Raw genomic sequence first — 57671 nt, 5'->3', positions numbered from 1 at the left:
TTGCTTGTTTAGAAAATACCCACCCAGCACCAGCCAAAAGAGTGGTTATAATTAAAATAAGCTCTGCACGGAATTTAGTTAGCATAAAAGGGCTTAATAGTAATGATGAGGAAAATAAAAAAAGAGCATATTGTGATTACAACCAACATGCTCTTTTATGCTAAATAGTTTATAGATATTAAGATGCCGAACTTCGTAAAGTTATAACCTCTTTAAAACATGACTATTTAGTATTAATTACATCGCCAATAAGCAGACGTTTAGGGTTATCGATTTGAGGATTCAATTGAAGTAAATCTTCTAATGCAATACCTTGCTCTCTTGCAATGCTGTATAACGTATCATCTTGCTTGATTGTGTAATACATAACCGCTTCATCAACTTGCTTTTGCGCTTGAGCTTTAAGCTCATTTTGCTCAGCATCTAATTTGCGAACCGTTTGGTAAATTTCACTGTCAGTGTCTTTTTGTGATTGTAATTCAGTTTCTAGTGTATTCACTTTAGACTCTAACGTACCTACTTTTGATTCTAGGGCGCTTATTTGTTCTGTCTGATTTTTTTGCTGAGCAATAAGTTCATCATTTGATGCACAGCCAGTAAGAACTAATGTAGACATTAGCGACGCGACTAGAATAATATTTTTTGTCTGTTTCATACTTTTCTCACAACTTCATCTGTTTGCCAAATAACTTCGACCATTGTCATAAAAATAAGATGTATGCACAAGTAATAAATAGCTTTATCAGCGGATTTTGCTTGTTTGGTGCCAGTTATTTATAAATAAAAGTTTAGTTTAGAAAAACATCCATTAACGATTTAAACCGTTTAAAGAAGGAGATGACGTTACTTTTACCTGCACCGCTTCTACCTCGTCATTATCTAATACTATGTCACTCTTAAGCAGATTGTTAGTTGCGACTACTTAATAATGTGCTAACATTTGTGTGTACGCATTCTTAAGGATTAAATTATGGATACTAGAATTCAATTCCGAGTTAATGATGAAGTTAAACTATTAGCACAACAATTTGCTGAGAGCCAAGGGCGTACTCTAAGTGATGCTTGCCGAGAACTGACAGAGGAAATGGCAGAGCAACAGCGCAAAGCCTTATCACACGATCAATGGTTAACTGAGCAAGTAAATTTAGCTTTCAATAAATTCGACTCAGGAAAAGCTAACTTTATTAATCATAATGAAGCAAAAGAAACAATGGCTGAGCGTAAAGCTCGAATTCGAGGCCAAAGATAAATGATTTTTTGGGAAGAAGACTCTTTAAATGATCGTGAGAAAATATTTGAATTTCTTTATGACTTTAATCCAGATGTCGCAGAAAGAACAGATAACACCATTGAGCAGAAGGTTGAGACTTTGTTAGAGCAACCTTTAATGGGTGTGCAACGTGAGAATGTTAGAGGGCGATTACTCATTATTCCTGAAATATCAATGATTGTTTCATACATGATTGATGGAGAAAGTATTAAAATAATGCGCGTCCTCCACCAAAAGCAAAAGTTTCCGATTGATTAACCTTATTCGATTGGGCTAATCAATATAAAGTACCTACCTAGCCTAGTTAGCACAATCAATCCGATGTAATGATTGCCCTTACTTTAAAAAGAAACGTCACACTTATCAGAATCTAAATCATACGTCACAGCTTTAACCGTCAACTTATCACTAAATTTAAATGGTTCTAACAAATCATTAAACTGAGAATGCTTAGGGTAAATTAAATACAACACACCCTCTCCTTCTAAGTATTTATGGCCATAAGCAAACATTTGATACATATCGGCTTGGCTTATTCCATATTTCTCTTTAGCAGTTCCTTGATTCTCGTATATTCGCTTCCACTTAGTATCAGCAACACAAACCGCTTTATTGGTTTGCTTTTCACTAATCACAATATCAGGTTTTAATTTAAACCATCCCTGCTCTTTCTCTGCATTAGGTGGAGTATGAGAAACTAAAGATTGGCTACTTGCTTGTGTTTTTAACTTCAAATGTGGCGGCAGATCTTTTTGTAGTTTTATCGCCACATATCGCTCAAACAGAGTTTCCATTGGGAACAGAAAAGAAATACCTTTATGTACACCAGATAAAGCAATTGGCGATTGATAACTCAAAATTAACTCACACCATGGTTTTACATTTAGATAATGCACTAACGAACGATCAACAGACCACTTTCTGAAATCTAAAGAATAGTTCGATGATAATGGAATTTCATCAAAAACAAATAATAACTCTTTACCTAAACGATGGTTCTCATTGCTCTTCGTCCATTTCAACACTTGCTTCAATGATGAATGTATTAATCTATTTTCTGATCGGTCAGAAGAAAATTGATCATAAGATACGTTAAAACGATTTTGGCACCCCGGACGCTCACGAAGCTGCTTTGATGTTTGAAGTTGCCCTTTCAAATACGGTGTTTTTGCTTCTACACGTTTATACTCACTACGAATACCACGTTTAACAACATCAGCGACCTCTTTTAAAAAATACCCTATCAGAACCTCAAACAATGGCAGTTTTACTGTCTTTAAAGAAGATTGTTCAAATTGCTGCATAGACAGTTTATTTACCGTTGAAAGCATTTTTAATAATACTTTCTTCGCAGCCTCTGAATCATTTTGATCTGATATCTTAGGTAGAATCTCAATACGCGTACCACATGGCATTTCTAGCACTCCAACATAGTTAACAACTTGAAGTGCTATCTCTTTACCGTACTTTTTGACTCTAACTAATTCAACTGATTTGTCATTAGCACTTTGTCCGTTCACTAATAACCATTCAAATGCTTTTTTCGTTATTGAATGGCAATCAATGTCTGATTTGTCGCCGCCATTGAGCAACAAACCAAACTCACGCACCTTAATAATAAGATTGCTCTTTTTACTTATCATCGAGTATAAACACCGATATACGCTTGAGGGTTTTTAAATGCTTTTTGATTACGGCAATAAGGCTGTATTCCTTGAACTTCCCAATCATCGCCCATTAACTCAGCGATCTCACTATTACCAAATTGTTCAATAACAAAACGTAACTCATGGTTATCTTTTAAATGATCACCAAGTACTTGCCCTACACGCTCCCAATCTTCAAAGAAGTACTCTTCTAATAACGGTAAGATCTGTAGCTCAAAGATCTCTGCTAATAATTGTAGACTTGGATTATCAAATAACGGTAAAAAGAAACTATGACCAATCGTATGCTCTCGGTCATACAATAATTCAATACGTTGATTCATGGTTCTAACAAGCTTAGCAACGTTAATGCCTTCGATATCTGGAATTCCTTTAAGTAACTCGTAATTTGTCATCATTTCAACAAATTCAAAGCGGCGACGAAGTGCGATATCGAGCTGTGCCAGTGATTTATCTGCGGTATTCATCGTACCTATGATGTGCAAGTTTGATGGTACAGAAAACGTCTCTTTTGAATACGGTAACTTCACAGACAAAGACTCCGCGCCACCACTACGCTTACTTGGTTCAATCAATGTAATTAACTCACCAAAGATATTCGAGATATTACCTCGGTTAATTTCATCGATGATAAGTACACGATCATTGTTTATTTCTGTTTTTTCTTCTATCGAAGGGACTGAAAAGATACCCTGTAACTTATCTAAATCAATAGTTGCGCCATAAAGGCGATATAATGTCATTTGAGATAAATTCTTTTTGAATAACTCATCTACAGGTAATGACGGCTCATACACTCGATGCCAAGTTACTTTTCTTACTTGAGAATATCCATTATCACTCACTAAAGTTTCATCAAAGATATAATCACTCGTAATTTCAGCAATCGCCCTAAACTTACGGTTACCATCAGAAATGACAACTAAATCACCAATACTCATTTCGTTCTTAAAGTTATTTACCGATGTGACTCTGTAATCACTGCTTTCTTTTTCAATAATAACTTCATTAGTACGATAGGCTTCAATTACCTCTTTTCGATTAGCTGTATTAGAGAAATCAATGTCATAACCATAGCCTAAAAGAACATAATTATTTTCAATACATTGTTGATAAATGAAAGCATCTTCTCCAGATGTATCTCCTAATGACATCTTCCAGATTTTTCTATTGGATATATCTAACGCTTGTTGTTCAGTATTAACTGTTGCTTTTACACTTGCAGAATTACACATACTTTTGAAGATACCATCTTCGACATCATAGCTAATCTGCTTATCTTCTGTCGTTGATGCTTTAAGACCTTCAACAAAATCTTCGTAACTAAAGCTCTGGTGGAAAGTCACAAATCCAATTCGATTATTATTCAAGAGTTCGTCAAAGCGATCTTTTAGCTTTTCACGGTTGTCTTTATTTTCAAGATAAAAATCAGGAGCTACAATCTGCAATGCTTTATTGATTGTGGTGTATGTTTTCCCCGTACCTGGAGGACCATATAAGATTGTATTAAGCGTTTGGTTTACGTCATTAGTCTTCACGTCATACTCCTGTTCTGGTTCTTTTATGTCACCAGTTAAAGCAGCTTTAGGCTGTTTCCATTTTGAGCGTAATGGCTCGACATAGTAGTCAAGCTCTTGAGTACCGTACTCAGCTTCAAATGATTGCCTTAGCGCCAACAGTTTAGCGTCAGCTTCCTTAGTATCCATTCGGTTATATTGAGCACTCGTGATATCTGATAAAGTCGTTAAAATAGACTTTCTATCCGTGCTACCGAAGATGCGCTCATGGGCATCTGGAAACAACAGGTACAAAAACATATGACGAAACTGCCTAGAACCATTTTCGGGAATAGACTCCAACCATCGAGGCAACCGTTCAACATCACTCAAAAGCTCTTTTCTCTCCAGTTCAGAGAGCTTTAGCAAAGCTTCAACCAAGCGGATAACATAAACAAGCTCGCGCCAACGGCCTGTATTGTAAGCAGTTCCAGCACTGCCAATGCCCGTTAGAGCCTCATCAGATAGGTATTTCTGTCTAGGTTCAAGATCAATTTCAAACCCACTCCACGAAAAAACACGTTCAATGCTTTTTCTCTTAGATTCAGCCCCTGTGTTACTTGGACAAAGAAACATTAACCACAGCATTTCAGACGCAAGTACTTTCGCTTTTGGAGAAGAGTTTGCCAGTTGAGTTTCTAACTTTTCAAAAAAGTCACCATCGCCTTCATCTAAGTTTTCAACAAAATAATCAATGAGCTCTTGGCACGTTGGTGAATCCCAAACTGTGAGTTCCGTGAAAAGAGAACGACCTTGAATTAAACAACGCTCTTTGAATTCCGACATGTTGTTAAGTAAATGAGTAGAATTCTTGTCACCACAATATATAGCCATTTAAATGCGTCTCCTAGCATACGATTGATTAATCGTTTCGATAAACGAAGAAATATCACTATCTGGCTTATTCGCTATAACCTGAAAACAAAGCGCTTTAAAATCGATTTGTATCTACCAACTAACTTAAGTCTATTTAATCTCATCTTTATTCTTATTTGTAATTATGAAAATATCTATTCGATTGGCCTACCCAACATACGTCCTAGTACTTCTTTCATCGACTCTTGAAAATCAGTCATCGACTTCATATCTGCGATTTGAGCAAGATCGATTTCGCCATCATCGACAAGCTCATTGAGTTTTACTCGGGTTGCGGGTTCACCTAAATGCATTTCCAACTCACCTTTTAGAGAATGTGGTGAATCGTCATTGCCCGAACGCCCTTCAAATGCCGTGCAGTTTTGATAGCCGTTTTTTAACGCACATAATAACCATGCTTCTGATTTAGGCTGAGCAACAAAAGGAACACCATTATCAAAACCTTGAGCTTCAAAGCCAGTAATCATAGATTGACGTTTTGATTGATAGTCGGGCCATTTATTACTATCAGAGTCATGAAATAACACAGCTAGACTAGGTTGTCTTTCAGGGTTCGATGCAACATGAGCTAATGCTCTTGCCGCACGATAAAATTCTCTAGTTTCTTTGCCTTGCTTTTTACCGCTTCTCGAAAGAGGTTTAATAATAGTTTTATCTTTAGAAATACGAGTAATTTCAGTTTCATGCACCACTTCAAGCATTTCTGCTTCTAGCAATGAAAAACCAGAATGTGGCTCAATATACTTATCTATCAGTTTACTGAGCGGCCCAATCGCTTCATTGCTCTTACCGATATCGGTTTCACCTTCACCACTGACAACTAAATACATGCTTTAATGCCCTCTTTAGCTATCAAATGATTGTTAATGTGGCAATTTCAGATGCCAGATTCTCAAGCATAGTATCTTCGTAGGCTTCACCAGGTCCCATGAATTTCAACTTGCGTTGCATCGATGGTATATCAAATAAACGAATGGCTTGAGTTGCGCCTGCTTTATTCTTATATAAATAAACAACGCCAGTTTTAGCCACTTCATCTTCCATGTAGTTAAGGATCATTGGGCTATGGGTGGTAACAATAACTTGGGTATTTGCTGCAACTAAGCTGTCCACCAGTTTTTCGATAAGCTCAGGGTTAACACCGTTTTCTATCTCATCAAGCAATAGCGCACTTTGCTTTTTAGTCAGTTGGGCAAAAATTGCCATAAAGCGAAGTAAACCATCGTTAATGTGCCTTGCTTCGGTTTTAATGGTTTTCTCACCAAACTTTTCTTCTATCTCAAGCCTTACTGTACCCGCAGACTTTTGGACAGTAGCGTCAACCTTAACCAAGTTTGGGTACAAGCCTTTAAGGGTTGCAACTAAGCTCGATTTCTCGTCTTTGTCCATATTGCTAATAAAGCTCGATAGCATCTTGCCACCCGCACCCAATGTTTTACCGCTGATGTGTTGGTCACGAAGCATATCGGGTGAAAGCATGTCTAATGCATTTAGCTCTTTGAAGAAATTTTTAAACTCTTCTAATTCAAACGGTAGCTGATTTTTTCTTAGTTGAGACAGAATCGAACCTTGATAATCAAAGGTAATAGGCGCTTGAATACCTTCTGTTGGTAGCGAGAACTTCCCATCAGCAACATTAAGCAGCGTTTTACCATTCCAAGTGATTTTCTCAGCCGTACAGTACAGATCTGTTCGGTTAAAACTGCCTTCCCAAATAACAGGCTTGCCTGCGAAATTAAGATCTACTGTAAAAGTAATATTGGATTGTTTAGTAAGCGTTGAATTAAGGTCTCGCGCACTCCACTGACGGCTTTCAAGCCATTCATCAATATCTCCACTCACCTGCTGAGAGAGAAAATCAATAAACTGCAATACCGTCGATTTACCTGAACCATTTAGGCCAACTAAACAGTTAAACTTGCTAAACGGCAGTGAAAAATCCACCAACGACTTAAAGTTGTTGGCTTTGATATTGACTAGTGAGAGTGATTGATTCATATCCGTCTTACCCTTTGTCTGCGACTTTGGCTTTGATTGCGCGTTTTTTAGTTGTCTTCTTTAGTTTATCTGCTTTTTGTTGCTGGGAAAGTCGTTCTTTCAAGATACGATCTAACAGTTGTTCCGCAGGTTCATCGTTTGGATCTTGTGGTACTAACTCACCTCGAAACGCTTTGGCTAGAATAGACTGAGTTAGGCGATCTAAACGAGCTTTCGCGTCTAGGTATTGTTTTTCGACTTTATCGGCTTTATGAAAGAGCTGGTTGATTTTTTCAACAACGGCTGATTGCTCTTCTGAGCTAGGTAAAGATATTTCAAATGACTTTAAATACCTTAAATTGACTCGCGGCCTCGTTGCACCATGCACCTGTTTTTTGATTTTTTCGTAAGTATGTTTACAGGCTAGCGAGTACATCAAATATTCAGGAGATACCATTTCTTTATTTGGTCGAATACAAAAACAATCGGCTTTGTTTATATACGTACCAAAACGTTCATCGAACAAACAAGTTCTTATCTCTTCATCTACGAATGACGAAAATAAAACATCATTATGTTCAATTGTATTCTTAATAAGGTCCTGATACTTAACTTCGCTAATAAACGTTTCTTTTGCTGAGTTAAATACTAAATGCCCAATATTTTCAAGCCTAGCGACTTTGATACCATTATCTGTATAGTCAGCTGTTTTTAGTTTTGAACCAAATGGACCATCAAACGCTCTATTGGACAAATCATCAATGGATACTGGTTGCCACGTATCCTTACTTAGCCCTTCTACCTCACGCCACTCTTTCGTCAACTCCCCAGACGTTGCAGCAGCCAATACCGATTGGCGGAAACGTTTTAGGATTGCTGGAATTTTATTTAAACGAGCTTGAGCTTTATCGACCTTGGCAAGAATAGAATCTAACTTGTTGGTAATGCGGATTTGTTCGTTTAGTGGCGGTAGCCAAATCGGGTACTCTTTAATTATTGTTTGAGAAATATTAGGCTGAGCACCACCTTTACCTCGCGCAATGAAACCTTCTTTTTCATTTTTTAAAAGGTAATACAAAAATATAGACGATAGAGAAGCGTTTGGAATAGCAACCCCGCATGCTTGATTAGTTGCTGCTTCAATATTCAATATTGAAGTTTTGCCAATCGTAGCTCCATACATAGCAATTGCAACTGAGTTTTTAGGGAACAGCTTAGCGCTGGAGTTTTTCAAACCTTCATTTGAAATATTCTCGCTAGCTTCTTCTAAATATCGTACTCCCAAATCTCCGGTTTTAATCCACGGAACATCCCCATTGTAATATGCTGTATTCTTGCGGCTTGGTGTACCACCAGAAGACCATTTTGCTACATTTCCAAGTGTCGTTTCAACCCACCCTTTCGGTAACTCACTCACAGATTCACCTCATCACTTTCCGCTGAATCTAAATCCACCAAAATCGCTTTTAGCTCTTCCATTGCGCCTGCCATTTCTAGCAACGCTTCATTGATCAATACATCTGGAGCAGGTAGTTTTGAGGCGTCTTCATTGTTTTCGTCACGGATCCAACTTAGATCTAGAGATTCATCTTTAGTTTTTATCTCATCGCGGCTAAAACAACGTAAACGACAAGCATCTGCATCGTCCTTGTGGTTGCTAACGAAGGCTTGACGAGCCGTTTCATCAACTTGAGTTAAGTCACTGCCTACCGCTTGGTAAAACTCTTCAAAGTGCTGTTTAGTCAGTACGGTACGCTTACCAAATTTTGGCATGTTTGAACGTAAGTCATACACCCACACATTCTTGGTTTGGCCTTTATCTTGTTTTACATCTTCTGATTTAGAGAAGAACAACACATTGGTTTTTACCCCTGCGGCGTAGAAAATCCCCGTAGGTAAACGCAGAATAGTGTGTAGGTTACACTTCTCCATTAAGTCTTTACGAATGGTTTGCCCTGTAGAGCCTTCAAATAACACATTATCTGGCAATACCACCGCTGCTCTGCCACCCGGTTTAAGCATTTTGTGGTACATCAAATGCAAAAATGCCAGCTGTTTGTTACTGGTGTAATGAACCAAGTCATCACGAGTTGGCACGCCACCACCTTGTTTAGTTCCAAATGGCGGGTTGGCTAAAATTAGACTCGCTGCTGGTAACGCTTTACCTTCGTTAGATAAAGTATCACCGTACAGAATGCCTGAGTTTTCATCATCAACCGCTAGGTCATGCAGCATTAAGTTCATCATCGCTAGGCGGCGCGTGTCTGGCACCAATTCCATACCAAAGAAAGTCTCGTGTTGATATTTGTCGTATGGCAGAGTATCTAACCCGTCAATATCATTGTGTTCTTTTAGATAGTTATGAGCACTGATCAAGAAACCACCGGTACCTGCGGTTGGGTCAACAATCACATCATCAAGGTTTGGCTTCATTAGCTCGACCATCACATCGATAAGTACTCGTGGTGTGAAATACTGTCCTGCGCCTGATTTTTTCTCACCTGCGTTGATTTCTAACAAGCCTTCGTACATGTCACCTAACCCTTCGGCTTTGGCGTTGTACCAATCAAGCTTATCAATTTCCACCACCAATTTATTCAATGTGGCAGGTTTGCGAATAACGGTATTAGCACCTTTAAAAATGGCTTTGGTGATCAGTGAGCCATTAGTGCCTAAATGAAGAAGTAACTGTTGGTACGCTTCTAAGCGAGTGGCTGAGTTATACGCTTCTAGGTTTTCCCAACGGTAGCCTTCTGGCAACAGTTCATCTTGGCCCGTTTCATCGACCATTTTTAGGAAAACCAAATACGTTAACTCATTAAGGTATTCGTGATAAGTCACGCCGTCATCTCGGAGTAAGTTACATAGATTCCACAATTTAGCGACGAGATCTTGAGTGCTCATTTATTACGTACCTTGTTATTAATGCAATGGCTTTTAATACAACAATCTAGCACTGTGTTTATGACAGAACTAGATTGATGATTAAGCCGTTTTTGCTTGCTGCTGCGACGCTGATTGTTGAGGCGCTAACCACAGTGCTTTATTAAATTGGAGTAGAACATCCTCAATAGGTTGTTCAAAGAGTTTATTGGCGCGTTTAATGCCACCTTGCTGCTGTTTAAAAATACCTTGGTCTAAGGCGGGTAAATCTACAATCGTGGTTGCCTTCATTTGTTTAGCAATAAGCTCTAACCATTTCTTTTGTGGTGTCTTCCACTGCTGGCTCGCTAACATGGTTTCGAGTGCTTTATCAACACGCAGTTCAAATGGAATAAGAGCCTCACCCAATGCGGCTTGACGAATAAAACCAATAATTTTGGCTGCTATGTCTTCATTTTTCACTTCATTCCACGCAACTTGCAGATCTTGTTCTCTAAAGCGGTTTTTTTCAAGCTCTAACGCTAACTCTTTTAGGCTTTTTCTTGTTAATTCCCACGGTTTTTGCACGACTGTTTGAATAGCAATCAATCTATTACTATTGGCTTTTACAAAATCGCTGAACGCTTGCAGATAATCGGCTGGTTTTTGTCCATCACCGTAACCTGTAGTGATGCCAGTAATTTCATCATCATGCTCAGAAATGATCACCGGTGGTCGATTTCCGCCCCCAGTGACTTTGGCATCCAATAACTCCCCCAACCCCGGATGATGAGTAAACCATTCGGCAACCTCATTTAAAGGACGGTTCTTTAAGTCTTGGATAAAATCTTCTGGCGATTGTCCAACGATGGTTTCAAAGTTTTCACGTTGAGCATCGGTTAAGTGACGGCGCTTAACTTGCAACTTAGCAATAAATTGATTTCTAGCCAGTGTTTGTAGCTCATCTTCGTCAACTTGCTTCATTTCGTTTTCAAGTTCAGTAAAGGTCACATTCACGTTTGTAACGACTGGCTTCATGCTGTTGACGTCTTCTAACTGGGTATAAATATCCACGGCGTCATAAATTCTAAACGGCCCTTTACCTATTTCATCACACAAACGCGTTGCGCGGCCTAACATCTGCTCAAACAAAATACGGCTATTTACTCGGCGTAAAAAGACAAGATTACAGATCTTTGGTACATCCACCCCTGTAGTTAATAAATCAACCGTCACTGCAATATTAGGTAGACGGTCATTTTTAAACAGACGGATTTTTTCTAGCGGTTTATCACTGGCTCCGGTGATTTTTTGAATCGCATCGTCTTCCACTTCACCATGATAATGTTCACAGGCTTCTTTTAGGGCTTCGACCACTTGATCTGCATGTTTGTCTGTGACACAAAATATTAAGGTTTTCGCTTCTGAGTATGGGTTAATCGAATCACTCTCAATCAACCATTTAGTCACTTGCTTAGTAAAACTTGGGCTAATGACTTTACGGTTAAACTGCGAGACATCAAAATCGAGTTCATCGGGAGTATTGTATTTTTCTATCGTGTTGTCTTCTACGTTGTAAGCTTGTACTTCTTCATTGACTTCGTAATGAATGCCCTGCTCTGCCAGCTTAGTATAAATGCGAACAGGCGGAAGATGATCATTAAGATAACCATCTAACACCGCTTCGGTATAGCTGTAACTAAAGATTGGCTCACCAAAAATATCGACGGTGTGTAGTGCTGGTGTTGCGGTTAATCCTATCTTGAATGCATCAAAATATTCTAATACCGCGCGATACTTAGATTGATAATCCTTTTGATCACGAAACTCTAATTCGGTGTCACTTAATATCCTATCAAGCAGGTAACCACGGTGACATTCATCGACAACGATACAGTCATATTGACCGACACCCGGTTTGGTATCACCATCGTTCGGGTACAAAATACGTTTAACCAAGCCTTGGACTGTTGCCACATGAACCTTGGTATCATCTTCTGGTTTGGTAATGGGTGATTTATCTGCTTCCATGCCAATGACATCAAAGGTATCTGCAAAGGTATTTAGGTTTTCTAGGCGTACTTCGCCAAAGTCAGTCGTGGCTTGTACACCAAGGGCTGAGCGATCGACAAGAAATAGAATACGGCGGAAACGTTCGGCTTTGAGCAAGCGATATACCAATGCTATACACGTTTTGGTTTTACCGGTTCCTGTTGCCATCGCTACCAACGCTTTGGTTTTTCCTTGTTTGATGGCTTCTTCAACTGACTTAATCGCTTCTACCTGATAATCACGTAGCTTTAAATCATAATCAAATCCCATTTGATCCAGTTCTTGCTCAGCCTGCTGTGGCGTTTGTCTTAAGTAGGTTTTGATTTCTTGAGGGGTATACCAACCTTTCAGGGCACGACGTCGGTTAGTGCTATCGCGCACATCTAAAAACCAGATACCACTTTCGTCTTCTAGCTGTTCTAAATAGGGACGACCATTGGTAGCAAACACAATCGGGACTTGAAACTCACCGTAGGTCGTTTCTATTGCGATTCCACCTTTATCGGTTAACCCTTTTGCATAACGCTTAGCTTGGTCTATTGCGCCATAAACATTCTTAGCACTCTTTTTGGCCTCTACCACCGCAACAGGCGTTAAACCCATGAATAAAACATAATCCGCTGGGCCTGATGAGGTTGGCCATTCAGCAATAGCGCGGTTCTCATTGGCTACGGGTCTAGAGCCTTTTGAGTATCTTAAATTAACCGTATCAGCTTTCCATTGAGCGTCATTAAGCTGCTCGTCAATAAGTACACGAGTCTCTTCTTCATTGAGTTCTAGGCACGATTTTTCAACTTGCTCAATAACCTTGGCTTGCGTTGGTTTGTCTTGTTGATTGAAGTTGGCTAAATAGGCTAAATTGGCCTCGTCCATCTTTTTACGGTAACTAGCTAATGTTGATTCGTGTTCAGTTGCCACCTCTTCCCAAAGCAGGCTTTCCGCCTGCATTTGATCTGCACGATGTTTCAAAGCTTCTGCTTTTTCTGCTTCAACTTGTTTGAGCTCTTCAGCAACTTGGAGGCGTTCTGAGGTTCGTTTCTGGGTGACTTCTAAAGCTTGTAGTTTGTCTTCAAGTTGACGCACATGTTCTGAAGGATCTTCTGGTTTTATAAAAGGTTCTGGCTTAAACCCTTTGGCATGAGAGCCACCAAATAAAGTGTGGTACCAAGCACTAAGTGCATGTCCTAACACTAATGCTTTAAGTGCGTCTCGGTGACTTGAAGAAGTGAAGTCATGATTAGCGGTATTGCCAAGCTTTCTAATGGTGTGGAAAGAGTCGTTGATACGAGGGTCAAGTGTTAACTTGTATTCGAGATTACGCAGCAAGTCGATCTGTTTTATATCTCGTCCGTTTTCATCACGGCCATACTCAACCCCAACACGGGCAGCCACGTTTTGTGCTAATGCTTCACCTAGTTGGCGTATCTTAACTAGGGTGGTATTTGGATCAGGGACATAACATTGCTCTGCTCGGTTAGCTAACCTAAACAGTAATTCATCATGATGCTTTAAAAATTCAAAATTACTCTTTTTCACTCAAAAGTCCCTTTTCGCTAATTTTAGCCAACGGTTAATACAACTAAGTTATCATAATACTACTTTTAATACTGTTAGTTAATTCATAGAGTTAACACAGTTCATAGATTAATCTGAATACTCTTTTCTATTCTGTTGTTCAGCCCTAATGTCAGCTGACATCGGTCCAATTTAATGGCGTACTTAATAATTCGATATCATGTGCAATTAAACTTTCTTGAGTAACCGAAAGTTCATAGCTCTGCAAGTTTAACGTTGCTTGATGGATGACGGTTTCAAAATCTCGGCAGGAATCGCCGGTCTTAATCAGTAGGTGTGTACCTTCGATATACTGCTTAGCATAATTCTCTTTACTGGTTAAACGTTTGAGCTGTTTATTTGCAAAACTGGGGGTAATGATACTCGCTTGGCAGTTCACATATTTCATATAGGCGTTGATAAGCTTCATTCCTGAGAAGTCATAATCAAAGTAGAATCCAACCTGCGCTTTAGGTTTAAGGCTTTCTAATAATAATTTGATTTGCTTCTGACTTTCACCGTGACCTCGATAAACCAATAGAGTATCTATTTTCCACGCTTCCGGTAGTGTTTCAATAAAGCGGCTACTTTGCACTAGAAGTTCTGAGTTCTCTATTACCATTAGCTTGTCGATCTTATCGGTAACAATATTTTCAAAAGGAACAGAAATGATCGCTTTGATACCTTTAGGAATAATACCCGAGGTTAAATGAAGATCACAAAGCGGTACGATGGAAAGAAGAGCTTCAAAGACTCCTCCTTTTGCAGATTTCTCATCTTTAGATACTTTCGAGGCATCAATCCGGTTTGACTCATACGTAAACGATCGTAATGAAGCACCTAGTAATTCATCATAATAACGTTCTATTTCAGATAGTTCGCTATGCTTAATAACGTATTGACCATTGGATTTATAATGTTCGATACCTGTTTCATTCACGAGTTGGTCAGACGCTTTAGAGACAGAAAACATTCTTAATCGCAAGGTTACGATCTTCTTAGCCAGCATAGTGACTTTGATATTCATTCGATTTCCTTACAAATTTAATGTCCGTCACTTGCAGGTTACCATTCATCGGCATGGAAACTTGAGAGTCATATTCAATATAATATTCCGACATAGAAGCCTTACCCTGCGCGCTAATGTAGGTTGCAATAAGCATGAGCCATTCATCAACAGGTATGTCTAATTCTAGTCGTTCTTGAAGATCTACAGATGAGGTAATATCATCAGTGATAGCTCCTGCCCCAAGAGCAGAGAAAAGATCTTCGAGGGTTTCATCAATTTCATCAATTTCGATTGACTTAGTGACTCCTCGGCTATCTTCAGTCGCGCTCGATTTCTTTTCTACAGGTTCAGATTTACTATTCTGAGATTGTCTGGCGACAGATTGAATAATGTCATATAGGTCCTCGCAATCAAAGTTAGTATAAATCGAAGGATATCCACCTATTTCCAAGACACCGCCAACCCGTAAGCTTTCTGGTAAGTCATCAGGGTCAACAAGCGGATTTGAAAATACACCATTATCACCGAACAGGATTTTAGAACTATCTATAAGTCGATTTTTCTTCTTTCGCTCTTCGTTGCGTTGGACTTTAAGAAGCATTTCCACTAATTTTCGATTAGAAACACCAATATCGCTCAGCGCTTCATCGACACTTGCCTTTAGCCGTTTCATGATCAGACTTTCAAGGCGCAGGTCAGTCACTACCCATTCACGTAAATTCTTAACTGAGAGTTTTTCGAGAATATCATTAAGCCTAACCACTTCGTTTTTACATCGAGTGATCTGATGAATCTTACTGTCAACATCATAGACCGTTGAAAACTCATCGTTAACCACATAGTGAAACATCTGCATAGCTTCGGTGAGTGCATCAATCATCTCTACGACGATATCACGCACTTCCTCAAATGCTTCTTCGTGCATAGTATCGTTATGCTTCGTCGCACGGTAGTGCTCGATCGCAAAATCAATGGACTCAATAAAACCAGAGAACTCACCATGCTTCTCTCTAAATCGGATGCGAGAGGTCGCGCGATTAAGTACTCTCTTCACAGATGAGTGGATCTGAACGCTTACCTCGTCATCAGTGAGATAAGCAAGCTTAGACGAAAGGAGAGCCTTAGATACCGCTTCACTCTCTTCAGTGTTGGGGATGATCCCCCCATTTTCATAACACGCCGAATCAATGGCTTCCCAATGATTACTGAGTGCTGAAAGTGCGCGTTTTGATTCGTGCTGTCGATTCATACTTAGAGCTCTAACTGTTGTTGAGATTCTTCAAGGATAGTCTGATCGTTTTCAATGCTTTCAGGATCTTGTCGTTGAATGTAAAACTCGAGCGCATCGTAAACAAATGACCATTTGGCAGTCGCCTCATAAACTGAACCTGTAGTATTTAACTGAACAAAGTAGCCTGAGTCGGTAAGATAGTTAAGAACTGAAGTCAGCTTCTTTTTTACCTCACGAGATTTCATAGAACGACCAAGCTTATTCGCAATTGAAGTAAGCTGTTCAGCAAGAGGTCTAGAGGTTTCAATAGCAGCAAGTAACTCTGACTCAGTAATTCTTTCTCCAGCACTGATTGGGTTTGAGTTTTCATTAATGTTTCGTGCAAAACATAACCAATCTACGAGAGTCGATAGTTCGCCTTCAATTTTCTTGAACTGCGCAGCCACACGACGCTTCTTTCCGCTGTCATCTAGGTTCAAATACACCATGAGATAACCAAGGTTATCACTTGTTTTTGCTAGCGAACGGCCTATTTGACGTAGATATTGATCAACCTCACTTCGCTTGATGTTATCAGTTAAGAATGCAAACTCAGCACTATAAGCTGTTCTGCAAATCACTTCGTCTTGCATCAGGAGTTCAACGGTTCTTTCAAAGCCAGACATATCAAGCCTCCTTTTCTTTATGGGTATTAACTACCGAGAATAATCGGCTCGATTCCTGATTTTTACGCACATCTACATAGGTCATTATCCCGTAACGGCGATCAATATGAAGTTTGTTCACATAATACTTTAGCGTTTCCCTTCGATAGTTAGGCTCAGCCGTGATAAGCGTGATGCCTTTTTCCGACATCATATTGAACAAAAGTCTCGTGTTAGAAAGCGAAATTTTACCTAACTCGTCAACAGGCCAATGGATTACTGTTTGTGGATCTGGACATAAATAACGAACCATGCCACAAAACACTACGATAACGGCGAGTTTAGATATTCCCTCACTACTTACCCCTGCTAAATCAGAATCATTGCGTATAGTTCTCTCTGTACCGTTTTCAGTCATATGAATTTCTAGATCAACTAGTGAGCTTAAACTGGTGCTGAGTTTAAGGAGTGATAGTGAACGATATGCTGACTCAAAGTTATTAATAAACGCATCACTTGGGACTGTTGCTGTTGTCGCTTCTGCCCATTTCTCCCATTCATGGTTAAATGTTCCAAGCGAATTCCAACTCTCAAATTTCTCGATTTTGCTGACAACGCCAAGTTGCACATCTTCAATCGCAGGAAACGGGTTTGACGTCCCTACCGAACGACCAAGCAGATTCGATACATTACGGATCTTCTTGTTCATATCTTCAAGCGTGAGATAGAAATTAGAATACTTCATCGATACAGAACGGATCGCTTCAAGAATGATCGATTGTTTCTCTGGGATCACAATATTAATTAATTGATCAAGCGACGGCAATAATGCAATTTTCAAATCACTACCAAAGGCTCTTTCCGGAGAATCCTGCTCTAATTCTTGTTTACGCTTACGCTTAACCTCTTCCCAGAACTGGGAGATATCATTTGTGGTTCCGAGTTCACTTAACACCTCAGTAACCTTATCTACGCTCTTAATAATTGCGTCACGGTTCGAACTAATTTGTTTCACTAACCCCCTAGACTGGTCGATTGTAACCTCAACACTCACTAGCTCCGGAACGATCTCTTCAGTAACGTACTTTTGTAAAATGATGTCCTTCAATCGAGTCGCAGCTTTCTCTAATTCATCTGCGTTAGTATTACAGCAATGGCTTTCTTGGCTCAACCGAGTGGTTTTGCTTTTATACAATTTTTCGTCTTCAGCTTTCTTTTTCACGTGACTTTCAATTAAGCGAACAACCTCTTTTTGGTGATCGTTAAAGTCTTTTTCCTGACGAGTCAATATGTCAACACGACTCCAATCCTTAATAAGCCAAGTGTTGTATTCAGAGATAATATCATGTGATTTTTCAATACAATCAATACGATACTCGAGATTACTAACAATTTCTCTCGCCTTTGAAATAACCTCTGAGTCAATCCCATAAGACTTTAACTTATCGGCATGAGCGCCTTTAAGCTGATATATACGTTGATTCGTTACTTTCTTGTTATTTTTAACACTTTCTTTAAGGCCATCGATCACCGCTTCGATTTCTGATTCTTTAAGTGTCGCATCGGATTCAATTTGTAGAATCGTATTGTTGTGAGTGTTCGTTACATTAGCAATGTTATCATCGTGCTCTGTTGAAATACTGCTAACTGTAAGTTCACACTCGTTCATGAACTTCTTCGCAGCCATACTCCGCTTGCGTGCTTCTTCTTCAAATATTTGCTTGTTAGTGTCCAGCTGAAACTGAAATTGCTTCACGTTCTCGTTGTGCTTCTTAATGACATCGCTTTTCATTAACACCATTTGTTTAAAACCTATAAGCTCGTTATAGACTTCTTTAGCTCGGCGCTCGTGATCTTTTTCAATTTTCGTCGTACTTGCAATTTTAGCTTCTAGTGTTTGTAGATCATCAATTAACTGCTCTTCTTCTCGAAAGAGCTCAGAGTTAATACTAGATAAATCTAGTTGAATACCATAAATCAAATGTTGGTTGTATTCACAATTATCACCCCACTGCGGAGACAGTTTGGTATTGGATAATAGCGCTGGATTGATAGTTTTACCTAAGGTTGACTTCCAATCTGCTACTTCATTATTCAAAAACGCTGCAAAAGTATTTGACGCAGGATTCAAGATTTCTTGAATCTTATTGATCTTTTCTTGATAACGAGCTTTCGTCTTTACTGCCGTATCAATATCATTAAGGAGGTCTTTATGAACTTTAGTAAGCGAAATTACCTTATCATTGGCAACGCTTAGATTTTGGTGTTCTTCATCAATATCTTCTCGAATCGAGTTGATTTTCTGTTGATACGATTCAAGCTCATTCTTGTTTTCTTGAGTAATATTACCAGCACACACAACGTTAACCTTAGCATCTGCTAGGTTGCTAGTCGCTTTCCCACTTAGGTCTCGGTACTTCTTGTTAATATCACCAATATTCTTGAAATGCTGAGATTCTGCTTGTTTCACAATCGCTTTAGTGCCGTCTTGATACTTTCGTAACTCTTCTTTGTGCCAATCGATCTTTTCAGAAATATCGATTGCCATTTTTAGATGCTGATTATTGATCTTTTGAAGTTCAGATTCTAATTGTTTCTCTTCTGAATCAAAGCCTTCACTAAGCATCTTTAAGTGCTCGACCGCTTGTTTGTGCTGAGTACGAATTACCTCTGATTGCTCTCTCTCAGTAATCACTTTTTGAATATTTTCTTTTGTCTCAAATCGGTCACGTGTTCGATGAATTGATGTAAGATCACGGTCAATCGACTGCAGATTTTTGTTGATATCATTCAATGATTCATTGAGTTCTAAGCGACGCACCTCAACTTTTTCTTTGAATTCTCTTAGCTGCTTTTGTGCCTTATCTAATTGTTCCAATATTCCAGCTCTACGCTGAATTTCACTATCACGTTTGGCAAGCATCTGATTAAGGATAATTGCTGCTTCACTGTATAAATCATCCATGCGCTGACTAAGCATTAATGCATTATCAAACGTCTTTTTATGCTTTTCTAGTTCACGAATGGCTTTTAGGGCGTCAAGATGATCAATATCTGCTTTACTGTAAGGCGATTTTGAAAGTGACACCTGAGGAGCGATAAATGCATCGGTAATCATATGTCGGAAGTTATCAAGCATGTTGTTGTTACGCATCATTGTCGATACTAGAACATCAATATGTAACATTGAATGTTCAGGATCGCACAGTGAATAACGCTGCGCAATGGTGAGTAGCTGACCATTGGAGTTACGTCGTTTACCAAGCTGAGGGCGATTATTCTGGATAACAAATCGGTAGTCTTGAGTCGTAGTGATTGGTTGACTCACATCCACTTGTTTTTTTATATGCTGTGATAACCAATCTCGCGTACTTTCATAATCGTTATCAAGTGCACTAATGTTTTCTTGCGATAGTAAATCTTCAGCAGATATATCAGCAAAACGGTAAGCAATACCACTTGAACCATTCTTGTAGATAAAGGCTACTTTGGGCTGCCCTTTTTTTAAATATTCGTAAGCAATAAATGACTTGCTTTGTGGTAGATAAAACTTAGCAAAAGGAAGTTTCCCTGCATCCCTATCAACAAGTTTGCTCGGCTCTGCACCATAGAAAGCACCATAAAGACTGAGTGTGGTTGACTTACCATCTCCGTTTTCTCCGGTAAATAGCGTGTGACCATCAGATTTTATTTCAACAAGTCGATTTCCAAAGTGTGATTTGTTAACAATGACTCTTACGAGCGTATTTTTATGCTGTGATATATCCATGTCCCTACTCCGTGTTTTAGCGTTATACGTTCTTGTTAAGATGTTTTGCATCACCGCTATCACCAGTGAACTGAGTAGGTCAATCTAAGTCATACTCTGAAACAATCCAATCAATATCCACAATAAATATATGTACTTTTTATATACATGTATATACTGTACACATCAACATGTAACATTTGTGAGCAGGAACATGATTCAAGTAGATATAAAGTGGGATCAACAAGTAAGATTTCGACTAATTGAAATTATTGCTCTGTGGGAAGGTCGGCTGACAACAAATCACCTATGTGACGCTTTTCATATAGGCCGCCAACAAGCTTCTAGAGATATTAATAAGTACATTAGTCTTACAGGCCAAGATCAATTGATCCTTGATAGAACAATTAAGGGTTATAGGCCAGCAGATAGCTTTAAGCCTCGGTTTACTCAAGGTACTGCTCATGAATACCTTATGCTTCTCCATCAACAGTACAACCAAGAAGAAACATTTGAATTCTTTAATTGGGGGGAAGCTCAATCGACGGTATTGAATGTTCCTGAAAGGGCTGTATCACCAAGAATCGTTCGAAGTTTAATTGCTGCCGCAAGAGCTAATCTTCGCGTGGATATTGACTACGTGTCGCTTTCTACACCTGAAGTTCGAGGCCGTATAATTACACCTCATAGCTTGGTCTATGATGGTATTAGATGGCATGTAAGAGCATTTTGTGAAGATAGAAGTAGTTATCGCGACTTCGTATTAAGCCGCTTTAGGAACGAACCTGACTTAATGGATAAATCACCAAATACGCGAGAATATGATGATGATTGGAATCACCAAGTGAAGTTAACGATTACACCTAATCCCTACTTATCTGAAAAACAACAATGTATCGTTGCTGACGATTATGCTATGGAAAATAAAGAGTTAGAAATCACAACTCGGAAAGCTTTACTGCACTACTACTTACGTCGTATGGGAACAACACAAGATAAAGGGTTACTACAAAAAGAACCGGAAGTTCATCAATTAACCGCACGTTTTGACATAAATAGTACTCAATGATGATTGGATTTATAAATAAGAAGATCTAAACACTTTTATTCATAACACATTGACCTAGCATTTGACTAAACGTTTTCTCATCAATCTCTTTTTTGTCATTATGAATAAGTGAATACCCTTTATTTGACACATAATTAAAATTAAATACGTCGGACTTACTTTCTGAATACTTATAAACTAATTGAGTATTTTCTCTGCTTAACTGATTGATTCCACAAATATACCTCTTATCTGAATTAACCCTTAAGCCTGTTATTTCAAAATAAATGTATTCATTAACCTGCGCTAAATGCTGATTATATGTATAAACCATAGATAAACTATTACGTCCATTTTGTTCCGTAACAATCAGATCTTCTATACCATCAAAATTCACATCTAATAAAGTGTATTTATAATCAAGAAAATCAGACTCAACCTCTGACTCTAATTGCTGAGTTTTACCATCAGAAAAAGAAAATAAGATTATTCCTTGTTCAAACTTTACATTATCAATATTCATCTCATAAGAAAAAGCCGAGCATGATACTAAAAGTAAGGCAAAAAAATTAGCTTTTAACAGAAAGCCCCACAGGTACTTCATCATTCTTTTTTATCTAATTTACTTCGAATATAATCTTCTACTTCATGAGCTTGATTTTCTGAAACTCCCTTCTTGCAAATTAAGCCTCTTCCTTCGTCACCTACATTCTCTAAATTAACAAAATAAATCGATGCGTTTTTATCTAAAGAAAATGAGTAGTAACGACCTTCAGAAACTAAAACCTTAAAACGGCCAGAGCTTGAAATTGACACATTATTGTTAGATATTTCTTTTCTAGTAATGAAAAGATCATTATGGACAATAGATATTTCATTATTTTCAATGCTTAAATTTACAATTCCATCATATCCATCATCGTCGTCATCTTGGCTTGGCCAATCTTGCTTATTTTCATTCCCAATGTTCGAATCAATACACTGATACGTAAATTGATAGTTTTCATCTTGTGCATAAGTATTAGAACTTATTAGAGCAAATAACATCCAATAAAACACTTTGTTATATTTCATATTATCCAATATCTCCACTCCATTTAAAGGAACTTATTCCCTTATAACTTTTATGATTAGTTTTAGCGACAACTGATTGTTTCTCTTTATCGCTAACTGATTGCTGCTCAATATACTTAAAATCAACAAAAAAACCTGGATTAATTTTAGTATTAGAATTCCCGTACTCATGCTCACTAGATACTTCAAAGTGAAGATGAGGCGCTTTGGTTCCTGTTTTTATTCCAGAAACTCCCGATTTTGCAATTATCTGCCCTTTTTGCACTTTATCTCCAGCTTTAAAAACTGAGCCTGTTTCTGGATTTATTTCTATTGAATTTAAATGCATGTAAGCAAAACGTAAACCATTTTCTCGTACATTAACATCTTTTCCTTCTACATCTTCTGTCCTATTAGGTAAAGAATGCACTTTATACTCTAATTTTTCGTTCCATATCCGTTGAACAAACTCTTTTTCATCAATTTTCAAAACAATAAGATTACCATTAGAACTTGAAAAACGAACATGTTGAATAACTGCATCAACACAAGCATAAACATCCGTTCCAATTTCAGCAAAGAGGTCTAATCCACGATGCGGGCGATTAACTTCACGTCGCATATCTTCACCAAATAATCCCCAATAAGCACATTCTCCTCCATTTTGATAATGATTTGTGCTCATAGGGTTTTTAATTGGATCACACCAATGTCTTTCTATTTCTAATTTCCCTACATTCACAATAGGTGTATTAGCTGGAATATTTTTATCGTTTAATGCAGCCACCACAAAGGCGTTTAATAGCCTTTTGCTCATAGAACTAAAGCTGTTCACAAAGCTTGATACTTGTCCTATATGCGTTAATACAATGGGCGGCAAGGTTACTCTTTGCGCTTTATCTTGAGCCTGTTGAGGGGCGTTTATACATAATTCATCACCCACTTTTAACGCTGATGGGTTATCTTCAAACATCGAATTTAAAGTAAGTAGTTCTTTAGGTGCCATGCAATGTTGCTTGGCTATTTCATCCCACGTTTCTCTATTGCCATCTCCATTTAAAACAACAATGTGGGCGGGAATGTGGGTTGATTCATCTTTATTCGATTCAATAATAAGCGTGTCGCCTATTTGTATTTGCCCTTCTTTTCCTTTGTATTGAGGGTTTAATTCAACAAGGCTTTCAAGCGTTGTTCCTTGCTGGTGGGCTATTTTTGATAATGAATCATTGGGCTGAATTACATAGGTTACTTCATCGCCCTCTGTTTTTTCACGAGCTAATGCATTTTCATTTTTTGATTTAACAATGGTTTCTACGTCTAATAGACAAGCATTTTCGTCTAGCCAAGTTGCATTTAGCTCTGCAAACTCTTCTTGTGTCATTTTCTGTGGTAAGTACAACAAATGCTGTCTCGTCACTGGTGCGTTATTTACCTTCCAAGGGAGAAGGATAAAGTTGTATTGATGATCAGATAAAAGCGATGAGCTTAATTGCTCTGCACTTGATTGAGTTGCAAAAAAAGTAGACGCATCGTTACCTACAATTTGATATTCATGTGTTAATTTTTCATCAATAAAATGGTAATAAAATCCGGTAGTTGGCCAACCAAGTTGCTCACCCACTTGAACAGCGGTTTTAATAGGAACAAAAGATTCGGTATGCGTCCCCGAGCCTTTTTTAACTGGATTAACGTCTTGGAAGGCAAGTGCGCTACCACTTGATTGAAAAAACTCTCGATAAAGCGCTTTAGGCTCATTAACCATGACGGAAGCCGTTAATAAGGTAAACCCGGTTTGCGATGCGGATTTCTTCCACGAACTGATGACGGCTTCATCGTCCGTTTTCCCTAGTGAAAAGGCACCTATCTGATAAGTCACGATATCTTCTTGCGCACACGCAATTTCAATATTGTATTCATAGGCTGCAACGGGGGGGCTTTTTTCTGCTACAGGTTCATTATGGGGTTGTTCTTTCTGTTCTGGCGTAAGAAACCCATCTTCAACCGGTTTATAAAAGGCATTTATGTATTTGGATTGTGCTTTCGGTTTGGTTATTTCTTCTCCCAAAGCATCTAACTCTACAAAATCACCTATTTTTTCATCCCACGCTTTCATCTTAAGTCTCATCATTACAAAAAACGTTTAAAATAATAACGTAGAATTCAAGTGCATTTTTACTGAATGAATAGGCAGATTTACCAAAAAAGAACAAGTGTGATTACCATCTCACAGGAAGTGATGCAAATTTAAATAGAATAGGCATAGTAGGAATTACAGGCACAAAAAAGCCCACACTAGGTGGGCTCTTTTGTATAATGTGGTGCCGCTACTGGACTCGATTATACAGCCTACCCGATTGATTATAAATAAATTATTTAAAGTAGACTTTAAAAGTGTTACTTCTGGTGTTACTTAAGTAGAATTTGACACATTTCCAGCCCCTATCGGTGACAGCGTCACTAATATAATAGGCACACTTTCCTTACGAATCGTTAAAAATAATAATTACTCACATAGATGGCAATAAAGTACTACAGGCTATCTTGTCTATAATTATGAGGAGCTCAGCATATTGAAGAAGCCCAAAGAGAGCCTCTCTATAGTACAAGAATAAATACGTTAAGTAATTTAAACTCTTTTAGATGCCTCAGAATTAACAGTATGTTGCATACTTTGAGTCCACGATGCTTTAAATGCGGTATCCCCTGCAAACAATTTATAAAGTTCAAGTTCATCCTTACGCCTTGCCAGCATTACTTCTTTAAGCATCTTTTCAAAGGCTAACTCTCGGTTGTGAGGATCTGGATTGTTTTGATACTTAGCTTTAAAGTCTGGATGACTCTTAACACTTTCTGCAATGTTAATGAATTTCACCTTTTGTTCTTCAGGTGTTGCACTCCACCCTTGAAACCAACGTTCATTGAAATTTCGGATAATCTCGTCAAGAGAATCACGTTCATCATCATCATCATGAGCACCTCGGGGATTAGGGTTTTGTGGTTCAAGCTCTGAACCTGCTTCATCTAACTCAATAGAATGATTGAGTTTAACGCGCTGTAATCCATATGAACTCAAGTCAATAGAACTCAATAAAGCATCTAAAGCTTCAGAGTCTGGATCTTTCACTATGAGCTTTGGTATTAGGAACTTCAGGAACCAAAATAGCTTTTCCCACGCTGCAACTTCATACGGCATGATGGATGCCATCTGCCCGTATATTTTAACAAACTGTTTAGCCTTGATTTTAAAGTCAATCTTGTCTTCATCTTCTAGATCTAGTTCGAAGTTGAAACGATTTGCAGCTGTATCAATGATAGGACTTAGAATTTGTGCATCTTCGTTGTTAAAGTAGCGCTCAATAAAGCTCTCAACTTCAGGCCATTCATATACAGCAACCTCATCCATTACATCCTTAAGTTCATGCAATACATTGACATCAGTTGCTTCCGATAAAGTAGTAGAGGTATAGAAAGGGTCAAAAGATGTTTTAATATCCTCTACACTATTGAAGAAATCCAAAACAAAAAGGTCTTCTGTTTTCTTTCCAAGCTTTGGCGCTGAGCGGTTCAAGCGAGACAAGGCTTGAACACATAATACTCCAGAGAGTTTCTTATCTACGTACATCGAACAAAGCTTAGGTTGATCAAAACCTGTAAGATACTTATTTGCAACAATAAGTAATCGGTACTCATCCTGATTTATGTGCTTAGGTATTGGATCATTTGGATTCTTTTTTTTGTAGTTAACATCAAAGTAGTCTTTAGTATCACCTTCAGCAAACCCGTTCATCTCGGCTTCTGTGTACTCAATACCATCAACTTCTTTTGTACCAGAGAACGCAATAGCCACTTTAAACGGGTTTCCTTGCTCATCAAGTATGCGAGTGATCGCTTTGTAGTAACGAATTGCCGCTTCGATACTTTGAGTTACCACCATACCTTTCCCTTTGCCGCGCAACTTCTTTGTGTTAACGACTTTAGGTATGAAATGATCTAACATAATTTCAGCTTTGGTATTGATTGTTTGTTGGCTAGCTTCTACATACGCACGCAAACGCTTTTGAGCCTTTTTAGAATCAAACTCTGGGTTATCTTGAATTGATTTTTCAATCTCGTAATAACTTTTGTAGGTTGTGTAGTTCGCAATAACATCTAAGATGAAGCCTTCTTCAATAGCTTGCTTCATTGAATACAAATCTATTGGTTCAAAACGTCCATCTTCTTGTTTTTGTCCGAACTTCTCCAAAGTGCTATTTTTAGGCGTAGCAGTAAATGCAAAATAAGATGCATTACCGCGCATTTTTCTTGAACGCATTGCTTGTAGCACTTTTTCTTGTGGGTCCTCTGCTTCTTCAACTTCTGATTTGCCCATAGCACGATTCATATTGTCGTGAGCATCGCCATTCTGCGAGCTATGTGCTTCATCAATAATTACTGCAAATCGTCTATCACTCAGATCTCCAATACCATCGATAATAAATGGAAATTTTTGAATCGTTGTAACGATAATTTTCTTACCATTTTCTAAGGCTGATTTTAACTCTGATGATTTAAATGCAGGAGCTACAATATTTTTGACTTCAGAAAACTCTTTAATGTTATCCCGTAATTGTTTATCTAAGAGACGTCTGTCTGTTACAACAATTACTGAATCAAATAAAGGCTGTTCAACGCCTTTACTACCGGGTAGATCAGCTCTTACAGGGTAAGTTTCTATTAATTGATAAGCAGCCCAAGTAATTGAATTTGACTTACCAGAGCCTGCGGAATGTTGAATCAAATAGGTTTGGCCTACTCCATTTGTTGCAGCATGCTCGACTAACTTACGTACTACTTGCATCTGATGGTAACGAGGAAAGAAAAGAGTACGTTTTCTCAAATCATCTTTAATACTGCCATCTAAACGCACAAAGTGTTGGATGATATTAGCTAAACTTTTTTTGGTGAATACTTCTTCCCACAAATACGATGTTTTATGACCACCGTTTAATAAGGTATTCGGAGGATTGCCTTGGCCATGATTGTGCCCCTTATTAAATGGCAGGAAAAAAGTATCCTTGCCCGCTAATTTAGTCGTCATATAGACTTCATCTGTATCCACAGTCATATGAACTAAGCAACGACCAAATTGTAATAGTGGTTGAGTAATATCTCGATCGTTACGGTATTGTTTTTGTCCGTGGTAGCGAGCTGTTTGACCTGTTGAATAGTTCTTCAGCTCCATTGTTATCAGCGGAATTCCGTTGATAAATAACACCATATCAATCTCTTGTTGAGGATTGGCAACCGAATACCTAACTTGGCGAGTCGAGCTGAATATATTTGCATTAAAGTTTTGCTTAATCTTTGCACTACTACTCGCAAGAGGGGCAGGATACAGTAAACTAAAGTGAGCATCATCAACACTTAAACCCTTTTTCAATAAGTGTAAAATACCATGTTTTTTGATTAGTCGGTCAAAACGTTCAAGTACTTTTCGTTCCCAATCATTAGGGCTGTTTCGTTTCAGCTTGTCCAACTCTTTTTCTTGTGTTTCTTTTAAAAACTGCCAAAAAAACCGAAGATCTAAAGAATACTGCATATCAAAATCTCTAGTGTATCCAAGCTTATATAGATCACTACCATATCCAGGTGCTACCTCACTTATACCTAACTTAATCTCTTCTAAGCAAACACCTGTTAAATGCTTTTCAATTGCAGCTTCTAAAGCTTGTTCATTGGTTTGACTGACCATTAATTTATTCCTAATTAATTAAAATAAAGCTTCCAGTACTGCTGTTTGATACTCCTGCAACTTAACTTGCACTTTAATATCATCCATAGCTTGCTGTAGAGTCTGATCATCTAATTGACCGCTTATTCTCTCTAATTCATTAAGCTCTTTTTTGAACACATCAATTTGTGTTTTTCTCGCTCCATTGAAGAAATCTAATTTAAGGACCCTTAACGTTTCTGTAGCCTTTTTATGCATATCTGGAGATAATCCAAGTTTAGGCTCTATTATCCCTGTATCCAAGAAATTAAAATAGTCTTTGGGATCATCGATATCAGGTCTTATTAGGTCACTAGCATTATAATTTCCAGGTCCGTCGTCACCTTTACGATCTTTATAATGCCCACAGCTATTACCTGTCCTTAGGCCACAACATCCAAATAAATTAATCCAATTAAACGTTAAATGTTTATATGGAGTTGACCCATCTGACTTCTGACCTTTATGAAAAAAATGCTCAATATGCCCGTTCCCTTTGATTGCTACTGACTCACAATAAACACAAAATCCATTTTGCATCGTTTGTAGCTTGTCCCAAATAGCATCTCTACAAGCAGTACTTGGCCTCCGGCTAGTCCATTTTTGAGAATTATGATTGTAATTTGATAAGCAGTGAGGTCCTGGCATTGGTCTATGTAGTTTCCTCATATCCTATTGCTCTTTATTTAATCTAGCTTTCATTTGCGCGATTCTAATTTGACTCTCGCAATCGATAACGACAGGGTGACTCTCACCAAAATGATTACTTATCTTAGCAAAAGTAACATCTCGTAGTTCTTGGTTACCTGCTTTAAGGTATCTAGAGAAATCATTGAGCCAAGTAGCTTCTTTCAGTTTTTCAGGTACGGAATTAGTACCCATAATACGGGCTAAAATATCAGCACTAGTGACACCTTTAGTTTGAAAATTCGGTGTACTAATTATTGGATTCCCATTGTCATCGAGGCATATCTGACGAATACATTGCTTATCAACCGTAGAGAGGACCTGTGGGCTATGAGTGGTGACGATAAATTGCAAATTAGGGAACGTAGTTTGAAGTCCTATGAGTATTTCTTGTTGCCACTTAGGGTGAAGGTGCAGCTCAATTTCATCAATCACTACAATTCCATTAGCATTTAATGGCATAGCAGAATCAGGATTCAACTTTACTAAACGCCTTGCTAAATCTCCGGCAAGAGCGACAAGCATTTTTTGACCTTGTGATAACTGAGCGATATTTACTCTATTGCCAAAATTTTCTACTAATAATCTAGATTTTCCCGAACTACGGTCAACTTCAAGATTCTTGACATCAGGTACAAGTGTTTCAATAGCGTTATTAACAAATTCTAAATGACGTTGATACTTTGCTGAAAGTTTACTCTTTAATAGGTTTGCTAACTCTTCCTTTTTACTATTCAATTTTGCATTGAAGGCATCATTTTCCGGAGGTTCTTGTCCTCCATATACATCGTTAATAGTATCTTGCAGATTAGATATCTGAATCTTTAGATCTTGCACTTCTTTAGTTTCTTCGCCTTTCGCCAGATTAACCAACTCAATATAAAGCTTCGAAAAATCTTCTAGTTTTCCACTTCCCTCCAGAGAGGTCTTAAGGTCGGAAAATCTATTATTGACACCATCACCTGAAGCTTTCTCCGATATAGTCGAAGACAGTGAAAAATCAGAACGCTCAACTGAATAAAATGCTAGAAGAGGAAGGTTTATTAATGGATTTTTAGCAGCAGTCATCTTATACATATTCGCAACTTGCTTTATACCCACAACATCTGTAGGAGAACTTCCACCATAACCAAGAACCGTATTACCGATAGTCGCCTCAAAATCATTATTATCATCAAACTTAAATTTGCTTGTAACCTCCGAGAACTCCCTAGATTCTACGTGAATATCACTATCCTTAATCGGTCTTCCAACTACATCTTTTTTTTCAAGGTTGTTATTTAACCAAGAAAGAGTTTTGGCTATCGCATCTGCAATACTTGTTTTTCCGGCACCATTATCACCAATAATCACCGTAATATTTTCATTAAAGTGAATATCTAATGACCGAAACCTTCTATAATCCACTAGTTGTAATGAGGATAGAGTAAGTTTTTTTTCAATAAGCGCAGTTTCTACTTCAGTAAAGTATTCTAGAGCTAAATCTTCATCTTTTTGCTCTACATTTTTACCTTCCGAATAGTTTTGAAAAAGTTGAAATGAGGAGCTAAAATTCCCTTTCGCAGCACTTTGGATTAGGTGTTTAACCGTTCTGCTTGTATTTTTATGTTGCTTAGCCATTTGGTTCCTCAACAATTTGAGTAATTAATTCAGCTGAATATTTTCGTTTCAATGATTCAACAAACGCAGGTTCTATATGCTTAGCAAAAGCAATTAGACCTCTAAGGTGTCCTCTATCCTCAGCATCAAGTTTACTTAGTTGAACTTGGTGTACTAAATGTTTGATATATCTTTTTCGCTCCCTTCCGAGAGAGAGCTTCCCTTCATTGTTAATAGTGATACCAGTAACATGCCTATTGTGTGCTTTAGATGAGAACTTTGTTTTCTTTCTATTGATTCTTATTGAATTTCCAAACAAATCAACCAGCTTTTCTTTTACAAGTATCGGAAGGTCAAAAAGTATGCCTTTATGCTTTGTTGAAAATGTCAAATCATCAGCATAGCGTGTGTATACAATCCCTCTTTCAAGGCATACCTTGCTTATGACACAATCAAACTGATACATAAAAAAATTAGAGACAAGCGGGGAACTTGGCGCTCCTATACTAAGGATCAAACTTCCTCCGGTCGTTTTACTCGGGCACCAAAAAAGTAAATTATTTAACGTTTGTTTATCTTGAATTGAAGGTAGAGTCTGTATTGATTCCCAAACTTTCCAAAATAATTTATCAGTAATAGAATTGAAGAAATTTTCAAGATCTAGTTTAAGTAAATAAGGATTGGTTTTGTGAGCAAGTGCGTTTTGCTTAATGCTCATACCTTTTCGATAAGCCATAGCTGACTCATGGATAGGTAACTGCTGAAACTCCAAATATTTACGCTGATATTCTTTTAATTCTTTAGAAGGTTGAGCTATCACTCGGTGTCCAGAGGTACGTTTAGGAATAGTATATACTTTGTACCTTTTAGGTGCACTCAGCAGAAAACGGGCGACTTCGTCCTCACCCTTTTTCAACTCTAATGCTAGCTGTTCTATCAAAGTCATTTCTAATCCCATTAAAAAAGCCCAAGAGCAATGCTCTTGGGCCTAGCTCTTTACTAGAGGAAGCGATAGGTTCGCAACCTGATTGACGAACGGAGTAAGGAGATCAGGTTGCGAACCTATCGCAACCATAAAACCGTTCAATAAATTAGAGTCTGGCTAAACACCCGACTAGACGAATTCGTCCTAAGCTAAAGAGTTTTTTAATTATATATCAATACTATATTACCTTCAAATTAATTATTATACGCTTATTTTTCGTCAGTATAGTGCTTTGTTAACACATCCAATATATATACTTGATGATCTTTAATTTTTTCTTTTGTCCAATTACCTCCATCTCCCATCAAGCTAAAGATATGTTTGGATTTTAATGAATCATAACTTTCTTTGTTCATAAATTCTGCACGTTTAATACTTTCAGCCTTATCGCTATAAGTAGAATTTTCACCTGGACTAAGTAAAACTAAGTTACCAAAATGATGTAACCAATCATGAGATAACTTACTATTGTTCTGTGGGTGAATATGTTCTATCGAATTCTTTGATGTAATTCGATATCTTTTAAATTTTAGAACCTCTACAGAGCTCAGTATTGACTCTGAACTATTGAGATGCTTCCAAAGTAGATATTCAAGTTTTTGAAACCAATAATGCTCAAAACTGGTGCCATTCGATTCACTAAAGTAACGAATCTTTTCTACCCATTCTATTATTTTAGGCTTTTTCGATTTCGCTTGTTTAAAACTGGCTTCTTTTTGAGAACAAATAGCAAGTGACATTCTGTTGTCTATTCTTTCAAGTAACTTGAGAGCTTTCTTTTCTTGTTTACTGCCTATACTTTTCTTTATTAGTTCAGTAATAAAAGGGGTTATCCAGTATTGGGCACTTCTCTCACCCGTAAAGTTACGAACACTTTGCAATAGAACTATGCCACTAAGCTCTTTCGCTGTGCGATTGATATAGTAATTGCCATTAGATTTGCTTCGAGATTGATAGGTTAGGCCAAGATGAGACTCGGTAGAATCATCGCGCTTAACCCATTTAACGACCCAGCGGTCGAACTGATAGCGAACCTGCCAAAGCATTTCAATAAAGTCTTTTATAGATTGTTCATCAGCATTTATTAATGGCTCAAAAACTTCCAGCAAACGATCACTGTGAAGCCTTACGTCTATGTCATCTTTGTCATTTACCGCTAGATATACTCGATAAGCGTGTATCAAGAAAAGTGGGAATTTTATTATCGGCTCGCAATAAACCGTTTCTACATCTAGATCATATGTTTCGAATACATCTGCCTTAAGATTATCAGGGACATTTTTTCTGTTTAACTGTTCAGCTAACTCTTCGATACTAAGCCCTGCTGATTGCTCATAACCTAGGTCTGTATCTTTATGTAATTCTGCTGAGTGCAGAAAGCGATTGGTATCAAAAACAGCTAGGTCTTCAGGTTCAATAGCATTCCAATCTGAATGGCTAAAAACTTCCCGGACATTGCGCTCAAAATAGTTCTCCATATGTTCACAAGCAACCCATATCGCATCATATAGAGCTTTATCAGACAATTTCTTAAACAATTTGGCTTTAAGAATATCGGCTTGTTCTAACTGAACCCCTCCAGTGTTCATGGTCGCAAACAAACGGTTTAAATCCATTTGAGCCGAAACTATGTTGTTAACCCATTGCACATTACTATAAAAATACTCTGCAAATTGCCCAATAGTCACATCAGGATCTTTATTGAGCTTTTTGACCTCTTGGGTCAATACATTCAGTGCAATACCGATCTGTTTTAGATAGTCATTGCTATCTATTTTTTCTTGAGAAGGTATTTGATAGTCTTTAAGGCCCGCTAAGCCACCTAGGAGCTGTTGAACTTGTTCTCGAATAGCAAATTGTAAGCGAGGTATTACTTTTCCATCACTAGTCTTAAAAACTGCTAATTCTGAAAGTTTCGAGTTAACTCCTGCATAACTAAAAGCAATGGCGATAAGCATCAAAGTTGTGGTGCGCTGCTGCCCATCAATTAACTCATAGATGGCATCACCGTTTTTCTGTAATACTGATGACAGAATGGTGCCAATAAAGTAATTATTATCCGTTTGCTTATTTGACTCATGATACCTTTTACAAGCTTCTTTAATATCATTGAACAGAAGCAATACATCGTCATCAGACCAAACATAAGGGCGTTGGTAACTAGGAATAGAGAACTGGTAGTCATCAACCAAGATCTTCTCTAAGGTCAATATTTCCGTCTGAACAGATAAAGTAGACAAGATTACTGCCCTCCTAGCAATCTGACTTTTTCTGTAAAGTCATTTGAGAATTTAGTTGCGTACTGCTCTTTGGTTATTTGGGTTTCAATTTCGATAGAGAACTCTTTTTTTACTTTATTTATAAAATCTTGCTTACGACTGGATTTCTGTTCCGTTGGTGATCGTTCTGCTTCAATGATGCCTTCAGCACTTACGTTAAGTTGAAATTCATCCAATTTTAAAAAGCACTGTTCAGGCGTATAGCTCATTGCTATCCAATCCAATATTGGTGTTTTACGTAAAAATGCAGGAACAGATTTTTCTTTTACTGCAACTTGGTTTTCCACTCGCCTTGAATACACCACCCTAAATAGTTTTTTTGCGGCGACTTCTAGGTATTGTTGTCCAAACAGGCTGATATATAACAATAAGCTCGTGTCAAAAAGCTGCTTTAGATAACCACAACCATGGAGGTTGCATATAAGCTCGTGATAGAAACGGTGAAAGTCTGTTCCTGTAATATTTTCAGTTTCATTAGCGACTAGATAGGTTTGACGAAGCTGCTCAAAATACTGAAGATAATGAATGGTATTAGCGCCACTATTCAGTGGTTGACGTAAATCATAGCCAACTTGAGGTTGCGATAAACTCTCACCACCACTCTCGAAGTAAGTTCGTGTGACTCGGCCAAAAGCTACATCTTCTCCCGTTGTTTTAGAAGACAACTCATCAACGACAGCATCAACAAGCAAGCGTTTCTGGTGGTGTAATGGCATTGTTCTTCGAGATCGATCTTTTAAGTCTTTTTTTAAATTAAAGTACTCCCAATACCGCCCTCTTAAGAGCAAATCAATCACAGGATTGATGTTATTTAAACTCTCCCATAAGGCCGCAAAATGGCGAGTTTTAGAGGGCGTATTCTTGTCTATCACGTTTAGGTGATGTGCCTTAATAACATCAGGCCCTTTTAAGCGTACTCCACCAGTGTTCTGGGTTTCAAAAAAGCGATAGGCTTCATCTTCATTATTAGTCACAACCAATGTGACATTAACTAATGAAAAATCAATACTGGCAATTTGCTCACGTTTATCCAACAGCCAAGCCAAGTTATGTTTAATCTGTTGCTGACTCTCAGGTGCTTCATAACGTAGAGTTGAATTTTGATACTCACCTTTTAAAAAGGCAATCAGTGCCATGGTGGTCAGACGCTGCTGTCCATCGATGATATTGAGCAGATTATCCTGCTGATGCAAAATAATACTGCCCAAATAAAATGGACATTTTTGAGTATCTTTATTGCTTTTAAAGCCTGATTGATAATCTTTAAAATCTTGCAGTAAGCGCAGCATCTGCTCCTCAGACCAGCGGTATGGGCGTTGATACTCAGGTATGGAAAGCTGACCATTAATTGTTGAACCATCAGAGGCTATAATCCCCTGATGGTCAAAAATATGCGCTAACGTTGTACTGGCAACAGATACTGACATTTTACTTCCTTGTTAGTTGAGTATGCTTTCTTGCTTTTGTGGCACTTTAATTTTGCCTGTCACTGCACTGTTGATCAGTATTGTTTTGTACTCTTTGAGCTTTTCAATTTGTTGAAGCTGTAATTTTACGGCTTGGTCGATTTTATTAGATTGTACTTCTACGTGTGCAACTATTTGATCTTGTTCATTACGACAAGGAAAGCCAATTTCCATATCAAAGAACATTCGAGAGTAAAATCTTAGCCTTGAAGAGTGCAACCCTGTAGATACTTTATTGTAATGCTCTATATAACCGACAGTTTTAAGTAACCATTCAAGGTAAACCGGATTAAATATATTCAATGGTTTCTGACGGAAAATACTATACGCTGAACTTACAATGCCTGGTCGTTCTGAAACCCCTAAAGCCCCCATCCATGCCCACATAATGTTCATGACTAAGTCATTTTTTTTACATGTTTTAGAACCGCTATAATCTTCCGCAATCATGGTTACATTCTTTTCAGATCGCGGAGTAACACCTGTTATATGTGATACCGATAATAACTCTTCATCGCCATTGACTGAGCGCTCATCAATTTCATCAAATAAGTATTTTGCTCGTTTAACTTCCCAATGCTTTGGAATTCTACCGATCCAATCAACACCAGAGTCTTTCATGGGTACATTTGGAGCTAGGCCTTGAGTCACAGCTTGTTGGATGATGATTTGTTTACGCTCTTTTAACAGCTCGATTTGTTGCTGTTTGATAGCTACGGCTTCATCAATTTGAGCCGTTTTTTTATCAAGAAAATTGGCTATAGCAACTTGAGAGCTTTCTGGCGCTATAACTACATACATATTTGATAGTTCTGATGAGTTTATAGCTGGGTAGCTCATCCCTTTAGCTATATCATCCACTTGTTGGGTAAAAGCATTACTCTTTATGAAACTAGCAAAGTACTTGGAGTTTAACTCTAGGCGCGGAGATAAGACTGCAAAACCAGTAGAAAATACGTAGTCCTTATGTTCTTCTTCTATAAATGAAATAGCCTTGAGGTATGTACGTACTGTTGAGACAATAGTATCTCCTGCCTTAGCTAACCTACGAGCGCGAGATGGTGATTCTGAAAAAGTGAATGTTTCACTTTTTTCTATGCCATTTACTAGCGATACACTTCCTATATCAACATAATTAATCGTACGCTTTGCTGAAGTGTTTTCAGGCAAAGTGCGGCTATTAATTTCAGCGCAAAACTTTAGTTTCTTAACTGACCATCCCATAGGTATTTTACCTATTCTATCAATACCAGAATCTACATATTGCTTATACTCAGGCATCTCTAAAAATGAATTTTTAATCATTTTTCACCCCTGAATTTTAGTGAGAGACACACCAAGGATATCAGCAATCAAACCTTCGGCTTTTGTCTCTAGATTTATAATTTCTTTAGCAACCTCACTCATTGAGCGTAGTGACTTATGCTGATAGAAGTACTTGTTAAAGCTAATCTCATAGCCAATTTTAGTGCTATCAAGATTTATCCACGCCTCACCTACATGAGGCTGTACTTCATCAAGGAAGTATTGGTGGATTTCACTGTTATTAGTGTTAGCTTCTTGGTTGGTTGAGACATAATTAAGCGGAATAGATTCTGCGTCACGCAAATCTGAGTTACTCTCGTAAGTAGTAAATTCGTTTTTGTTACTCGTGGCATAGTAGCCAAAGTCACTCAAATCAGCTTGTTCACAACCTAAGTGCTGTAACAGCTCATCAAGTTTATCTTGCTTAAATTTAACCACCTTTTTAATCACTTTGTGAGCGTTTTCGTCATACCAACTCACCGCGTCTAAAATGGTCTTCTTCTCAGCAGGGGTTATTTTGATAACCTCTTGTTTCTGTGCTTTCTTTAGCTCTGTTAGCCTCTTTATTTTAAGATCAACGTCTTCCTTGAAGTCATTGACGTTATCGTATTGCTTATCGCCAAATTCAGTGAGAAGCTCCGCTGCCATTTGATAGATATTGCGTAATTTCAACCAATTTTCGATATCCAATAGCTTCTTCTTGGCTTTGGTATTTAAAGTAATGTCGTTTTCTTCACACCAAGCAAGAGTGGTGTTTTCAACGGTTTTTAAGAATCCTTTTTGATAAACACTTTCACCATACTGTGCATACAGGTACTCCATTGGCTCACGTAGTGCTTTATCAAAACGCAGTGGTTCTATTAGTTCTTGCTTGAATTGAGCGCTTCGGCGATCTGGTCGTTCAATATTGACTTTGTAATAGCCAAAATCTTTGTTATTAAACACTTTCGAGGCTAGTCCAATAGGTTCATCATTGTCGTTTTTTGTTCGCTCAATCGACTTGCCACATAGGTAAGCCTGAGTTATTTGAGCAATATGCTCTGGAAGGAATTCGCAGTTCTTGTCGCCCAAGTTTTTGCGCAGCTTTTTAAACAGCAGACTAGCATCAATTAATTGTACTTTGCCTTTTCTGTCTTCTGGTTTGTTATTGCTTAATAGCCATATGTAAGTCGTTATCCCTGTGTTGTAGAACAGGTTATTTGGCATTTGCACGATAGCGTCTAGCATGTCGTTTTCAATGATGTAGCGACGAATATTGCTCTCTCCAGAACCTGCGTCACCAGTAAATAAACTAGAGCCATTGTGTACTGATGCAATGCGAGCGCCCAACGGACTGTGAGCCGTTGATTTCATCTTGCTTACCATTTCCATAAGGAACAGCAACTGTCCATCACTAGAGCGCGGCGTGGCATCAACAAAGCCATCCTTAGCTGGCTCACCCCAGTAATCGTTTAACGGAACACGGAAACGAGAGTCGATAACATCAGTGCCATCTTTAATGTTCTTCTGCTCGCTAGCCCAACTTTTCCCATAAGGTGGATTAGACAAGCAGAAATCAAAACGATTGGCTGCAAACTCATCAGTAGACAAGGTCGAACCAATCTTAATGTTCTCAGGGTTATTACCCTTGATCATCATATCTGACTTACAGATAGCGTAAGTCTCATCATTGATCTCTTTGCCGTAAAGACGGATATCGCGCTTAGAAGTTCGATTCTCTGATTTAACTGGGTACTTCTCTTCAATGAAATTTTGCGCTTCGGTTAGCATGCCACCACTACCACATGCAGGGTCATAAATTGTCAAAGGATCTGGCAAGCCGCCTTTAATCGGATCAAAGACTAAATGAACCATTAGTTCAATTACTTCACGTGGAGTAAAGTGCTCACCCGCTTCTTCATTATTATCTTCGTTGAACTTACGAATAAGCTCTTCAAACACATAACCCATGCCTAAATTACTGACAGGCGGTAGCTTATAGCCATCAGGATCAATCTGTTCATTAGGAGTAAGGTTGATGTTTGGTGAAACGAACTTCTCCAGTACATCTAGCAATACGTCTTTACTCGCCATGTGACGAATTTTTGCTTGTAGATCGAAGCAAGCAATAATCTCTTTAACGTTGTCACTAAAGCCAAATAAGTATTCTTCAACATTCGCCAACAAGATTTGTTGATTGTTAGTTGCGGTGCTTTGTAAGCTTTTTAGCGTCCATCTTGAGGTGTTATAAAACACGTAACCAGATTCCGCCATTAATGGCGCATCATCAAGCTCAGTGGCTTCCATTTCTTCAGTTTGAAACCTCACCTCTGCCAAAACTGCATCTTTAGTTGGCTCTAATAAAGTATCTAAACGACGCAATACCACCATAGGCAAGATAACATCACGGTATTTACCACGGACATAAACATCACGTAGGCAGTCGTCTGCAATAGACCAGATAAATGAGATAAGTTTGTTGTGTACTGAGTGATCCATAACGATCCTATTTAAAATCTAATAAGTTCTATAATAAGAACTGTAAGTAATAGAGCTTTGAGTTAACAATATTACTTTTATTTAATACGCAGCATTAGACATAACTACTGCGTAAACTTATTTATTATACAAAGAGTTACTTTACCGATACTACTTAGATTTACCAGCAAGGCCGATGATCAATGCGCCTAGTGCAGCACCAGCGATAAATGTTCCGACCCCACTTCCACTCGCAGTTTTTGCTTTTGTTGTATTACCTCGTGGCTGTGCCTGAACTAAAACATCATCATTTGATTGTAAGTTTCCAACCGTATTTACAACTAAGTTAAACAAACTTTCGACAGGTATATCTAATGCTTGGGCACACTCAAACATTTGATCTACAGAAAAAGTTGACTTCCCAGATTCTAAGCGGCTATAGCTTGCTTGTGACAGCCCCATTTTTTCTGCCAAAACACTCTGTTCAATACTTAATTCTTTTCGTTTATTAGCAATGACAACACCAAGAACGGATGAATATGAAACCATTTTATCTTTCATTTTTTTCACCAATCACAAAATAGCACTTGATAAAATCAGTGCATGCATATAGATTAACTGCATCAATATACGTTTAACGCATAACTCAGCATTAATTGAGTTTGTATACTTTAAATCAAAAAAGGAAAATTATGAAGAATAAACTGAACTTAGGTGACTTACTTTACCGATCAAAATTGTTTGTAGAGCATGCAGGCATATATCTTGGCAGTGATCGAGTACTTCACAACAGCCCTGATGGTAATGTACAGATCTGTACATTAGATGAATATTCAGCGGGGAAACCAATAAAAGTAATATTAAATCAATTAAGTAAAGAAAAACAAAATGAATTGTTACACCAAGCAGAACAACTTATCTCACAAGCTAAGCACTACGGGATTCTTAGTTTTAACTGTGAACACTTAGCTTCTAGTGTTCTCTCTGGAAGTTCTACAAGTGAGCAACTTCAGGGAGTAGGCTTAGGTGCTGCTGCGGGACTCTTACTGGCTTATAGTAATAAATCTAAATACTCATTTTTATTTTTATTAGCTGGTGGATTAATCGGCTGCATGGCAGTTAACGCTTCTCGAAAATATGATTTTTCCATTTAAGATCAATTAGATAATGAAGACAAAAATACAATCCTTTTATCTATTTATTTTGTCTTCATTCTGTTTAAAACTTGTACAACCATTGGTGTACCAATAACCCTCTACTTTTAATCACCCTTACTTATCCCTGATCGTAGTGCAGTTACTTTCCGAGATAGTTCACGATAAATCACTATCTTTTTGGCTTACACTCCCTCTCCCCTTAATCTAGCAAGTACTATTATTTCTTTTGATCTTACAATTACTACTTCCTACCATTAACTCCAATTCAAAAATAACTCACATATATATCACCTTTATGCATATCCAAAACGAATGCCTTAAAGGAGCTTTACATGCAAAAACAATCCAACCTCACTTATGTCGTTAATGAGCCTTTAACGGCAAATCAAGTGTTCGAAAAAGCCGCTGAATTACTAGAGCACCAATATCAACGTGAAAACTCATTCACAGATCCGACTAACACCAAACATTATCTATCCATGAAATTAGGCCACCAAGAGCGTGAAGTGTTTGCTGTGCTGTTTCTGGATAATCAAAATCAACTCATTAGTTATCAAGAGCTGTTCTATGGCACTGTCGATTCTGCCAGCGTGTATCCTCGTGAAGTCGCAAAGGCAGCATTATATGCCAATGCCGCTGCGGTGATATTTGCCCACAACCATCCTTCGGGGATTGCGGAACCATCAGGGAGCGATAAACGCATTACCACTAAATTAGTGGATGCATTAAATTTATTAGATATTCGAGTACTTGACCATGTGGTGGTTGGCTCACCTTGTGTCTCTTTTGCAGAGCGAGGGCTTATCTAATGAAAAGAGAATTACTTGTTCACGGTAAAGACCTAGCATTACCCAAAAGTCTGCATCGTCATCTTGAAGTAGTCTTAGATAGTTTTTCACTTCGTACTGACATCAATCGACTTTCAGTGAACTTTCGAGACACCAGCTATTACCATCGACGTGAGGGATTGCACCCTGTAGAAATGCGCTTTGAGCGAGACGACATTAATCGTCATATTTGGAAGCTGGTATTTATTGCCAGCTTTTCCTATCCCGATGAACACAGCCCAAACGTTGCACCTGAGCTGTACTTTAACTTTAAACGTGGTTGGTTCTATCAACCTGATATTCAAGGCTGTGAGCTTGCAAGGCCGCAAGTCATCGACCTATTTACCTCATGGGCACTCGCCTTTTGTCGTCAACTTCGAAACCAACACTTTGATGATATCTCTGCTAACGAGATACGCACTTAACCTCATCTGCTTCCAATTTATTACTTTTTGTCACTATCTTATTTAAATCATAGGAGGACACACCGTGTCTGAATTACAAACCATCATTACCACCACTAACCTTGTTCCTACGTTATTGCCAGTATCAAGCAAGCTGAACCAATGCCTTGTTGATGCATTTAATCAACGCCCTGAATTGCATTCTGGCTTAGAGGAAACAAACAGTGTCATCTTCAATTTTCGAGATAAAAGCTACAGTGCTGAAAGTGGTGGTTTTCATCCTGTTGAGATTGCTTTAACCAAAGAAGCAAATAACACATGGCACTATGCCTACATCACTAACTTTGCTTTTGTGGGTAATCATTATCCTGAATTAGCCAAAGAATTAGATTTTGATTTTCTAAGTGAAGAATGGTTTGCCAGCTATTTAGGACGTTATTCGTCCATCAAAGATGACGGTGCCGCTAAGGAGTTGTATCAATTATGGGAGCATAACTTTCTGGCTTATGCCGATATGGGAATGTATGACGAAATAGAAATCAACGTATCTTAATCATCCTCCTTATTTCAATATCAATCACATCATGCCGCAGCCTTTTGGTTGCGGTTTTTTTATGCTTAAAAATCAGGATAACTAACTCATGAATAAACAAATAATACCCACCCTTAATCCCTTCTCTGTCTTAGTCAATTGGTCTGAATCCAATGAGTTCAATGGAGGTCAGTTGTATGACTTCATGGACTTTGAGCGTAAAGCATTGGACGTAGCTAAACAAAAACCATTAGGCGGTTACGACAAAACCAATGTAACGGTGACATTTGAAAATGGGGATGAACACCAATGTCGATTAGATTTAGGTTGTGGTGGCAATGATGTAGGCTTTGCTGATCATTGTCTTAGTACGCTTGAATATCATGAAAAACATCACCTCGATACAGATAAGCCGTGGTTACGTAATGATGCTAATCATCAACAATTAATCACACTCATTAGAACCTATCATTTTGATATCGAGTTTATAACTGATGCTCGAAACCAAACCATCAAAGCCACTGAACTTGCGAAGCAACAAGAGCGAGATAAAGAGCAAGCCAAACGTGAGCAAGAAGAAAAAGAATGGCAAGCACATCAAGCCAATGAAAAGGCATTTCAAGCAGCTCTAGTCATACCTGAATGGACGAAAGGCGTGATCGTAGCTACTTATACCGAATACGATAAAGAACGCAGTGAGCCGCATTCAGGAGAGCATCACACCAAAACCCTTCGCACCATTATTTTAGCATGGTCTACCCATACCAGACGATTATTCCCTGAACTGCGTAAAGCCTGTTTGGATCATCCTGATACGGTATTTCTAAACGATAAAGAGCAAAGCTGTGAGCATCGTAATAACTACGGTATAGGGCAAGGCTCTGGCTTAACGAATGTGGATTATCTTTATCATGGTTGGTGTGTGGAAAAGATTGTCTTTGGGAATAAATACAACAAAGCGAAATACGTTCCATTAGGGGAAATCGTCATCCCTTTATCACAAGATAAATGAGGCTACACCATTAGATTATTGAAAAGGTAAAGGTCTTCGTCTCTCACCTTAAAACCCTTGCTCTATGCGGCTTTAGAAGGACTAACACTTGTAATCTCAATGTGCTTAACAGAGCAATATCACTCCTTCTCAATTATCCACCACTCACTTATTTTTAAGATCACTATCGCTACGACATAAGTCAACGCAGCCATAGATACACTCCCTATCAATTACCCTCAACAAGTTAAGCGAATGAATAAGAATGCCCCAAACCGTTCACAACATTATCTTCAATTAATTCTAGAAATTTATAAGCGCATACCGAAACATCGTAAAACCACCGCAAAAGAGATCCAACAGCAATTAACTAATATCGGCATTGATCGCAGTGAAAGATCTATACAGCGTAACTTAGCGGATATGGTTCAATTCTTTGATGACATTGAAATGGATAATCGAGACAAACCTTATGGATATACTCGTCGTTCAAGCTCTTTATTATCAGAGCATAGACAAGATGCCCTTTTATTATACTTAGCAACCCATTACTTACGTTATTTATTACCCGTGACACTGACTGCTTCAATGGAAAATATACTCTCTGATACAAAACGACTTTTTCTTCCTGAAAATGCGAACTCTAAAGAACGTCAGTGGGTAAATAAAATAGGCGTTGTCAATGACTCCTTTACGCAATCATTCCTATGCATACCTTCTCATATCTTTGAGCCAATCAGTTATGCCTTGTTTCATAACCGATTACTGTCACTTACCTACACAGAAGGAACACAAGCAAAAAAAATAAAAGAGGTTATGCCCCTTGGTTTAGTTCAACAAGGTGAATGGCTTTATCTTATTTATCAAACAAAAGAAGAAGTCATTACATACTCAATATGTCTGCATCACATCATTCAAGTAAGTGTATCTACCTTTTCATTTACCTACCCGAGTGAATTTACCTTACAGCAATACCTTAATAAAGAATGGGGGGAGGTTCAATCATCACATAAAACACATGCTCATTGAGGTTAACTACAGAGCCAATTACGACTCTGTATACAGTTATACATAACTTAACGAACGGTGCATGCATCTCGCAATGCAACTTTCTCCATCATCCACTCTTCTATTTCATGTTCCACCCAGCGGACCCCTCTCTTATCTATATCCAACTTAACAGTGCCAGGGAAACGCCCTTCATTCATAAATTTATAGACACTTGAACGACCTAATCCAGTCATTGCCATTACTTCTTTTAACTTAATGAATTTCATTATTTTATTCCTTATGAGTTTTCGTCATAAGGAGGTGCACTACTGTTATTTTTACGCGAAACTTATCGCTTTTCCTGATATAAGGACTTCCAATGAATAAACCACCCAATCTCTTCTTACAGCTTGAAGAAGATATTAACCTCGCCAGTCTTAATCCAAATACCCAAAACCTATTACTTCGTAACCTCAACACATTAAAGACCACCCAACTAAACATCATGATTGTTGGTGCAACAGGTGCAGGGAAAAGCTCAACCATTAACGCGTTATTCAATATGGATATAGCAACCGTTGGCACAAGTAGCTCTCCTGAAACGTCAAACATCACAGCCTACACTCTGCATAATTTGGTGTTGTGGGATAGTGCAGGATTAGGTGATGGCTATACCAATGACAAGCAACATGCCAAAGCCATTAAACAGAAATTAAAAGAGAGAACAAAGGACGGTGAATTATTGATAGATTTAGTGCTGGTGATTATTGATGGCAGCACTCGTGATTTAGGGACGCCAGTGACACTTATCAACAACGTTATTCTTCCCTCAATAGGAGATAATCCAAATGAGCGAATTTTAGTTGCAATTAACCAAGCGGATATTGCACAAAAAGGAAGGGATGCATGGGACTACGATAACAATCACCCAACCCCAGCTTCAGCCGCCTTTCTTGATGATAAAATAGTGTCACTCAAACAGAGGTTATTTGAATCAAGCAAACTAACCATCTCTCCTATCTATTATGTCGCAGGGTTTCATGATGGTGAGCATCAACAACTCCCTTACAACCTCTCTAAGCTATTGCTGCTCATCGTTGAACATACACCAAAAAATAAAAGAGTCATTTTGGCTAATCGCACATTATCAACCAAGCAGAGTGCATGGCAGTATGATGATGAACATTGTGATTACAATCAGAAGACACGACATCATTTATGGGAGGGAATTATGGATTCTATTCATCATGGTGCTGATATCGGCTCTGATATTGGTTTTGTCTTTGGTCGTACAGGAGAGCTGATTGGAGCCTTAATTGGAGGGACATTAGGCGCAATTTCTGGTGGTCTACGCAGCCTGTTTAGATTATGAAGGTATTATGCTAACAACGACACAAGAGCAACAACTGCACCTTACGACTCGTCGTTTAGATACTCATCCCATTGATGTACTGATTGTCGGAGCAACAGGCTCAGGGAAAACCACCACGTTACAAGCGTTACTACCAAAAAAATTACGTAAGCGAGCAAACAAACACCCAACGTTACCTGATATGAAAAAGATGCATGCTTATCGTATTCATCCACATTTACGGATGTGGGAGCCTATTCCCCCTGACTCACTCACATTAAAAAATGAACAGTTATATGAAAAAGAAATCATTAATACGCTTCAATACGCCTACCCTTACAAAGATAACCATTATGCATTTATCGATATGGTCGTAATAGTGATTGATGGATCAAGCCGAGATATAGGAACCGCCATTAATCTGATCAACCACACTCTACTGCCCTATTTCCCCATAGAAAGAATAGTGGTTGCAATTAATCAAGCCGACAGAGCAATGAAAGGACGACATTGGGACACACTACTAAATGAGCCCTATCCACCACTACAGCATTACCTAATCCATCAAGCCAATACCATAAAGCACCGACTTTCGGCGTCTTGCTCAGAGTCCTTTCCTACCCCAATTTATTACTCAGCTCGATATCACTACCACCTTCAAGTATTGCTTGATGCCCTTATCGACACCCTACCAACAGAGAAACGGAAAATAGTGCTTTCTTAAATCACAATTCCATCAGTGCTGCGTCATAAGGTGTCGCTGCACTCTTTATCCTATTGGTTTAATTATCCCTTATTGGAAATAACATAATGAAAATTACCCCTTCTTTACTTGGCTCATTGATTGCCTTATCACTCTCAGGTTGTAACAGCAGTGATGATTCAAACTCGACAGTATCCACATCAACCATTAAAGCCATTGATGGCTACCTTGCTAATGCGTCTGTCTATATCGATAGAAACAACAATAACATCGCTGATGAAAATGAATTCGTTGGGGTTACTTCAGAGAGAGGTGAACTAACAATCGATTCATCACAGCTAACACATCCCATCATAATAAAAGCAATTGCTGGTCAAACGTATGATTTAGATAAAGGTGGACGCTTAACACAAAGCTATGAATTGATGGCAGATACAAGCACGACAATCATTACCCCTTTTACAACCTTAGCAAAAATCAATGACATCACAATGGAGACTCTTGCCGCTCAATTAGGTTATGACACAACATTGATTAATTCGGATTACGTCAAAGCAAAAGAGACAAATGCTACCGCAGAGCAAGTTCATTTATTGGCTCGCAGTAGTATGACTACACTCAATGATACTGTGGTTAATTCCATAAAGAACAAAGAAGCCATCACGCAAGGAGTGACTACCATCAATAACAAGGTGGATGAACTAGTAAACGCTGGAAATAACCTTAATAATATTGTGATTGATGCAAGTGGCAACAGTACCCCTATGCCACCAACATTAACTCGATACTTAGCAGATACCACTCTCTATCAGTTCAGTACTAATGAGTTTTGGTTTGAGCATGATTTGTATAGCAAGATGGTATTTAAAGACAATACGTTGACCGCTACCACCAGCCAAGGGGAGCACATTGCTGACTTACCTATCAGCATCACAAACAACACCTATACCGCTAAAGGCACTGAACTTGAAGAAGAGTTTATCTATTTTAGTCACGACTTTTCACTGATAGTCACCAGCGACGGTGCTATGGATTTCGCCACCACTGATGCATCTATTATTGATGAAAATACCAATACAGTGAACTTCAACTTCATCCCAGCAACAGCTTCTATGTTTCAAGGTAAAGAAGTCTATTGGTTAATTGATGATGCAGAGAATAGCCCTACCGCTAACGTCTCTCTGATTGAATTCTCTTTTGATGAGATAGGCGATACAGGTCGGTATGTAAATGGAAATATTAAAGGTGGTTTCACTTGGTACATCAATGCCGATAATCAGCTTACCATCGTACGTGACAGCGAAGCCAAAGATTGGATATTCCAACCTGTGATGACCAATGACGACATGATTGTTTCTGTTATGCGTCACGCCCCTCTAGAAGCTCACAAATACTCTCGTATTCCGATGTTTCTTATCAACAATAAAGATCTCGCTGAGAGTCTTAAACAAGAATGGATAAAATAACATGCGTAAATTACTACTAGCATTACTCGTCACCACCTCATTCAGTACCGTTGCACAGACGGATGGATTCAGTATTAAATATAAAAATATAGATACTCATTACGGTACAAAAACAAAGCTCTTTGTGACTTCTCATTTTGATGATGTTGTGATTAATAAAGTTGAAGTGAATCGAGGTAATTGTCCTTTAGCTTGGCCTAAAACCCCCACAGTTAAAGTAAAGAAAGATAAATACAGTCAATCGGATGATTTATTAAATAATCTCAGTAACCCTGATTACAATCCGAACAAGAGCAACGTTAAGGCTCAAGGAACAACATGGCATCCTTATGAGCCTGTTAGGTTAGCGTTCGGACAAACAACAGGCTACGTAGCTACCAGCGTCTGTAACGTCATTGAAATTACTATTTCATCCAGTGAAGGGGATTATCGTTTTACTGATTAACATAAGAAAAGAAAGGCGGTAATGCCTTTCTTTTTTTTATCTCATTTACGGCTACTGCCGAAGTTCTTACCACCATTGCCATAACGTTTTGTTGCCTTTTTTGCAAAATAACTTAAGCGATAAAAAAGGTCATCATACTGCGCTTTATAATTAGAGTCTGTTTTATTCAGAGTATAGGTAGCATTATCTGTAAAATAAATAGCACCGTCTATATCAATAATATGAACACCTAATGCACTAGCCCATGCTTGCCTTATTCTTGCCGCAGTATTTCCTTCTTTCGCTGTAAAATACCCAAGATGACTGTAAACATTTCCATTAAGAAATACCACAATGTGATAGTGAGGATGATTAGAAGAGTCTTGTTCTTTTACCCATATAAACCTAGGTGTAGATTTTCCTCTCTTCTTTTTTTTTAAGTCAGCACGAATGATGGCTTTAAAAGAAGCAATAAATTTAGAAATATGGTTATTTTCAACTACGGTATAATCTTCAGGGTAGCGTAAATCAACACGCATAGCAGAAGTTCTAGGGTACGCATTCAAAGCCAGTTTAATAGTTTCATCAATTTTGATTAAATACTTTTCATCTAATTCACCACAATCCGTTTGTACTCTCATACCTTGAAAGGTATTTATTAATTTTTTCTTGTTACTTCCCATTGTTTTTTACCTATGATTATTTAGTTCATAGGTACAATGGTTACTGTTAATTATTGTAGTTATGATTACGATGCATTAGGTAGAATGAATAAACTATATAATATTAATAACCGTAGCATTAATTTTCTTCATCTCCACACTAAGAGTTGATACCATAAGGGTTACACTTACAAAAAACTGAAATATTTCACTCTGGAAAAACATTATTATTAGCACACCTCGATAACACCTTCACATTATTACTTAATATTTTTATTTGATAAGTATATTGCTTACCATCATGTTTACACCATTCTCTATCAATAAGCTCTAAATATTGATTTGATACCAACATCGAAATGTAAAATAATAAATTATCGACATCTTTATCACTAATAGCCCCATCTAGTTTATTGGCTAAAAATAATGACTTTAATCGCCTTATTTTTACAACCTCACGTTCTTCAATTAGCAAACACCTTTTTTCACTATATTTTGAAAGCATGTGGCAGGTATATTTCTCCAATGCATATTGAAAATAACCACCATATTTATCACCAAGATTTTTAGCAGGCAATATTTTTGAAATGGTTTTAAACCACAAGTCATCCAAGAATAAATCATGTAAATTATGTTGTTTATATTTGACGTCTTTTTTTTCATTAGTCCTTAACATTTCACGGATCAAAATCTCAACATTGTAAAAATTATTATTATTGATGTGCATTACATTCTCAACTTTATCTTGTTCAGGAATAGAAGCTCTAAAATTACAATCTAAATCAAGATAAAACGAACCTTTTTTCTTTCCTAAGAGTAAATCATTATTAATACCAGAAACTCTATAAATAATATATTTAAGCGTCATTAACTTTCTAATCTGAGTACGTACTCTTTCTCGTTTCATTCCTGTAAATTTAGAAATATCAGCAATACTGAAATCATGCACGATGCCAAAGCTATCAGCTTGTGCTAGCAACAGGCTCAATAAGAGCTTATGAGATACATTCAATGAATCATGCTCCTCACAGTTAGAATCAAGCAACTCATCAATCAGAGCCTTGCTATAAGATAAAGGCTGTCTGTATTTTTTTATTACTTCAAGAGCCTCGAAAAAACCAATTGAAAACTGATATGCCTTTTTTACTTTTCCTTTATTGGTAATAGCAATAAGCCCAGCCTCTGATAGTACTACCATTGATGGCACTATAACCTTTCTAGATACACCACATAGCTTGGCTAGCTGAACAGCACTACTATCAATTGGATTGTAGATATCAAAATATCTAATCAGTTGAACAAGAAGATACTTACCTTCCGGAGATAACCCTTTAATGGTCAATAAAAGCGACTGTATATACACATTAAAACCTCAAATTGTTCTCTATACACCCCATATTACAGGTAAATCAGAATGTAATTTTAGACATAGTCCACAGACATAGTCTAAAAAAGTGATTTAGTTATTATGTTCCTTTACTATCATAGTCACTCATTTATAGCTTTAAGCTGCATGCCTAGTATTAATTATGACTAAAAAACTTAATCACTTTAATTTTGATAACGAAGAACATATTGCATGGTTACAAGGTTACTTAAGTAAAAGACATGACCATCTTTTTACTCTGGCCCCTTATCTAGATATAGGGAACATTTTCAGTGTTCAGGCTCATATTCCAAAAACAGAACGATTTGATAAATTAGTTTCTGCATTAGAAAAGAATGCTGAAGGCCGAGAATTATGGAGACAACTATATGGTGCATGGCATAAAAAGCAAAAAAGAGATAGTAATAATAGAATAAAGTCTTATAGCTTTGAGTTAGATGTAGCTATTAAAAGTAAACTAAATTTTTTATCTAAGGGTTCAACCATAAAAGATACATTGGAGAAATTAATTACAGGAGTTTATCAAGAAGAAAAAAATATAATAAAAAACAACAAACAGATTAAATTAAACAATTTAACAGCCATTCAATTGGAAACATTAAAATTTGAGTTAGACAAAGAAAAGGAAAGAGTTAAATATTTATCATCGATACTTGAAGAAAATGGGATTAATTTTAATTTAAAGTGACATATATTATTAATAACTTCATTCGACACCTATGATATAAGCCATACTTATACAATCAATCAATCAATCAATCAATCAATCAATCAATCAATCAAGAGGTTATAAGTACTGACGGGAAAGTTATCAATACTTAAGCGATTAATATTATGAAAGGTGAAAGCACTTAAATTCCCGACATGTACCGTAAATTTTTATAATAAAAAACTTATAAAGACAATATAAAATTTAAAAATCACATAATATTAGATCTACCTAAAATATATTAGTTAATCCTAATTACATCGAATTAATATTTCAATAAAACCATCAGAGTTACAATATCTTTCATTTATTATATTTAATAGGGATGAATGAACTATCCTTCCCTATATGTTTTCTATTAACCTACAACCTTAAGTCCCTTCTTACCACTCATAGATAAGCTACCAGTAGCCGCCTCTTCGATATGGTCACTCCACCACTTCATTAGAACCTTACGTCGTTCAAGGTAGTCTGTGCGATTATAAGCACTTCGAACCTTATCTCTATCAACATGAGAGAGTGCCGCTTCAATAATATCCGCATCGAAGTTTTGTTCATTTAAGGTAGTACTAGCTAATGCTCGTAGGCCATGAGAAGTTTGTCTTCCCTTAAATCCCATTCGCACCAATGCTTTATTAGCTGTTTCTTTATTTATGTGATTTTTATTGCTTTTATCAGCAGGGAAAATATATTCACTCTCACCTGTAATAAAATCAATCGTTTCTAATAAATCTAATGTTTGCTTTGTTAATGGGACGGTATGAACTCTTCCCTTCTTCATTCGTTCAGCAGGAATAACCCAAAGCATTTTTTCTTTGTCTATTTCATCCCAGCGCGCACCAGCAGTCTCGGCTGGTCTTGTCATGGTATGAAGCTGCCATTCTAACAAACAGCGTGTGATGGGCTTAATAGATGCGTAATTAATCGTTTTTAACAGCTCCGGTAGATCTTTAGGATCTAGCGATGCCTGGTTAGTAACTTTGGCTGTTTCAAACGCTTTCCCAATACCAGCAAGTCTATTGTGTTCTATAACACCAGTATTCACAGCAAAGGTCATGATCTCATTTAAATTACGACACAATCGTCCTACCGTTTCTAACTTACCTTGATTTGCAATTGGCTTAATGGTTTTAATAGCTTGTGGTGCAGTAATATCACCAAGCGGGAATTTACCAAGATCAGGTAAAAGGTACTTCTCTATTCGTTGTTTTAATTTCTTGGCTGTTTGTTCTTTAATGCTTGTTTTCTTTACTTCAAGCCAATCATCAAATACCGCTTGTAAGGTATTCGATAACTCTAGTTGTTTTTCACGAAGTGTATTATCTCGATGCTCTTTCGGATCAATACCGTCGGCAAGTATCTCTCTGGCTTCAATAGCTTTACTTCTTGCTTTAGCAAGTGAGATATCTGGATATTTACCTAAAGCTAAATTAAGCCGTTTTCTTGTTATTGGATGATAATAAGAAAAGCGCCATAACTTAGTGCCTATTGGTTTTACCTTTAAAGATAAACCGTCACCATCACCTAGGTTATATTCTTTATCTTTTGGTTTTGCTTGTTTAACTTGGGTCGCCGTTAAGGGCTGTACTTTTATAGCCATTTGAACCTCTGAAGTAACCTCGAAAGCACACAATTTTAAAAAGGTTACTTCAGAGATTACTTCAAACCGTGGATTTTACAAGACACTAATGGACGCTTACGGACACCAAAACAGCTAAATGATTGATAAAACAAGGAATTACAGACACAAAAAAGCCCACACTAGGTGGGCTCTTTCGTATAATGTGGTGCCCGCTACTGGACTCGAACCAGTGACACCTTGCATGTCATGCAAGTACTCTAACCAACTGAGCTAAGCGGGCAAATCGTTAACAGGGAAGTAATTGACTTCTCCTTGAGAACGAGATGGATAATATCGAGTTCCTTTTTACTCTGCAAGTCTTTTTTTATGATTATCAATCGTTTGTCTATTTAATATTCAAACTGAACAAAATCAGAACAACTTGATTGCAAGCCCCTTTTAAAATAGAATCGCACATACCGTTAAAAGGATTTATTTCATGCCACAATCTCGCTTTCATCATTTTCAATTCTTACCATCTATTTTAGTTTTGTTGCTTGTTGGCATTGCGGCTATCTCGCTTACTTTTAGTATTCAAAGTTTTCAATCTGTTGAGAAAACAATACGAACTTCATCATTTCAAGCATTCAATAACTCTATTGAAGCTAGTTATGACATTGTCGATACCGCATTAAACGAATCGATAAAACGATATTTAAGAGGCATTGTGGTCTCTTCTGCTAAGTTTATTACTCAGATTCAAAAATCTACGTCATTGACCTCTGTACAAAAAACAGCACTAATTCAAGATTATATAAACTCTAATAAAATTGGAGATACTGGCTATTCCTATATATTGAACTCTAAAGGAAAACTAGAGTATCACCCTATCTTCCAAGGCCGTAACGTCAGTGAGTATCGTCACATTCAAGAACAAATTGATAATGATGATCACTTTGTTGAATACTTATGGATGAACCCTAATGAAGAGAAACCACGTAAAAAACTGGCGTATTCTATTTATGTAGAAGAGCTTGATTTTATTGTGTCGGCAAGCGCTTATAAAGACGAGTTATTACACTTCATCAATAAAACGATCCTTAAAGATAAACTCAACAAATATCAATACGGTGATACTGGCTATGTGTATGTTATAAACCTAACGGGAGAGTTAATTCTTCACCCTAGTTATGAAGGTGAGAATATACGCAGTTTAATTGGTGAAAGTGCCGATGGTTTACTTCATAAAATTCAACAATCAGCTAACCGCTATAGTTTACAAATGAATTTAGTAAATGGTATGTCTGAGACAACAGCACACGCCGCTAATGTGGAAGATTATAGCTATCAAATAACCTTGGATGGCAGCACATACCAAAAAGACGTGCTTTATATCTATTACCCTTATCTTGATTGGGCGATTGTCTCTGGTATTTCTAGAGATGAATTGAACCGACCAACAAACACATTGTTATACAGCTTATCTGGGCTTCTTTTTAGCTTGGTTTCTATTATTGGTATCTTGTTGATATTGCTTAATCAGCGCCATAAAAAATTAACTCACGTACTTAACCGTGATTATTTAACAGGGTTGCTTAACCGCCACGCTTTTCACAATATGGTCACACCATTAATTAGTGAGCAAGACCACCCTACCGTTTTTTCGTCTTACTCTATCATTCTGTTAGATATCGATTTCTTTAAGCATATAAATGATACTTATGGGCAAATTGTTGGAGATAAAATCATTACTATTGTAGGTAAAGCGATTTCTCAATATCCAAATGTCTTAGCGGCACGATACGATGGCGAGGCGTTTATTCTCTTTATCTCTGAGAGCAGCCCTAAACGAGTTATTGAGTTTACTGAAAAAGTGCGTCAACAAATCAATAAATACAACACGTTAAATGAGGCGATTACATTAAGTGCAGGCATCACTACAATAAGTAAGCCAAACATATTATTGGATGACGTGATAGAACAAGCAGATAAAGCTCTGCGCCATTCAAAAGATACAGGGCGAGATAAAATCACTCATTATCAAGATCTATAAGAAGTAAAATAGAAATAGGAAGGGAAAACTGGTAACGCTGTACTACGCTCAATAAAGTAATGTTCTCCATTTATTAGGCAAGGCTCATCGAACCATTTCCCTAAGCCCATAACGACTATCGTTACGGGCTATTTTTTTAGGGCAATTTTATTTCGACTCTGTACTCACTAGGTGAATGCCGTCTTTTTCGATTGTGATCTTGCCTGCTTTATATAAACCACCAATCGTCTTTTTAAACGTGCCTTTACTTGTTCTAAACTCAGCAAAGATTGCGTCTGGAGATGATTTATCACTTAGAGGTAAAAAGCCGTCTTTTTTCTCTAAGGTCGCGATTACTTTTTCACTTAAATCATCCATACGAGCTACGCCTGGACGCTGTAGAGACAGTGAGATTTTTCCATCTTCACGCATATCAGCAATAAACGCTTTTAGTTGCTTACCAATAAATAGTTTACCAAATACATCTGAATGGAAGATTAGCCCCCAATGCTCACCATTGATCACGGCTTTGTAACCAAGATCAGTACGTTCTGCAATTAAGATATCGACTTGTTGGCCTTTTTCGTAATTTGCTGGAGTCTTATCTAGCCATTTGTTAAAACGAGTTGTACCTACGATACGGCTAGACGCTTTATCAATGTATACATAAACAAGAATTGATTGACCTTCGTTTAAGCGACCACGTTGCTCACTGAATGGAACCAATAAGTCTTTTTTAGCGATACCCCAATCCACAAATGCACCAATGCTGTTTGTGCCAATAACGTTCATTAGGCCAAATTGACCTACTTGCGCTTTTGGTGTTTCTGTAGAGGCTACCACTTCATTTTCTGAATCAAGATAAATAAACACATCAAGCGCTTCACCGACTGCTGTGCCTTCTGGAACAAAACGACTTGGAAGAAGAATAGAACCATAATCTCCGCCATCTAAAAAGACACCAAAATCTACAGTTTTTGTTACTTCTAATTTGTTGATTTGACCAATTTTAATCATTACTTCAATTCCTAAATAAAATACTCGGCGATTATACCTGAACTCTGATATGCTTGCTTTATGAATTACCATTTTTATAGGAATTTCCTGTGATTACAGTTGGTAAGAAAGATGGCTTATCACTAAAGATCTCACATATTGTTGAAGAATCTAAGCAACACGAACTGGAAATGTTTCTTTTCATTCCAGGTGAGCTTGGTTTAAACAAAGACATGGTTTCTGAATCTGAGTTTTATTACAACTCCATTCAGAGCCAGCGTACGTATTTCAGTGATAAAAATCACCTTCCTCTTGTGCACTCTCGTCTTGCTCAACGTGGCCGTCTGTCTACTGAACAATATCGTTTAAGTTTGAGTTTATACGCTTATCAATATGCCCTCGCATTAGAAAAAGCGGTACAGCAACTTAATGATACATCCCGTGAAGAAATCACTCATCAAGAGGTTGATGATGCGATTGATCTTGCCATTGACATCCTTAGAAAGTTACGCCGTAACGTACCTTATGATGATACGTTAAAACGCTATTACGCTAATATAGACAATTACTTATCTTGGTATACAGAGCAGCGCTTTCTGTCTTTGCTTGCTCACATGCCAAGAAATGAAGAATATAAGCTGGTTAAAGAACGTCTTATCGATATTTGTGAATTGGAGTCGCTTCACCGCCTTGATAAAAGTTACAACTCGGGTAAGGCTCGTGATGACATGACTCGAATGTCGAATAAAATGCGTTTATTACGTCGTTTGATCGAATTCCCTATCGTACTTAAAGAAAAGAATTTAGCGCTCGGTAAGCACATTAAAAGAGTCGTAAAAGGCGGAGCAACCGCGGTTGTTATGATCTTTGTATCATTGATGGTTATTCAAGCGCGTGGGTTCTTGGGTGAAATTACCGCTTCCTTTATCTTTGCTGTCTCATTTATCTATGCCATGCGTGAGGTCTTTAAAGATGATTTACGTGATGTAATGTGGCGTTGGATACGTAAAGGTCAACCTAAGTGGCGTAAACGTTACCTTGATCCTACAACCAATACCTATGTAGGAAGAAAGCTAGAATGGCTTGATTACATGACCTTTTCTGAGTTGGATTCAGATATTCAGAAGCTGCGTAAACATCGTGTAGTGCAACGTGAAGAAATAATCCTCTCATATAAGAGCCAAACGAAAATGGCGATCACGAAGTTTATGAGTGGTTATGAACAGACTCGTGAAACCATGTTGATTGATCTCCGCCCTATTGCTCGTTTAATGGAAAAAGGTTCTCAAAAGATTTATCAATTAAATGATGGGCAAGTCACTAAAGAATCGGTTGAGAAGCGTCATTTAATTAACTTAATTGTGCGTGAAACCATGGATGATTACAGTACTCAATTACATCGTTGGAAAATTATTGTTAACCGCTCAAAGATTATTGATATTGAGAAGATTTCAATTGATAGTAAATAAAACTTAACTAACTATATATCCAAAAAAACGCCTTTAGGTTAGTACAACCTAAAGGCATTTTTGTATTTATATCAACTCAGCTTCGTTACGCTGTAACTACAACATCTGTCGCACTTAATTGCTCTAATAGCTCTTGAATTCTTGGATTTTGAGCTAATTCATCAATCGTTATAACTACAGGTTTGTTTGCTTTATTTGCCGCTTGAATTGCCTGCCCTACAAGATGCAAAACCGCTTCGTTTTGTGGATCAAAATGATGTTCTAATGCTTCGTTTTGTTTATCTACGCCCAACGTAAACTGCGTTAGTGTATCTACATTTACGATCATGCCATCAAAGTATTGAAGTAATTTATCTGCCATCAATGCTGCTGCCGGTACATCACACACAAAATGAACTTTAAGCCCATTTAGACCGCGTGGTAAACCGTGAATTGCTAAACGATCAATGATGGTTGCCGCATCACTTAGGTTACGCACAAATGGCACTACAATTTGTACACTTGCCGATGTTCCGGCCATTACTTTTTTAATCACTGCGCATTCTAGAGCAAACTGTTCTGTGCTCGCCTCTGATGCAAAGCGTGTTACGCCACGAACGCCCATCATTGGGTTCGCTTCTTTCGTTTCTAATTGACCAGCAAGTAAGCCTGCAAATGCAGCACTGTCTGCATCAGAAAAGGAGATTTTCACTTCTGTTGTTGATTCTTTAATATTCGCTAAAATCTCATTAGCTAAAGTATCGACAAAGTGGGTTTTACCATCTGCAGCACCTTCAATGATAATTGCTAAACTTTGCGCCTCGATATCACTCATTTTAGGCGCTTTAATCACGGCTTTTGGATGATAAAATAAATGCTCTTGAATCAACCCTGCAATAGATACATACAAAGAGGCTTCTGAGTCTGTTTGAGATTGGTAAGAAGGTAAACTCGCCA

Annotated in this window: 47 protein-coding genes and 1 tRNA gene (2 of these 48 cut by a window edge); 16 read left to right on the top strand and 32 right to left on the bottom strand. The window is 37.8% G+C overall.

From position 1 onward, the window contains the following. A protein-coding gene (locus BTO22_RS05915; RefSeq protein WP_105054682.1) for a DMT family transporter crosses the window boundary here: on the bottom strand, nt 1–85 show its 5' end (the start). The gene continues 788 nt to the left of window position 1, outside the view; only the first 85 of its 873 coding nucleotides appear in the window; its start codon is at nt 83–85; its stop codon lies beyond the left edge, outside the window. 138 nt (nt 86–223) lie between these two features. Next, a complete protein-coding gene (locus BTO22_RS05910; RefSeq protein ID WP_060990939.1) occupies nt 224–655 on the bottom strand; it encodes a LysM peptidoglycan-binding domain-containing protein in 432 nt (143 codons plus the stop codon). 315 nt (nt 656–970) lie between these two features. Between BTO22_RS05910 and BTO22_RS05905 the strand changes: the two genes are divergently transcribed. After that, nucleotides 971–1249 carry a damage-inducible protein J gene (locus tag BTO22_RS05905; RefSeq protein ID WP_105054681.1) on the top strand — a complete coding sequence of 93 codons (279 nt, stop codon included), beginning with the start codon at nt 971–973 and terminating at the stop codon, nt 1247–1249. Then, nucleotides 1250–1528 carry a type II toxin-antitoxin system RelE/ParE family toxin gene (locus BTO22_RS05900; RefSeq protein ID WP_105054680.1) on the top strand — a complete coding sequence of 93 codons (279 nt, stop codon included), beginning with the start codon at nt 1250–1252 and terminating at the stop codon, nt 1526–1528. An 83-nt stretch (nt 1529–1611) separates the two neighbouring features. Here BTO22_RS05900 and BTO22_RS05895 read toward each other — a convergent pair whose 3' ends face one another. The 11 genes from BTO22_RS05895 to BTO22_RS05845 form a co-directional block, all read right to left on the bottom strand. Beyond that, entirely contained in the window at nt 1612–2913 is a 1302-nt protein-coding gene (locus BTO22_RS05895) for an McrC family protein (protein WP_105054679.1), read from the bottom strand. Further along, entirely contained in the window at nt 2910–5327 is a 2418-nt protein-coding gene (locus BTO22_RS05890) for an AAA family ATPase (RefSeq protein ID WP_105054678.1), read from the bottom strand. Before BTO22_RS05890 ends, BTO22_RS05895 begins: the two co-directional genes overlap by 4 nt. A gap of 176 nt (nt 5328–5503) precedes the next feature. Next, nucleotides 5504–6199, bottom strand: a complete 696-nt coding sequence (locus tag BTO22_RS05885; protein ID WP_105054677.1) for a hypothetical protein — start codon at nt 6197–6199, stop codon at nt 5504–5506. Between the two features lie 22 nt (nt 6200–6221). Then, a complete protein-coding gene (locus tag BTO22_RS05880) occupies nt 6222–7367 on the bottom strand; it encodes an AAA family ATPase (RefSeq protein WP_105054676.1) in 1146 nt (381 codons plus the stop codon). A gap of 7 nt (nt 7368–7374) precedes the next feature. Continuing rightward, nucleotides 7375–8763 (bottom strand): restriction endonuclease subunit S, encoded by a 1389-nt coding sequence (locus BTO22_RS05875; RefSeq protein WP_105054675.1) that lies wholly within the window; start codon nt 8761–8763, stop codon nt 7375–7377. Next, complete coding sequence (locus tag BTO22_RS05870; RefSeq protein WP_105054674.1) at nt 8760–10250, bottom strand: class I SAM-dependent DNA methyltransferase; 1491 nt, start codon at nt 10248–10250, stop codon at nt 8760–8762. Before BTO22_RS05870 ends, BTO22_RS05875 begins: the two co-directional genes overlap by 4 nt. 81 nt (nt 10251–10331) lie before the next feature. Continuing rightward, entirely contained in the window at nt 10332–13796 is a 3465-nt protein-coding gene (gene hsdR / locus BTO22_RS05865; RefSeq protein ID WP_105054673.1) for a type I restriction-modification system endonuclease, read from the bottom strand. A gap of 151 nt (nt 13797–13947) precedes the next feature. Next, on the bottom strand, nt 13948–14841 hold the full coding sequence (locus BTO22_RS05860) for a DUF7281 domain-containing protein (RefSeq protein WP_105054672.1): 894 nt from the start codon (nt 14839–14841) through the stop codon (nt 13948–13950). Beyond that, complete coding sequence (locus BTO22_RS05855) at nt 14813–16072, bottom strand: hypothetical protein (RefSeq protein WP_105054671.1); 1260 nt, start codon at nt 16070–16072, stop codon at nt 14813–14815. Before BTO22_RS05855 ends, BTO22_RS05860 begins: the two co-directional genes overlap by 29 nt. Before the next feature lie 2 nt (nt 16073–16074). Beyond that, a complete protein-coding gene (locus BTO22_RS05850; protein WP_105054670.1) occupies nt 16075–16719 on the bottom strand; it encodes a condensin complex protein MksE in 645 nt (214 codons plus the stop codon). Between the two features lies 1 nt (nt 16720). Beyond that, entirely contained in the window at nt 16721–20467 is a 3747-nt protein-coding gene (locus BTO22_RS05845) for an ATP-binding protein (RefSeq protein WP_181044570.1), read from the bottom strand. A 193-nt stretch (nt 20468–20660) separates the two neighbouring features. Here BTO22_RS05845 and BTO22_RS05840 point away from each other — a divergent pair, with 193 nt between their 5' ends. After that, nucleotides 20661–21515, top strand: a complete 855-nt coding sequence (locus BTO22_RS05840; RefSeq protein WP_105054668.1) for a WYL domain-containing protein — start codon at nt 20661–20663, stop codon at nt 21513–21515. Nucleotides 21516–21540: 25 nt separating this feature from the next. On the opposite strand, the gene BTO22_RS05835 is transcribed toward BTO22_RS05840, so the two are convergent. The 12 genes from BTO22_RS05835 to BTO22_RS05780 form a co-directional block, all read right to left on the bottom strand. After that, nucleotides 21541–22101 (bottom strand): hypothetical protein, encoded by a 561-nt coding sequence (locus tag BTO22_RS05835; protein WP_105054667.1) that lies wholly within the window; start codon nt 22099–22101, stop codon nt 21541–21543. Continuing rightward, complete coding sequence (locus tag BTO22_RS05830; protein ID WP_105054666.1) at nt 22098–22577, bottom strand: hypothetical protein; 480 nt, start codon at nt 22575–22577, stop codon at nt 22098–22100. The genes BTO22_RS05835 and BTO22_RS05830 overlap by 4 nt, the downstream gene beginning before the upstream one ends. Beyond that, nucleotides 22570–24675: a peptidoglycan DD-metalloendopeptidase family protein gene (locus BTO22_RS05825; RefSeq protein ID WP_105054665.1), complete on the bottom strand. Its 2106-nt coding sequence runs from the start codon at nt 24673–24675 to the stop codon at nt 22570–22572. The genes BTO22_RS05830 and BTO22_RS05825 overlap by 8 nt, the downstream gene beginning before the upstream one ends. Nucleotides 24676–25173: 498 nt before the next feature. Further along, nucleotides 25174–28278, bottom strand: coding sequence for a type I restriction endonuclease subunit R (locus BTO22_RS05820; protein WP_105054664.1), 3105 nt, complete (start codon nt 28276–28278; stop codon nt 25174–25176). Nucleotides 28279–28296: 18 nt separating this feature from the next. Continuing rightward, complete coding sequence (gene ptuB, locus BTO22_RS05815; RefSeq protein ID WP_105054663.1) at nt 28297–28965, bottom strand: retron Ec78 anti-phage system effector HNH endonuclease PtuB; 669 nt, start codon at nt 28963–28965, stop codon at nt 28297–28299. Between the two features lie 3 nt (nt 28966–28968). Then, on the bottom strand, nt 28969–30603 hold the full coding sequence (gene ptuA, locus BTO22_RS05810) for a retron Ec78 anti-phage system effector ATPase PtuA (RefSeq protein WP_105054662.1): 1635 nt from the start codon (nt 30601–30603) through the stop codon (nt 28969–28971). Beyond that, a complete protein-coding gene (locus BTO22_RS05805; RefSeq protein WP_242504745.1) occupies nt 30596–31540 on the bottom strand; it encodes a retron St85 family RNA-directed DNA polymerase in 945 nt (314 codons plus the stop codon). Before BTO22_RS05805 ends, ptuA begins: the two co-directional genes overlap by 8 nt. A gap of 236 nt (nt 31541–31776) precedes the next feature. Further along, nucleotides 31777–33807: a DUF262 domain-containing protein gene (locus BTO22_RS05800; protein WP_374954009.1), complete on the bottom strand. Its 2031-nt coding sequence runs from the start codon at nt 33805–33807 to the stop codon at nt 31777–31779. Nucleotides 33808–33809: 2 nt separating this feature from the next. Further along, entirely contained in the window at nt 33810–35273 is a 1464-nt protein-coding gene (locus BTO22_RS05795; protein WP_105054660.1) for a DUF262 domain-containing protein, read from the bottom strand. 12 nt (nt 35274–35285) lie between these two features. Next, nucleotides 35286–36617 (bottom strand): restriction endonuclease subunit S, encoded by a 1332-nt coding sequence (locus tag BTO22_RS05790; protein ID WP_105054659.1) that lies wholly within the window; start codon nt 36615–36617, stop codon nt 35286–35288. Nucleotides 36618–36620: 3 nt separating this feature from the next. Next, nucleotides 36621–39095, bottom strand: coding sequence for a type I restriction-modification system subunit M (locus BTO22_RS05785; RefSeq protein WP_105054658.1), 2475 nt, complete (start codon nt 39093–39095; stop codon nt 36621–36623). A 150-nt stretch (nt 39096–39245) separates the two neighbouring features. Then, a complete protein-coding gene (locus tag BTO22_RS05780; RefSeq protein WP_105054657.1) occupies nt 39246–39635 on the bottom strand; it encodes a helix-turn-helix domain-containing protein in 390 nt (129 codons plus the stop codon). 95 nt (nt 39636–39730) lie between these two features. On the opposite strand from BTO22_RS05780, the gene BTO22_RS05775 reads away from it, so the two are divergent. The 6 genes from BTO22_RS05775 (at nt 39731) to BTO22_RS05750 (ending at nt 44014) form a co-directional block, all read left to right on the top strand. Further along, complete coding sequence (locus tag BTO22_RS05775) at nt 39731–40228, top strand: lecithin retinol acyltransferase family protein (protein ID WP_308727208.1); 498 nt, start codon at nt 39731–39733, stop codon at nt 40226–40228. Nucleotides 40229–40563: 335 nt separating this feature from the next. Continuing rightward, complete coding sequence (radC, locus tag BTO22_RS05770) at nt 40564–41040, top strand: RadC family protein (protein WP_105054655.1); 477 nt, start codon at nt 40564–40566, stop codon at nt 41038–41040. Then, on the top strand, nt 41040–41483 hold the full coding sequence (locus tag BTO22_RS05765; protein WP_105054654.1) for a DUF2787 domain-containing protein: 444 nt from the start codon (nt 41040–41042) through the stop codon (nt 41481–41483). The genes radC and BTO22_RS05765 overlap by 1 nt, the downstream gene beginning before the upstream one ends. 64 nt (nt 41484–41547) lie before the next feature. Next, complete coding sequence (locus BTO22_RS05760) at nt 41548–42015, top strand: DUF2787 domain-containing protein (RefSeq protein WP_105054653.1); 468 nt, start codon at nt 41548–41550, stop codon at nt 42013–42015. Between the two features lie 88 nt (nt 42016–42103). Then, nucleotides 42104–43006, top strand: coding sequence for an LPD25 domain-containing protein (locus tag BTO22_RS05755; RefSeq protein ID WP_105054652.1), 903 nt, complete (start codon nt 42104–42106; stop codon nt 43004–43006). Between the two features lie 234 nt (nt 43007–43240). After that, nucleotides 43241–44014, top strand: coding sequence for a helix-turn-helix transcriptional regulator (locus BTO22_RS05750; RefSeq protein ID WP_061036725.1), 774 nt, complete (start codon nt 43241–43243; stop codon nt 44012–44014). Between the two features lie 47 nt (nt 44015–44061). On the opposite strand, the gene BTO22_RS05745 is transcribed toward BTO22_RS05750, so the two are convergent. Then, complete coding sequence (locus BTO22_RS05745) at nt 44062–44262, bottom strand: AlpA family phage regulatory protein (RefSeq protein ID WP_061036726.1); 201 nt, start codon at nt 44260–44262, stop codon at nt 44062–44064. A 92-nt stretch (nt 44263–44354) separates the two neighbouring features. Here BTO22_RS05745 and BTO22_RS05740 point away from each other — a divergent pair, with 92 nt between their 5' ends. The 4 genes from BTO22_RS05740 to BTO22_RS05725 all read left to right on the top strand — a co-directional run bounded on the left by BTO22_RS05740 (nt 44355) and on the right by BTO22_RS05725 (nt 47940). Further along, complete coding sequence (locus BTO22_RS05740) at nt 44355–45347, top strand: GTPase family protein (RefSeq protein ID WP_105054651.1); 993 nt, start codon at nt 44355–44357, stop codon at nt 45345–45347. Then, entirely contained in the window at nt 45319–46050 is a 732-nt protein-coding gene (locus BTO22_RS05735) for a hypothetical protein (protein WP_130047300.1), read from the top strand. The genes BTO22_RS05740 and BTO22_RS05735 overlap by 29 nt, the downstream gene beginning before the upstream one ends. Nucleotides 46051–46136: 86 nt before the next feature. Further along, the gene (locus BTO22_RS05730; RefSeq protein ID WP_105054649.1) at nt 46137–47495 is read left to right on the top strand and encodes a hypothetical protein; all 1359 of its coding nucleotides are present in this window, start codon (nt 46137–46139) and stop codon (nt 47493–47495) included. 1 nt (nt 47496) lies between these two features. Beyond that, nucleotides 47497–47940, top strand: a complete 444-nt coding sequence (locus BTO22_RS05725; RefSeq protein ID WP_105054648.1) for a hypothetical protein — start codon at nt 47497–47499, stop codon at nt 47938–47940. Nucleotides 47941–47981: 41 nt separating this feature from the next. Here the strand turns inward: BTO22_RS05725 and BTO22_RS05720 are convergent, their stop codons facing one another. Further along, entirely contained in the window at nt 47982–48602 is a 621-nt protein-coding gene (locus tag BTO22_RS05720) for an inovirus Gp2 family protein (RefSeq protein ID WP_105054647.1), read from the bottom strand. Nucleotides 48603–48789: 187 nt separating this feature from the next. After that, entirely contained in the window at nt 48790–49944 is a 1155-nt protein-coding gene (locus BTO22_RS05715) for a hypothetical protein (protein ID WP_105054646.1), read from the bottom strand. Nucleotides 49945–50110: 166 nt separating this feature from the next. On the opposite strand from BTO22_RS05715, the gene BTO22_RS05710 reads away from it, so the two are divergent. After that, on the top strand, nt 50111–50656 hold the full coding sequence (locus BTO22_RS05710) for a hypothetical protein (RefSeq protein ID WP_105054645.1): 546 nt from the start codon (nt 50111–50113) through the stop codon (nt 50654–50656). A 379-nt stretch (nt 50657–51035) separates the two neighbouring features. Here BTO22_RS05710 and BTO22_RS05705 read toward each other — a convergent pair whose 3' ends face one another. Both BTO22_RS05705 and BTO22_RS05700 read right to left on the bottom strand, forming a co-directional pair. Beyond that, nucleotides 51036–52277, bottom strand: a complete 1242-nt coding sequence (locus BTO22_RS05705; protein WP_105054644.1) for an integrase domain-containing protein — start codon at nt 52275–52277, stop codon at nt 51036–51038. A 185-nt stretch (nt 52278–52462) separates the two neighbouring features. After that, nucleotides 52463–52539: transfer RNA gene (locus tag BTO22_RS05700), tRNA-Val, on the bottom strand. Between the two features lie 198 nt (nt 52540–52737). On the opposite strand from BTO22_RS05700, the gene BTO22_RS05695 reads away from it, so the two are divergent. Then, nucleotides 52738–54291, top strand: coding sequence for a Cache 3/Cache 2 fusion domain-containing protein (locus BTO22_RS05695; RefSeq protein WP_105054643.1), 1554 nt, complete (start codon nt 52738–52740; stop codon nt 54289–54291). 147 nt (nt 54292–54438) lie between these two features. On the opposite strand, the gene BTO22_RS05690 is transcribed toward BTO22_RS05695, so the two are convergent. Beyond that, nucleotides 54439–55287 carry a CvfB family protein gene (locus BTO22_RS05690; protein ID WP_061002298.1) on the bottom strand — a complete coding sequence of 283 codons (849 nt, stop codon included), beginning with the start codon at nt 55285–55287 and terminating at the stop codon, nt 54439–54441. An 89-nt stretch (nt 55288–55376) separates the two neighbouring features. Here BTO22_RS05690 and BTO22_RS05685 point away from each other — a divergent pair, with 89 nt between their 5' ends. Continuing rightward, on the top strand, nt 55377–56735 hold the full coding sequence (locus BTO22_RS05685) for a hypothetical protein (protein ID WP_105054641.1): 1359 nt from the start codon (nt 55377–55379) through the stop codon (nt 56733–56735). Between the two features lie 85 nt (nt 56736–56820). On the opposite strand, the gene BTO22_RS05680 is transcribed toward BTO22_RS05685, so the two are convergent. Further along, nucleotides 56821–57671 carry the 3' portion of a putative PEP-binding protein gene (locus BTO22_RS05680; RefSeq protein ID WP_105054640.1) on the bottom strand. Its footprint extends 34 nt past the window's final position, so only the last 851 of its 885 coding nucleotides appear in the window; the start codon falls outside the window, past its right edge — the gene reads right to left on this strand; the stop codon is at nt 56821–56823.

The sequence above is a fragment of the Aliivibrio sifiae genome (assembly GCF_002954705.1).
GTDB lineage: Bacteria > Pseudomonadota > Gammaproteobacteria > Enterobacterales > Vibrionaceae > Aliivibrio > Aliivibrio sifiae_A.
This window is presented reverse-complemented; position numbering and strand designations above follow the sequence as displayed.

Excerpts from the sequence above, each read along its gene's own strand:
- BTO22_RS05825 (WP_105054665.1), bottom strand. The coding sequence starts at position 24,675 with ATGATGAGACTTAAGATGAAAGCGTGGGATGAAAAAATAGGTGATTTT.
- BTO22_RS05690 (WP_061002298.1), bottom strand. The coding sequence starts at position 55,287 with ATGATTAAAATTGGTCAAATCAACAAATTAGAAGTAACAAAAACTGTA.
- BTO22_RS05885 (WP_105054677.1), bottom strand. The coding sequence starts at position 6,199 with ATGTATTTAGTTGTCAGTGGTGAAGGTGAAACCGATATCGGTAAGAGC.
- BTO22_RS05855 (WP_105054671.1), bottom strand. The coding sequence starts at position 16,072 with ATGAATCGACAGCACGAATCAAAACGCGCACTTTCAGCACTCAGTAAT.
- BTO22_RS05820 (WP_105054664.1), bottom strand. The coding sequence starts at position 28,278 with ATGGTCAGTCAAACCAATGAACAAGCTTTAGAAGCTGCAATTGAAAAG.
- BTO22_RS05740 (WP_105054651.1), top strand. The coding sequence starts at position 44,355 with ATGAATAAACCACCCAATCTCTTCTTACAGCTTGAAGAAGATATTAAC.
- BTO22_RS05705 (WP_105054644.1), bottom strand. The coding sequence starts at position 52,277 with ATGGCTATAAAAGTACAGCCCTTAACGGCGACCCAAGTTAAACAAGCA.
- BTO22_RS05795 (WP_105054660.1), bottom strand. The coding sequence starts at position 35,273 with ATGTCAGTATCTGTTGCCAGTACAACGTTAGCGCATATTTTTGACCAT.
- BTO22_RS05720 (WP_105054647.1), bottom strand. The coding sequence starts at position 48,602 with ATGGGAAGTAACAAGAAAAAATTAATAAATACCTTTCAAGGTATGAGA.
- BTO22_RS05895 (WP_105054679.1), bottom strand. The coding sequence starts at position 2,913 with ATGATAAGTAAAAAGAGCAATCTTATTATTAAGGTGCGTGAGTTTGGT.
- BTO22_RS05780 (WP_105054657.1), bottom strand. The coding sequence starts at position 39,635 with ATGAAAGATAAAATGGTTTCATATTCATCCGTTCTTGGTGTTGTCATT.
- BTO22_RS05905 (WP_105054681.1), top strand. The coding sequence starts at position 971 with ATGGATACTAGAATTCAATTCCGAGTTAATGATGAAGTTAAACTATTA.
- BTO22_RS05910 (WP_060990939.1), bottom strand. The coding sequence starts at position 655 with ATGAAACAGACAAAAAATATTATTCTAGTCGCGTCGCTAATGTCTACA.
- BTO22_RS05860 (WP_105054672.1), bottom strand. The coding sequence starts at position 14,841 with ATGAATATCAAAGTCACTATGCTGGCTAAGAAGATCGTAACCTTGCGA.
- BTO22_RS05750 (WP_061036725.1), top strand. The coding sequence starts at position 43,241 with ATGAATAAGAATGCCCCAAACCGTTCACAACATTATCTTCAATTAATT.
- ptuA (WP_105054662.1), bottom strand. The coding sequence starts at position 30,603 with ATGGCTAAGCAACATAAAAATACAAGCAGAACGGTTAAACACCTAATC.
- BTO22_RS05730 (WP_105054649.1), top strand. The coding sequence starts at position 46,137 with ATGAAAATTACCCCTTCTTTACTTGGCTCATTGATTGCCTTATCACTC.
- BTO22_RS05850 (WP_105054670.1), bottom strand. The coding sequence starts at position 16,719 with ATGTCTGGCTTTGAAAGAACCGTTGAACTCCTGATGCAAGACGAAGTG.
- radC (WP_105054655.1), top strand. The coding sequence starts at position 40,564 with ATGCAAAAACAATCCAACCTCACTTATGTCGTTAATGAGCCTTTAACG.
- BTO22_RS05710 (WP_105054645.1), top strand. The coding sequence starts at position 50,111 with ATGACTAAAAAACTTAATCACTTTAATTTTGATAACGAAGAACATATT.
- BTO22_RS05695 (WP_105054643.1), top strand. The coding sequence starts at position 52,738 with ATGCCACAATCTCGCTTTCATCATTTTCAATTCTTACCATCTATTTTA.
- BTO22_RS05840 (WP_105054668.1), top strand. The coding sequence starts at position 20,661 with ATGATTCAAGTAGATATAAAGTGGGATCAACAAGTAAGATTTCGACTA.
- BTO22_RS05755 (WP_105054652.1), top strand. The coding sequence starts at position 42,104 with ATGAATAAACAAATAATACCCACCCTTAATCCCTTCTCTGTCTTAGTC.
- BTO22_RS05890 (WP_105054678.1), bottom strand. The coding sequence starts at position 5,327 with ATGGCTATATATTGTGGTGACAAGAATTCTACTCATTTACTTAACAAC.
- BTO22_RS05900 (WP_105054680.1), top strand. The coding sequence starts at position 1,250 with ATGATTTTTTGGGAAGAAGACTCTTTAAATGATCGTGAGAAAATATTT.
- BTO22_RS05870 (WP_105054674.1), bottom strand. The coding sequence starts at position 10,250 with ATGAGCACTCAAGATCTCGTCGCTAAATTGTGGAATCTATGTAACTTA.
- BTO22_RS05835 (WP_105054667.1), bottom strand. The coding sequence starts at position 22,101 with ATGATGAAGTACCTGTGGGGCTTTCTGTTAAAAGCTAATTTTTTTGCC.
- BTO22_RS05805 (WP_242504745.1), bottom strand. The coding sequence starts at position 31,540 with ATGGGATTAGAAATGACTTTGATAGAACAGCTAGCATTAGAGTTGAAA.
- ptuB (WP_105054663.1), bottom strand. The coding sequence starts at position 28,965 with ATGAGGAAACTACATAGACCAATGCCAGGACCTCACTGCTTATCAAAT.
- BTO22_RS05880 (WP_105054676.1), bottom strand. The coding sequence starts at position 7,367 with ATGAATCAATCACTCTCACTAGTCAATATCAAAGCCAACAACTTTAAG.
- BTO22_RS05785 (WP_105054658.1), bottom strand. The coding sequence starts at position 39,095 with ATGGATCACTCAGTACACAACAAACTTATCTCATTTATCTGGTCTATT.
- BTO22_RS05765 (WP_105054654.1), top strand. The coding sequence starts at position 41,040 with ATGAAAAGAGAATTACTTGTTCACGGTAAAGACCTAGCATTACCCAAA.
- BTO22_RS05745 (WP_061036726.1), bottom strand. The coding sequence starts at position 44,262 with ATGAAATTCATTAAGTTAAAAGAAGTAATGGCAATGACTGGATTAGGT.
- BTO22_RS05725 (WP_105054648.1), top strand. The coding sequence starts at position 47,497 with ATGCGTAAATTACTACTAGCATTACTCGTCACCACCTCATTCAGTACC.
- BTO22_RS05845 (WP_181044570.1), bottom strand. The coding sequence starts at position 20,467 with ATGGATATATCACAGCATAAAAATACGCTCGTAAGAGTCATTGTTAAC.
- BTO22_RS05790 (WP_105054659.1), bottom strand. The coding sequence starts at position 36,617 with ATGATTAAAAATTCATTTTTAGAGATGCCTGAGTATAAGCAATATGTA.